The following is a 57,671-nucleotide window of genomic DNA, read 5'->3' on the forward strand; positions in this document are numbered from 1 at the left end:
CTCTTACAAAGCTATCCGACTCCGTCAGCCAATTCTTCCCACCAGTTAGCACGATGCGCTGCCAAACGCAAAAAAGTCCGGGAATGACTCCGGACTTTCCGCACTTCACTATCGTTTTTTCTCATCTGTTAATTAGATCACGTGTTTACCGTGGTCGTAGAAGTTGGAACATAATTTATTACTTCTAATACAATCGGCGAATCCGCCAAAATAGGTTCTCCTCCTGCGGGTACATTAATCACCAATGAACCTACTGTAGTGGCTCCGGGAGTATAGGTTGAAATCCCCTGCATTTGCAAAACACCGTTAATGTAAACATTATACATACTATTGTTTGTCGCCAATGCAGGAAGATCAGTTGCTGCTGCCCCGGTATCATCGAAAAAATCGGCAGTATCAATCGTCAATGTTGCACCCGCCGCGGTTTCACCAGTTGTTACATAGAAAAACTTTTGTGGCGATGGAACCGTTTCAACTGTCGTTGTTGCCGTAACAAGTAACTTCATAAGTTGTAGTGCCATGATAACAAACCTCCTCATAAAATGTAATACAATAAAATCATATTCTGAATGAAGATGAACGTCAGGGCTAATCTTCAAGTGAATATACCTATTTTTTTCTCGCTATGATAAATCCGATTGATTCAAGTATAATGGGGGTTCCTTTGTAAATCGTTTGACCTGTCGAAATAATAGTTAACGCATCGGAATTTACGTGATATAACTTACCCTCTTGCAATGCTCCGTTAACGTACAAATTGAAGTAACCTTCTTGACCAAAGTCAATAAACTTGGCAACGGTTTCGCCTTTATCATCAACAAACTGATTGGGAAACAAAACTATTTTTTCTCCTGATAAATTAATGTCATGGGGTGCAACAAAAAAATATCTTCTTACTTTTGGTTTAACACCAATAAAAGGTTGTTTTGGGCAAATAATATTTAAACGTTTTATTACACAATTAATTTTGTATATTACTTTTTTTCTGCCTCTTCTCTTTCTACGCTTTGTAGGTTTAAAAAATTTACACTTTAATCTATGCTTTTTCGTCAATAATCCCACCTCTACTATGCATAAGTCTTGGAATAATTTATGCTTCTTTTTAATTTATGTTTTGGACAAAAGACCTAATCAAGGAACATTGGGTTGAGCATATAAGGAAACAACAAATAAGGCGCCAATTATAGACGCCTTCGAAAGAAACGAAAAATATTCAACTCAACTATGATTGATTAAATAAGCTGATTCCAAACATTAACAACATCTGATAAAGAAGGTTCAAGGGAAGCCCCATAATACTGTAAAAATCTCCTTCGATTTTTTCAATAAATACCGAGCCAATCCCCTGTACACCGTACGCGCCCGCCTTATCTAAAGGATCACCAGTTTTTACATACGCCCAAATCTCTTCATCGCTCATCGGTCTAAAAGTTACCTTACTGACGGTGTGACCAACAATTATTTCCGGTCGACCGTCTGGCGACTCAGATATGATACGATACTGACCAATGTCTCCAAGGTGCATTGTGGTGTCATAGCCCCCCGCCTTGTCCATCGGTTCGCCCGTCTCGACGTAGCGTTCGATCTTGCTGAGGGAAAGCTCCTTCATCCATACTTTCGTCATCCGGTGAGCGACCTGCTCCTCCCCATTGTCCGAACGGACGCATGCGACTCCCGTATAAACCTCGTGCGACCGGCCTTGCAGGCTTTCCAACATGCGCAGCGCATGCTCGGTACTTTCCGGCTTGCCGAGGGCCTGTCCGTCCAACACGACAATCGTATCTGCGCCTATAAGGAGGGAAGGCTCCGAGCCGCCGTCCTCCCGCAGCTTTGCGGCGACGGCTTTCGCTTTGCGCAGCGCCAGCTGTTCGACGATCCGCGGCGCTTCCCATTCGGAAGGAACCGCTTCGTCTACGTCCGATGACAAAATAGAAACCGGCAAGGAAAGGCCTAAAGCTGCGACCAGTTCCTTCCGGCGCGGTGACGACGAAGCCAACACGATGCGGCTTATCGGTGAGTTATTCGTTGGACGTTCCAAGTAACGTCTCTCCTTCTTGTTCCTGCTTTGCGTTCTTCTAAATAGCTTTCGCTTATTATACATGCTTATTCTTGCCGTAAAACTTTAAAGCTTGCGGTAAATCCAAAGCGCCATGGCGACGCCAATCAGGCTTAGCAAGCTGAAATCCAGGTTAATCGTCAAGTTGAATTGAACGACGTACAGATCAACGGCAGGCGACAAAGACAGCGGAAGCGTCTTGGTCAAAAAGGATATTCCTGGGATGGATGCCAGCGAACGGGCAACAAGAGCGCCCGCAAGCAGGCCGAGTACGATAAAAAGCAATAAAACCCAGCCGTTTTTCTTCATTTTTCAACGCCTCTCGCCATGAAGTGACACCTGTAAACCATTATACTTCTCTTTCTTTTCGTTTACAATGAGCCGCCGGGCTCAAACCAATTTTTTTGCGCAATGGCCGCTTCCATCAAAGCCGTTTGCGCTTTCCACAAATAAACGCGGGACGGATTGCCCTCATAGCCGTCTACGGCCTCGATCGCCGATTTGACGGCGCCGGACAGCCGCTCGTACGCCTTCCGGGACGCTTCGTCCGCAAACCCGTCCTTCACCGCTTCCGAGCTTGCGTTCCACTGCTCCGCCGCTTGCCGCCAAGCCGCCGATGCGCTCTCCGAAAACGGAACGGGACTTTCCCGCTCGAGCTGCACATTGACAAGACCGAGCAGCATCGCCTGCAGCCCGTTCGTCCGCTCGACGAAGCGATGCAGCTCTTCTCCGCTGCCGGCGAACGGCAATTGATCGACGGCCCCGACGGTAAACGTCTTTACATACAAATCGATGCTGCCGCCGAATTGCTTTTTCAAAGCTTCGGCCTCTTCGCGGTCGGCCGCCATAGCCGCATATACGCGATAATCTTGACTCGTGGAAATGGCTGCGCCCGACACCCCTTTTGCCGCCAATTCGCCCAGCGCGGCATCGCGCCCTTCTGCGCTGCCGAACACGCCGTACTGCAGCAAATAATACGTTTGCTCCGGAATGTTAACCGCCGCAAGAGGAGAATCCGCGCCTGCCTTCACGGAACCTCCAGCCGCAGCCGAAGGCGAGGCTCCAGGCTCGCCGGTATTCCCTGTTATCGCCGGAACGTCCCCGTTCCCTCCGCCTTCGGCAGTTCCCGGCCATGCCGCCGTTCCCGTAAAAAACGACAACAGCAAATAACCGAACAAAGCGCCTGTCGCAAGAGCGCCGGCCACCGTAACGAATACTTTCATCCAGGAGGGCGAAGCCGAGGAACGGACATACCGGGCAACGATAGGCTTGGAGGAGTAGATGTCGTGCGATTCTTCATCCGGATCATCCCCCGGGGGATCCATATATACCGCCCCCCAATCGCCGGAATAATACTCGAGACGACTCTCCGCGTCCTCTCCCGTTCCGGGAACGCGCGGAGCATTTCCCTTCGCGCCTTGCCCCGGCGGAAAACTCCATTCGATCGGTCCGCTTGTCTTCGAGCCGCTATCGCCCTTCGTATCGCGAATATCCCGGCTTCCCGCTCCGTTCCGGCCGTCTGCGTAAAGCTCGGCATCGCTCTCGTCCCTGCGCCGCGCTTTCCGGTCCGCGCTCCGGATCAGCTCCTCGAGAGCGCTTGGGTCGTCCTGGAAAGGGCTGTTCCAAGGCGTTATTTCCGAATGCGTCCATTCGCCCGGGTTTACATGATTATGTAAAGGAATCACCTTACCCCGTTCTGCCTGTCCGGCTTCCTTCCGGCCCGAAGCTTGCTCTTGTATCGCCTGATCCCGCTCCGCCTTGCGGACGGCCGTTTTGCTTTCCGGATCGAAACGGTAAGTAATCCGAGTTTTATTGTTCATCATCCATCTCTCCTCGTCCCAGTCTTCTCTTTCTACTCTATGAACGGTTTAAGAGATTTATGCGCAGCGCCTATCGACGAAACGCGATCGGTTCCGGAGCAAGAAATGAACGGCATCTATTCGATTTCAAAAAAAAGCCCTGCAGGAACGTCTCCTGCAGGGCTTGGAATAATATTTTTTAAGATGCGTTTTCTTGAAGCGATTTGGCCAGAGCATCCGCTACTTTCCAGATGTCGCCTGCCCCCATCGTAATGACCAGATCTCCGGGCTTTACCGTGGCGGTCAGACGAGCCAGCACTTCTTCCTTCGTCGGCACGTATTCCGCGCTTGCATTGCTGTTGCTCCGAATCAGCTCAACCAGCCTCTGCGAGCTGACGCCTTCGATCCGCTTCTCGCCCGCAGGCGAATAGATGTCGGTAATGATAACCTCGTCCGCCTCGGGAAAAGCGCGGCTGAACTGCTCCAGAAGGAAGTATGTCCGCGTATAGCGCTGCGGCTGGAAGACGGCGATAATCCGTTTGCCGGTCACTTTCGCCGCGCTGATCGTCGCCTGAATTTCCGTCGGATGATGAGCGTAGTCGTCGACGACAAGAATATCGTTGCACTCGCCGAGCACCTGGAAGCGGCGCTTCGCCCCGCGAAAGCCTTGAATCGCCTGAGCGACGCTCTCAAAGGGCAACCCGGCTTCGAGGCAAGTAATAATCGTCGCCATCGCGTTATAAACGTTATGCCGGCCCGGCACCGACAAGGACACCCGTCCAAGCGTATTGCCGTTTTGGTTCATCGTAAACGAGACCTGACGGTCGCCGAGCGCGATGTCCGTCGCCGTATAGTCGGCTTCATCGCCGATGCCGTACGTGACGAGCCGCTCCTTCATGTCCGACAGCCGGGGAACCAGTTCCCGAATCGTTTCGTCGTCCGCGCATATGATCGCTTTGCCATCCGGCTTTACCTGCTTCAAGAACTGAACGTAAGCTTCTTTCAGCTTGGCGAAATCGCCGTCGTAATTTTCCAGATGGTCCGGCTCGATATTCGTTACGATTGCAATCTGCGGATAATAATGCAGGAACGAACCGTCGCTTTCGTCCGCTTCGGCAACGACGTATTCCCCTTTGCCCGCCTTCGCGTTCGTTCCGACGTTCACGATTTCTCCGCCGATAATGTATGTCGGGTCGGAGCCGAGCGCCTCCATCACGAGCGCGATCATGGACGACGTCGTCGTTTTGCCGTGCGCGCCCGCTACGGCTACGCCTTTGCCGGCATTCATGATTCGGGCAAGCATTTGAGAGCGGTGAATGGTCGGAATATGCAGCTCTTCGGCCGCAACCCGCTCCACATTGTCCTTGGACAATGCCGTCGAATAAACGACGAGATCGGCGCCTTTCACATGCCCCGCTTCATGCCCGATATAGATCCGAGCCCCTTTGGCCGCAAGCTTCTCCGTCAATTCCTGACGCGCCACATCGGAGCCCGTCACGGTATAGCCTTTCTCCAGCATGACGCGCGCGATGGCGCTCATCCCGTAACCGCCGATCCCGATAAAATGTATATGCTCTGCTGTATTCAAAGACGGTTCACCAACCTTTTTCAGAATCCTTGTTGTTTAATATGAAGGAGCGAACGTCGGCAATCAAATACAACGTGCCGGTAACGACCGCCAGATCGCCTTCTTTCGTCAGCGTCTGCAGCTTGTTTAAAGCAACGCGCCAATCCGGTTCCACGATCAATTCAAATGTTTGTCCTTCCATACGCTCGCTGTTGATAATGCCGGCCAGTGCCGCAGCGTCCATTTTCCCCCTGAAATCGGGTTCGGTCACGATAAGCGTATCCACTATTGGTAATATATGCTTAATCGTGTCGCGATGATTCTTATTCTCCAGCATGCCCATCATGAGATGAATTCGATCATGCTTATACGTATTTCGGAGGGCGGCTGCCAGCGTTTCCGCTCCTTCCGGGTTATGCGCACCGTCGATTAAAAGGCGCGGCGAAGACGATATCATCTCCAGCCTTCCCGGCCATGCCGCCTTGCGCAAGCCAAGCTCCAGCGCCTCGTCCTCCACGATGAGGGCGTAATATTGCCGCAGCACCTCCAGCGTCATGACGGCCACCGCCGCATTGGTCCGCTGATGAGCTCCGTTAAGCGAAATCGCAAGCTCGTCGATCGAACGGAACAAGCCGTCGAAACGGAACCGCTGTTCGTTTTCATTCGCTTCGATGACCGACTCGCTAAACTGCTCGCCAAGCAGGTACAACGTGCTTTTCTTTTCCTTGGCCGTCCGCCGGATGACTTCGATCGCCTCCGGCTGCGTAACCGCGCTGACGACCGGCACGCCCGACTTGATGATGCCGGCTTTCTCATAAGCGATTTCCGCGATCGTATTGCCAAGCCGGTCCATATGGTCGTGACCGATGTTGGTAATGACCGATATGACCGGCGTCACGATATTCGTAACGTCCAATCGGCCGCCTAGACCCGTTTCCCAGACGACATAGTCCGGAAACGTCACCTTGGCGTAGAAAAGGACGGCAAGCGCGGTGGACACCTCGAACATCGTCGGCGACCCGAGCTCCGACGCGGCAAGCTCCTCCACATGCGGCTTCAGCATGTTGGCCAGCTTCAGCAGCGTTTCTTCCTCGATGTCTTTGCCGTTGTATTGGAACCGGTTCGTAAACTTCGTAATGTAAGGCGACGTGAACGTGCCGACGTCGTATCCGGCTTCCAGCAGGACGCTGGTCAAATAGGCGCAAGTCGAGCCTTTGCCGTTCGTGCCTGCAACATGGATGAATTTCAACCTGCGGTGCGGATTGCCGAGCCGCTCGAGCAGCTTCTCGATCCGTTCAAGTCCGGGCCTGATGCCGAACGGCACAAGGCCCGTAATCCATTCGACCGCTTCCTCGTAGCTTTCCAAAGCAACAAACTCCAATTGATTGTCACTCATGTCCGTCTTCCTTCTTCCGTCTCCGTATGGTACTAGCAATCCGATTATGCGCGCAAATCCGCGATCCGCGCAATCACTTTGTCGCGTTTGGCCGCATAGTCGGCCATCTTCGCGCGTTCCTCTTCAATGATTTTGGCTGGCGCTTTCGATACGAAGCCTTCGTTGCCAAGCTTCTTCTCGATGCGCGACACTTCGTTGTTCAGATTGGCAAGCTCCTTCTCCAAACGGGCGATCTCCTGCGCGATGTCGATCAGGCCGGCCAGCGGCAAGTACAGCTCGGCACCCGTCACGATCGCCGTCATCGCCTTGTCCGGCGCGTTAAGCGCAGAGTCGATCGCAAGCTTGGAAGTGCCGCAGAAGCGGACGACGAATTCCTGATTGCGCTCGAGGATCGCGGCTTCCGCAGCGCCCGACGGCTTGACGAGCAGCTCGATTTTTTTGCTCATCGGCACATTCACTTCGGCGCGTACGTTGCGAACGGCGCGGATCATGTCCATCAGCAGCTCCATTTCCTTGACGGCTTCAGGAGCGGCAAGCTTCTCGTCGTAAACCGGCCATGGAGCGAGCGTGATCGTTTCCCCTTCATGCGGCAGATGCTGCCATATTTCCTCGCTGATAAACGGCATGAACGGATGGATCAGACGCTGCGTGCGGTCGAGTACATAAGCGAGAACCGACTGCGTCGAGCGTTTCGCCCGCTCGTCGCTGCCGTACAGATTAAGCTTCGCGAACTCGATATACCAGTCGCACAGCTCATCCCAAATAAAGTTGTACAAGACGCGGCCCGTTTCGCCGAAGTCGTAGCTGTCCAGCAGTCTCGTCGTTTCGCGGACCGTCTCGTTCAGGCGGTGCAATATCCAGCGGTCCGCCGTGCCTAGTTCTCCGGTAATGTCGATATCGGCGGCCGTAAACCCTTCGAGATTCATGAGCGCAAAACGCGACGCGTTCCAAATTTTGTTCGCGAAGTTGCGGGCCTGTTCGACCTTCTCCCAGTGGAACCTAAGGTCTTGCCCCGGCGTGCTGCCGGTCGAGATCATAAAGCGCATAGCGTCGGCGCCGTATTTTTCGATGACGTCCAGCGGGTCGACGCCGTTGCCCAGCGACTTGGACATTTTGCGTCCTTCGGAGTCGCGCACGAGACCGTGCATCAGCACGTCCTTGAACGGAATGCGGTCCGTAAATTCAAGCGACGTAAAGATCATCCGGGCAACCCAGAAGTAAATGATATCGTAGCCGGTTACGAGCAAGTCGGTCGGGAAATACCGTTTGAAATCGGCCGTTTCCTCCGGCCAGCCAAGCGTCGAGAACGGCCACAGCGCCGAGCTGAACCATGTATCCAGCACGTCCTCGTCCTGGCGCAGGCCATCGCCGCCGCAAGACGGGCAAACCTTAAGATCATCGCGGGAAACGTGCATTTCGCCGCACGCGTCGCAATACCAGGCCGGGATGCGGTGCCCCCACCAGAGCTGGCGGGAAATGCACCAGTCGCGCACGTTTTCGATCCAATGCAAGTAAGTGCGCTCGAACCTCTCCGGCACGAAGTTGACGCCTTTGCCCGACTTTTGCGCGGCAATGGCCGCATCGGCGAGCGGCTGCATCGCCACGAACCATTGCGTCGACAAATACGGCTCGACGACAGCTCCGCTGCGCTCGCTATGGCCGACCTGATGCACATGCTCCTCGATGCGAATGCAGACGCCTTGCTCCTGCAGGTCCTTAACGATCTGCTTGCGGCACTCCGCGCGGTCGAGTCCGGCGTAAGGGCCGGCGAATTCGTTCATCTTGCCGCTTTCGTCCATCACGATGATTTGCGGCAGGTCATGGCGCTCTCCGACCTCGAAGTCGTTCGGGTCGTGCGCCGGCGTAATTTTGACCGCGCCGGAGCCGAACTCCTTCTCGACGTATTCGTCGGCGATGATCGGAATTTCGCGGCCGACGATCGGCAGCGTAATCGTCTTGCCGATCAGCGCTTTATAACGCTCGTCTTCCGGATGGACCGCAACCGCCGTATCGCCGAGCATCGTCTCCGGACGCGTCGTCGCGACCGTAATATGGCCGCTTCCGTCCGTTAGCGGATAGCGCAGATGGTATAGGTTGCCGTTAACCTCTTTGTATTCGACTTCGATGTCGGACAACGCCGTACGCGCCGCCGGGTCCCAGTTGATGATTTTTTTGCCGCGATAGATCAAGCCTTTCTCGTATAGGCGGACGAACACTTCCCGTACCGCCTTCGACAACCCTTCGTCAAGCGTAAAGCGCTCGCGCGAAAAATCGAGAGAAAATCCCATCTTGGCCCATTGCTCGCGAATGGTCTCCGCATATTGGTCTTTCCATGCCCATACTTGCTCCAGAAACTTCTCGCGCCCCAGATCGTACCGAGAGATGCCTTGCTCGCGCAGCTTCTGCTCGACCTTCGTTTGCGTCGCGATTCCGGCATGGTCCGACCCCGGCAGCCATAACGCGTCGTAGCCCTGCATCCGCTTCGTGCGGATCATGATGTCCTGAAGCGTGAAATCGAGCGCATGCCCGATATGCAGCATCCCCGTTACGTTGGGAGGCGGGATGACGATCGTATAAGGCTGGGCGTCCGGACGTTTGCCCGCCTCGAAGTACCCTCCTTGCATCCAATAGTCGTACCATTTTTGCTCGGCGGCTTTCGGATCGTAAGTCGTCGGCATCTCAGGCTTTGTTTGGTTTTCTGCCATTTGCAATCCATCCTCCATCTAGTCACTGAATATTCCGCGCCGCGCCGGGCATGCCTCCGGGCACGCGGCCTATACACGGCGGCGTTTCCCGCCTTCCCCGCGCTCGACGCAAAAAAACCTTCCGCCCTTATGAGGAAAGGACGAAAGGTTAACTTCCGCGGTACCACCTTTGTTCCGTCCGCGCTTGGCAGACGGCGCTTAAAGCAGATAACGGCTGCGGCCGGCCCGGGCTCACAGGCTGACAGCCCGCTTCATCCAGGCGACTCCGGGGCGACCCGTAGCATCAAGTTCCTGCGAAACCTCTCAGCGCTAACGGTTTCGCTCTCTGAAGGCTTGGCTGCATACACTTCCCCTTCATTGTCGTTGCGTTTCATTGGAAACATTATAATTCTTATCATATCGTTATTGCCTTCTTCAGTCAACTTTATACGTTCAGGAATTTGCCCATTTCGCCGCCCATTTCTCCATTTCCGCCAGCGAGCTGCGAAAATCTTTTCCTTTCTCCGTAAGCGAATACTCGACCGTCACGGGCACGGTCGGAAAAACGTCGCGCTTTACGATTCCGTTCTGCTCCAAATGCCGCAGCGCGTCCGTAAGCGATTGCGTTTTGACGACGGCGACGTCGCGCCGCAGCTGGTTGAACCGCTTGGGACCTTCCTGCAGTGCCGAAATGATGAGAAACGCCCATTTGGCGCCCAATATCCGCAACACGGAGCAAATGCCGGTTTCCTGGTGCAGGTCATCCGACGGCTGGGACATATTCATCGCTTCACGCTCCTTTCCACTTACTTTTTATTAGTAGGTCAAAATAAACTTACAATACCCAAAAACTTTGCCTTCTTACATTATGTTCGCGCCGCCTTTATACTGTCAATCAAAACCAACCGAACAATCGAAAGGAAGATGGACCATGAACCGTTTCCCGATATTTATGCTTGCTTTAGGCGCTTTTTTGACCGGAATCTCCGAAATGATCGTTGCGGGCATTTTGCCTTTTATCGCAAACGATCTTGATGTAAACGTCGGGACTGCCGGACAGCTCGTCACCTTGTTCTCGCTTTCGTTTGCGGCGGGGACGCCCGTCGTCATCGCAATCACCTCGCGCATGGATCGGAAGAAGCTGCTGCTTCTGTCGCTTGCCGTCTTTATCGCCGGATCCGTTCTGTCCGCTCTTAGCACGCATTACGGTCTGCTTGTCTTATCCCGAATCATACTGGGCGTCAGCGCCGGCGTTTACAGCGTCGTAGCGTTCAGCGCAGCGGCCAAGCTCGTTCGACCGAACCAAGTGGGCAGCGCGATCGGCTTCATCACTTTAGGCATTAACAGCGCGATGGTATTGGGCGTTCCCGCCGGCGTCTTTATTTCGAAATGGCTCTCCTGGCAGGCTAATTTCGCGGCGCTCGCCGCGCTCGCCTTCATCGCGCTCGTCGGGATGGCAAAGCTGCTTCCTCCTACGCAGGGCGATGAGCCGGTTCCTTTCGGCAAGCAATTCGCGCTTCTCAAAGACCCCGTCATTGTGAGCGGCTTTGCCCTGTCCCTTCTTTTCACCGTGAGCATTTCCGTCCTCAATACGTATATGACGCCTTATCTGCAAACGGTTCTTCATCAAGGAACTTCCGCCGTTGCCGTCACTCTGCTTGTCCTCGGGGCTGCCAGCGTTGCCGGCGCTCGCCTGGGCGGAATAACCGCCGACAAATGGGGAACTGTACGCCTTATGACTTTCGGCCTTGCGGTCGTCGCTTTGTCGCTTGGCTTGCTTCCGGTATTGGCGGGTTGGCAGTTTGCCGGCTTGTTGTTGCTGATTGTATGGATGCTGACGGCTTCGATGGTCATCCCGGCCGTTCCGACTTATTTTATCCAATATGCTCAGGGCTCCTCCAATCTTATACTCGGCCTGAACATGTCCGTCCTGCATCTGGGCGTTGCCGTCGGAGCTGGAGCCGGCGGAATCGTCATCGACTCCTGGCAGACCCCCTTTTTCATACCTTGGATCGCAAGCGCCGTGGCGGCCGCTTCTCTTGCCTCGGGGGCCGTATCGTTCTTTCTTAGACAGAAAAGAACCGCAACGCTTAGCGGACTGTCGGAAGGTTAATCCTGACAATGACAAACAAAGCTCCAACCGCCGGAATGGCTGCGGTTGGAGCTTTGTTTGTTATTGCGATAAACGGCGGCGATTAAGGGATGTAGAGCAATTGCCCTTCCGATACCGTGCTGTCGCTCAGCCGGTTATGAAGTAAAATTTCGCGCGGATTCAGGCTGTACCGGCTCGCGATCGATTCCAACGTCTCTTCCTTTTGCACGATGCACATTCTAATTTTGCGGAATTCGTTCTGACCGGACTGCTTGCCGAGAAATAAATGGCTCCATTCGATTTCGTCCGCTCCGGCCTCGCTTTGCTTTTGCTCGTTTTGCTTGGCCGATTCATCGGCGGCTTGCCGGGCCGCTTGCTCTCTTCGGCTCGTCTGAAGCAGCGTAAACAACCCGACATTCGGAGCTTCCGCTCCGGCATCCGTGTTTTCTTGCTTGGCTCCGACGGAGATGCGCATCTCCTGCTTTTCGGGTTCCGGCTCCGGCTCCGGCGCCGGAGCCGGCTCCTCCCGCCCGGACGCCGCGGCGTTATGCGGTTCGGACCAGGCAGCTTCAACGGCTTCATCCTGGGCACCCTGCTCTTCCGAGACATCGGCTTGAACGGCGTCGTATGCATCCGCTTGCGGCAAGCTTTCGGTTTCGGGGGCAGACTCGGGCACGGATGCTTCTTCCGGTATACGGGCTTCATATACAGGCTCTTGCGCAGGCACTTCCACCAGCTCTTGTTCCGGCTCTTGCTCTCGGCCCTCCGGAATGGCCGCTTCCGGCTCCGGATCCCGGGCAGCATCTTGCACCGGCTCGGCGGCGGGTTCAGACGAATAGGCGGACCACTCTACGTCGGCTTGACCACTTTCATAGCTGCCGGAACGTCCGAACGACTCTGCCTCTGCCTCTTCCCCGTATTCCCCGGCCGCATAGGGCACGACATCCGGCTGCTCCCGCCGGTGAACGACCGTAAACGACTCCTCTTCTTCCTTCCATGGCTCGGCCGATTCGGACAACGGTTCGACCAGAATGCCCCGCAGCGACAATACGCCCGTCACGTTAAGCGTGCGGGAAGACAGCAGGTCGACATCAAAATTATCGATTTCCACCGAAATGTCCTCAAGCCGGGAAACGCGGTTCATCGGCAATGTGATTTCGACGGGAATCCAATGCTCCAGCGTTTGCGGCTCGGCGTATTCCGCCTGGCTGCGGTAAACCCCGTTCAACAGCAGCTGCCCTTTCAGTATCGCATGCTCGCCCTGCTCGATAACTTGAATGCGCGGCACAAGCTCGATTTCCTCCAGCTCATCTATGGCAGCTACTCCATCAGGCAAGTGAACGCGCTCGTACACGTCAAACCTTAACCCGTTCGTCTGTTCAGTCAAGCTGCTTTCCTCCCTTCCTCCTACTGAATGCTTGGGCTAACGTTACATTCACTATTTATCTATATGGCCGGGAGGAGATGCGCATGACTATCATTTTGCGCCTTTCAGCTTCTGCTTGAGCGGTTCGAGCCATGCCGGCGCAGGAGCGGCGACCTTTACTTGCTCGCTTGTCCAAGGGTGGGGAAACACGAGCGACTCCCCATGCAGCGCTTGATGCTTTATGTATCTCATATCTCCGCCGTAGAGCGAATCGCCGAGCAGCGGATTGCCTTTATACGCCATATGGACGCGGATCTGGTGCGTCCGGCCGGTTTCGAGCCGCAAACGAAGCAGCGACGCCGTCCCCCACCGTTCCGCCAGCTCGTAATGGGTGACCGCCTTATCGCCCCGCGGCGTGACGATGCGCCGGGAGGAATGATGCCGGTCCTTGCCGATCGGCTCGTCCACGGTGCCGGACGGCGGAAGCGGCTTGCCGTTCACGACGGCCAAATAACGGCGGTCGATCCGCTTCTCCCGCATCGCTTCGTCCAGCCGAAGCTGGGCCAATTCGCATTTGGCGTAGAGCACCGGCCCGGACGTATCGTCGTCCAAACGGTGAATATGGCGGAGCGGCAAAGGGTCGCCGGCATCCAGCGCATGCCCGGCGGCGGCGATATCCAGCGTGCCGGTCTGTCCGGGATACGATTCGTGTACCGGCATGCCCGCCGGCTTGTACAGCACGACGCAAAAATCGTCTTCGTACAACGCCTCGGCGCGGGGAGCGCCGCCGGCAGCCGCCGTCCGGTACAACGAATCCCGGCCGGGATCAACGGCCGGGAAAGCGAGAAGACGAAGAGCTTCGCCATGCCAGCGGATGCCTCCGACCGAGAACAGCCGTCCCAGCCATTTCGGCGGGAGATCCGTATGCTGCAGCAGCCAGAGCCGGACGGCATGGGGATGCGTGCCCGGCGCAAGCGGCTCCGCGCCCGCGGCGGCCGCAACCGAACCGATGCAAAGCTCCAGCCACTCTCCTTCCCGCCGATAGGTCTCCATGTTCATTGGAATCCCCCGCTACAGCCGGCTTAACGCTTCGTCGTGCGCGGCAATGGTAGCGTCGATATCCTCGTTCGTATGCACCGCCGATACGAACATGCCTTCAAATTGGGAAGGCGCAATGTTAATTCCCAAATCGAGCATATGGCTGAAATACGTTTTGAACCGTTCCAAATCCGACGTTCTGGCCGTCTCGAAATTGATGACGAACTTCTCCGTAAAGAACGGGCACACCATCGAGCCGACGCGGTTAATCGTTACCGGCACGCCGTGCTTGCGGGCGTTCGCCTCGAATCCAAGCTGCAGGCGGGCCGCTTGGCGTTCGAGAAGCTCGTACGTTTCTTTCGTGAGCAGCTTGAGCGTCGTATATCCTGCCGCCATCGCAAGCGGATTGCCGGAAAGCGTGCCCGCCTGATAAATCGGGCCGACAGGCGCGATCATCTCCATAATTTCCCGTTTGCCGCCGTACGCCCCGACAGGCAAGCCGCCGCCGATCACTTTGCCGAAGCAGGTCAAATCCGGCTCGATGCCGTACAAGCCTTGCGCGCAGCCATAAGCGACGCGGAAGCCGGTCATCACCTCGTCAAATACGAGCAGGCTGCCGTACTGGCGGGTAATGTCGCGCAAGCCTTGCAGAAACCCGGGCAGCGGCGGAACGACGCCCATATTGCCGGCCACCGGTTCGACGATCACGCAGGCGATCTCTTCGCCGAACCGCTCGAACGCAAGCTTCACCGACTCCAGATCGTTATAAGGCACCGCAATCGTTTGCGCCGCCACATGCTCGGGTACGCCCGGGCTGTCCGGCAGTCCCAGCGTTGCCACGCCGGAACCGGCTTTAATAAGCAAACTGTCCGCGTGCCCGTGATACGAGCCTTCGAACTTCAATATTTTATTGCGTTTCGTGTAGCCGCGGGCAAGGCGCAGCGCGCTCATCGTCGCTTCGGTGCCCGAATTGACCATCCGCACGATGTCGACGGATTTGACGCGGCTTGCCACCTCCTCGGCCATCAGCGTCTCCAGCTCGGTCGGCGCGCCGAAGCTGGTGCCCTTCTCCGCCGTGCGCTTGATCGCGTCCACAACCTCCGGATGGGCGTGCCCCATAATGAGCGGTCCCCAGGAAGCGACGTAATCGATATAGCCGTTGCCGTCGATATCGTAAATGCGGCTTCCTTCGCCGCTCTCCATATAAACCGGGTTAAGCCCGACCGATTTAAAAGCGCGTACCGGGCTGTTAACCCCGCCGGGAAGCACCTCTTTCGCCCTGGCGAACGCTTCCCGAGAGCGCGCGTCGTTTCTTGCGCCTATCCGTCCATTCATCCGTTATCGCTCCTCCCGCAGCCATCTTGCCGCATCTTTTGCGTGATACGTAATAATAATATCCGCTCCCGCGCGTTTCATGCCGAGCAGCGTCTCCAGCACCGTCGTGCGCTCGTCGATCCAGCCGTTGCCGGCAGCCGCCTTAACCATCGAATATTCGCCGCTCACATTGTAGGCGACTATAGGCAGATCGAATTGCTCCTTCAACGTCTTAATCACGTCCATATACGCAAGCGCCGGCTTCACCATCAGCATATCGGCGCCTTCGGTTACGTCCGAATCCGCCTCGCGCAGCGCTTCTCGCACGTTCGCCGGATCCATCTGGTACGTCTTGCGGTCGCCGAATTGGGGAGCGGACTGCGCCGCTTCGCGGAACGGCCCGTAGAAGGAGGATGCATATTTCACCGAATACGACATGATCGGAATATGCGTAAAGCCCGCTTCGTCGAGGCCGGCGCGAATCGCGGCGACGAAGCCGTCCATCATATTGGAAGGCGCGATAATGTCCGCCCCCGCTTCCGCCTGCGACACGGCGGTCCGGACGAGCAGCTCGAGCGAGCTGTCGTTGTCGACGTCGGCGATGCCCGTTCTCGGATCGTGATGAATCAAGCCGCAATGGCCGTGATCGGTAAACTCGCACAGGCATGTGTCGGCAACCACAAGCATCTCCGGCGCCCAGCCTTTAATGGCCCGGATCGCTTGCTGCACGATCCCGTCCGCATCGTATGCGGACGTTCCGGCCGCGTCTTTGTGCTCCGGTATGCCGAACAGCAGGACGCTGCTAATGCCCGCATCGATGACGTCGCGGATTTCTTCCTCCAGCCGGTCGAGCGAATAATGGTATACGCCCGGCATCGACGGAATTTCCCGCTTCACGTTCGTACCGTAAGTAACAAATAACGGATATATAAATTGGTCCGCCCGAAGCGCCGTCTCTCGGACCATGCTGCGAAGTGCAGCCGTCCTGCGCAATCTGCGGTGCCGTTCAATTGGGAATGTCATAATGGATAGCCTCCTTTTTCAATCGGGCGAATAACGGCTTCGCCTCTATGCGGATTGTCGCTCAAAGGCATTGCCGCCACGCCTTTGCCAAGGCGGTTAACGAATGCTATTGCATTGCTTTCCGCTTCAGGTTATATTGGACAATCGCTTCGACTAACGCTTCGATGGTCGCTTCCTCCGGCTCGACCGCGACGTCGAGTCCGGCTGCCAATGCGGTTTTGGTCGTTTGCGGCCCGATGCTGGCAACCGGAATTCCGGCCAATAGCGAGGCCGGGTCGGCAACGCCGCTTCGCTTCAGCAGCTCGAGCAGATTCGTTACCGTGGAAGAGCTGGTGAATGTAATCAGATGAATCCGTTTTTCGAGAATGGCTTCAAGCGCGAACATGTCCTGATGCTCGGACAACGCCGTCTCGTACACGTCGACCGGAACGGCTTCGACGCCCTTCTCCGCCAGCTTGGCCGGAAGCACGTCGCGCGCCAGGTTGCCGCGCGGAATAAGCGCCCGCTGCCCCGGCGCAAGGCTTTCTTCCAGCGCCTCCGCCAGCCCTTCCGCTTGGAATTGGCCCGGCAGAACCGTAGGCACAAGCCCTTTCTCTTCTAATGCAGCCGCCGTCTTCGGTCCTACGGCGGCGATTCGCGCCGCATGGAAACGGCGAACGTCTACCCCAAGCCGCTTGATCCAGCGGAAAAAATAATCGACCCCGTTTACGCTCGTAAAGATAAGCCAATGGTAGCTTTCCGCTTGCGCAAGCGCCTTGCGGATCGCTTCTTCCTCCCGCTCGCCGCGCGTTTGGCGCGTTTCGATCACCGGGAACTCGCAAGGCTCTCCGCCCAGCTCCTCGATCGCCGCCGCCAGCTCGCTCGCCTGCGACCGGGCGCGGGTCACGAGCACCCGCGTGCCGAACAGCGGCTTCAGCTCGTACCATTTCAGCTTCTCCCGCTGGCTCACCACCTCGCCGACAACGATGACGGCGGGCGGCTCGAAGCCCGTTTCCTTCACAATCCGCTCGATCGATTCGAGCGTGCCGGTAACGGTCCGCTGCTCCGGGCGGGTGCCCCACCGTACAAGCGCGACCGGCGTATCGGCAGGCTTGCCGTGACGAATGAGCTGTTCCGCGATATAGCCGATTTTGGCTACGCCCATAAGAAAAATGAGCGTCCCCGTCGCATGGGTCACTTTGTCCCATTGAATGGACTTATCCAGCTTCTCCGGACTTTCGTGACCGGTAACGATCGACACCGACGACGCCATGTCGCGGTGGGTAACCGGTATGCCGGCATAGGCGGGAACCGAAATCGCCGACGTAATGCCCGGCACGATCTCGAATTCGACGCCGTTCTCGCGCAGCAGCTCGGCCTCTTCTCCGACCCGCCCGAAGATCGTCGGATCTCCTCCTTTCAGGCGGGTGACCGTCTTGCCTTGAAGCGCCAGATCGACAAGCAGCCGGTTAATCTCCTCCTGCTTCATCGTATGGCGGTCCGGAAGCTTGCCGACGTATATTTTGTCCGCTTCCGGCTTGACGTATTGGAGCAGTCTCGGACTAGCCAGCCTGTCGTAGACGACAACGTCGCTCCGCTTCAAACATTCCATGCCGCGAACCGTGATCAACCTTGGATCGCCGGGCCCCGCCCCCACCAAATAAACGATTCCCCTGTTCCCCATATTATCCTCCGTATTGCGCCAGAATCGCATCCGCCCCGCGCTCGCGGAGCGCCTCCGCAACGCTGATTCCTAGCCGCTCCGGGTCCGCCCCGGACTGCGTTTCCTTCAGCAGCCGCGAACCGTCGGGCGTCCCTACGATACCGGTCAGCTCCAGCACGGCCTCCGCTCCCGATCGATCGACCGTTGCATAGGCGCCGATCGGAACTTGGCAGCCGCCGTTCAACGTCCCGAGAAAGCTGCGTTCCGCTCTAACCGCGAGAGCCGTCACTTCGTCGTTCAAAAGCGCCAGCAGCTCCCTGACGGCCTCGTCGTTCTCGCGGCATTCGATGCCGAGCGATCCTTGCCCTACCGCCGGAATGCAAATGTCGGCCGGGATATAAGCGGATATTTTGTCCTCCCAGTCCATCCGCTTTAACCCTGCCGCGGCAAGGACGACAGCGTCGAAGCCTTCCGTCTCCAGCTTGCGGATGCGCGAGTCGATATTGCCGCGAACCGATTCCAGCTGAAGATCGGGCCGGTATGCTTTAAGCTGCGCGGCGCGCCGCAAGCTGCTTGTGCCGACCTTCGCGCCGGCCGGAAGCTCCGAGAGGCTAAGCCCCCCTTTCGACACGAGGCAATCCCGCGGATCGACCCGCTTCGGAATCGCTCCGTTCATCAAACCGGCCGGAAGCTCATACGGCATGTCTTTCATGCTGTGAACCGCCATGTCGATTTCCCCGTCGAGAAGCGCCTGCTCGATTTCTTTGACGAACAACCCTTTGCCGCCGACCTTGGATAACGTAACGTCCAGTATCCGGTCTCCTTTGGTCACGATTTTTTTAATCTCAAAATGATAGGGGAAGCCGTGCCGCTTGCATATGTCCCGAAGCTGCTCGATCACTTGCCCGGTTTGCGTCAGCGCAAGCGCGCTTTGCCTCGTTCCGACGATGATAGTCCGTTTCGTTTTTGTCTCTATTGTCGACACCCTCTTTATCGTTCTGTTAACTTCAGCAGCCGTTCCAGCCATCGTTCGACGGACTCGCCGGCTTCCTTAAACGGTTCTTCCTCTTCCGCGGCCATTCGCAATACGTCGCGCCGCCTGCTCTCGTCCGCCACCTTCTCCAGCGCAAGCTTGCGAAGCTCGCCAAGACGCCTTGTGTAACCGGCGTACTCCGGGCCGTACTTCTCCTCCAGCTCGCGCTTGATCCGCACGGCCAGGGAAGGGCTGGCCCCTGCGGCGGAAACGGCAATCATCAAATCGCCTCTGCGAACGACCGCCGGATTGATAAAATCGCCCCTTGCGGCATCATCCGCCGTCGCGACCCATATGCCGGCCCGGCCGGCGTCGGCCGCCACCCGCCCGTTCACCTGCGGATCGTCGGTCGCCGCAATGACAAGAGCTGCGCCGTTTATGTCCGGTTCGGCGTATCTTTTGCGAACGTAGCCTATTTCGCCCGCGGCCGCCAGACGCTCCAGCCTTTCGGTTAGCGCCGGACTGACCACGGTCACGCTGTCGGCCCCCGCTTCAAGCAGCCCCGCCACCTTCCGCTCAGCCACGCTCCCGCCGCCGACAACGACGCATCGTTTGCCTCGCAGCTGCAGCATTATCGGATAATAGCCATTCACAGCTTGTCTCCTCCACCATCCCAACATTCAATGAAACGACGAAAGGCCGTTCAAAAAAAAGCCGACAACCATAAACAAAAAAGAGACGATCTGGAGCTGCGACAGCTTCAGAGCCGGCCACTTGCCAAGCGAGCGCTGCACGACAAAAACGATGTAAAAAATAAAAGCGACAAACGTAAAAATAACTTTCCAATCGAGCAGCAGCGCATACCGGTTTTCGACCAGGATGGACGTAACCGCGACGGAAAGCGACAGCGCCAGCAGCGGCACGCCGATAATAACGGCCCTGTCCGAATACCGTCCGATCGTCTCCAGGCTCGGGAGCCTGCGCATCCGATCCGACCACTTCTTCCCCTTAAGCTGCTTATGAAGAAATAGGTACATGCCCGAGAACAAAGCGCCAAGCGTCAAAACCGCATATGCGCATAAAATTAGACTGATATGAACGTACAGCAAATTGCGCGTCGTCTCCCAGGACGAGATGGAAGCTCCGCTTCCTCCGCCGCTGTACAGGTTTAGAGCGAGCACCGCAAATCCGACGACATTTACGAAAAACACGATAAACTCGATATTGAAAAAACGGCTTATCACGACCGATATCGTCACGAGAAGCCAAGAAAAACCAAGCCAATATTCAAATGCCGTAATTTCGGAAAGATCCAGATGATGGACGATCCGAATAAGCAAATATGCAGTTTGCAAAACCCATACAAAAATCAACAGCCCTGCGCCTACCCGTCTTGCTCTCCGGTTGGCATCCATAAAATCGGAGAAGTAAAACAGAAGGCTCAGGGCATAAACATAAAGAATCGCATCATATAACCAATTCGCCGCATCCATATGTGCGCCTCCACATTACGGCTTCCTGAGCAAGCACCCTCCGGCGATCCTATGGCGTCATGGCCGCAAGCGCAGCGCGGGAAAGGGCAGCCAGCGATTTGCCTTCCGCACCGTTTTTCGAGCCGCCTTCGGCCGTGCCGGCGGCTTCCAGACGCTCCTCCAGCGCAAACAGCTTAACGAACAAATCCATCGCTTCGTCCGAGCGTTTCTCGCCGGCGATTTCCTTCATCCGGAGGATCGGATCTTGAATCATCTGATTCACCATGCTTTTCGTCAGCTTGCGGATCACCTTCAGTTCATGCTCATCCAAATCGGGAAGCTTGTTAGTCAAACTGTTGAATGTTTGCTCGTGTATCTCTTCCGCTTTCGACTGCAGCGCGCGAATGAGCGGCACTACGCCCAGCGTCTTGTACCAGCTGTTGAACTGTTCAATCTCCCGGTCGATCATCGTTTCGATCTTCACGGCCTCTTTGCGGCGCAGCTCAAGATTGCTCTCCACAATGCCTTCCAGATCGTCGATATCGTACAGGAACACGTTGTCCAGTTCGCCGATGGCAGGGTCCAGATCGCGCGGCACGGCGATATCGATCAAATAGAGCGGCCTGGACTTGCGGGCCTGCATAGCCGCCTCCACTTGGTCGCGGGTCAGCACATAACCTTTCGCGCCGGTGGAGCTGATCAAAATATCGACATTTTTCAGCCGCTCGACCGCCTCATCGAGGCTTAGCGCCCGGCCGTTCAGCTGCTTCGCCAAAGCGTCGGCTCTCTCGTACGTCCGGTTCGCGACGACGACGCCCTCGGCGCCGCTGGCGACCAGATGTTTGGCGGTCAGCTCGCTCGTTTCGCCAGCTCCGATAATCATAACGTTCTTCCGGTTGAACTGGCCGAAAATCCGTTTACCAAGCTCGACCGCGGCATAGCTGACCGAAACGGCCATCTCGCCGATTGCCGTTTCGGTGTGGGCCCGCTTGGCCAGCGTTACGGCTTGCTTGAACAGCATATTGAACAAAGTTCCCGTCGTCTTGCGGCTTTGCGCAAGCTGGAACGCTTCTTTGACCTGTCCGAGAATTTGCGTTTCGCCGATCACCATCGAGTCAAGTCCGCTTGTAACCCGGAACAAATGACGGATGGCGTATTCGTCTTCATGAATATATAAATGCCCGGTGAACTGCTGCCGCGGCAGTTGGAACCATTGCTCCATAAAACTGCGGATATAGTGGCCGCACATATGATGTCTATCCACTACCGCGTATAGCTCGGTACGGTTGCAGGTCGCAACAATGACACATTCGAGTATGCCGGTCGTTTGCTTAAGCTGCTGCAGCGCTTCCGGCAGATCGTTTTCCGAGAAAGCAAACCGCTCGCGGACTTCCACCGGCGCAGTCCGATAATTTAATCCTACAACCATTATGTGCATGCGCGACTTCACCTGCCTTTCCGTGCTTTATCATTGCGACTTGTAGCTATTTACATGGATAAGTATAACATAGTTCGACATTCATAAGGGGTTCATTTATGAATAATATTTGAAAAGCCTACATCCATTATTCCCCCAACATATAAAGAAAAAACCATGGAAGCATCCATGGTTATCCTGTCTAACGCAAAGCTTTATTATACAAGCTCGATTTGTTTCATATTCGGTTCTTCGACTTTAAGCTCGCCCATGCCGCGAACCAGCTTCTTCGCGTAAGCTTTCTCCGGCTTCAGGACGGACAGCATATAGTCGATGGCAAGCTGCGGATCCACCGTTTCACCGCATGTGTAACAATCCAACGCGGCAAAGCCTCTCTCAGGATAAGTATGGATGGAGAGATGACTTTCCGAAAGCAGTACAAGCACCGTTGCACCTTGAGGCTCAAATTGTTTCGATTGTACCGATAGTACGGTAGCGCCGCAGTTTTCAGCAGCCTCCACCATTTGGGCTTGCAAAAATTCAGCGTTGTTCAGCAGATCAAAATCTACACCCCAAGTGTCAACCGCAACGTGTCTTCCGAAAGTTGAATATTCCATCTTTCGGTTCCCCCTTCCTAGGAATAAAATGTTTAAAAAATTTCATCCGCTAGGACCTACGTCATTCACTTCCCGAGGGAATACTCTCTCGCAACATAACCATGTCCTGAGTGAATCCTGGTTCCTATTATGTTTGAAGCACTTTGTTTTCAACGAGATTAAAAATAACATCTATCGGGAAGAAATGCAATAGTTTTTTTTGGGGACAAGCATATATAAACAAAATCGCCCGCCGCGCCTGAATTTGCTATACGTTCATGCCGGTTTTCTACCGTCGGCCTGCCGTTATCCGGCCATATTGTTTTTGGCGTCTTCCGGGCTGTAAACGGATATGTGGTCCACTTTGCCCGATTCCTGCGGAATGACGAATTTCAGTTGATATTGATCGTTCACTTGATAAACGTAAATGTCGTCTCCGCCGTTTGCCGTTTGTTCGTCGGCTTTGCCGAGCGCCGCTTCAATATCGTCCAAACCGAGCGTCTGCAAGTCGGATGCGTATGAACGGACGTCGAATACGATCATCCCTTTGTTGTGCCCCGGTCCTCGTAAACGGCGTACATGCCTTTACCCGCCGTTTCGTTTTGGTCGGGTTTGCCCCACGCCTTTTCGATTTCGTCGTAAAGCGCAATATGCGCGGCGTAATCGCACCCCGGCACTTTGCCTTCTTTGGCCTCCTGAACGAGCTCGCCGATATCGGGCTTTTCCGCCGACGCCTCCCCGCTTGGGGACGGGGTCGGCTCCTGCGACGGATTGGCCGGAGACGGAGTTGAAGCGGGCGACTCGGACGGGACGGCGGTCGGATCGGCAGTCCCGCCCTTGTTATCGTTTCCGGAGCAGCCCCCTAGAGCGATAGCAGCCGCCAACACGGAAATTCCGATCAAATGGCGTATCGTCCAGCCGGACGTATAGTTGTTCATGATCTTCACTCTCCTTTGATAAACTTGACGCATACAAGTATCCGAAGGTTACAAGGAAAATATACACAAAAAAAGAAGAGCCGCCGGTCGGGCGGTTCTTCTTTCGAATCCGTCTAGAGGTTATTTAAGCTTCAAGCACAAACAATTGCTTCGACAATTCGGCTAACCGGCCGTCGATTCCGGCTCTTTCGGCGCTGTCCTTCGTTTGGTTCCTTAAGTCCAGCAGCTCGTTGATGGCGTCCATCACCCTGCCGATTTCGCGTTCGACAACGCGGCTTCGGAACAGATTTTCAAGCTGCATGACCGTGTTCCGGTATTGGAACACCACGCGCTTGCCGGAGGCCGTGCTTTCGACGATCTGGTAAACCGAACCGTTAACGTATCGGTAAATCATCGTAAAATTGGCATAAATGCGATTAACGACTGCGTCGCCGCGGAAAGCCGAGACGGCTTTGCGCATGGCATTGGTTAATTTCGGATGAACTAGGCGGCAGGAAACCTGGCATACGTACCGGTCCTGCTGACGTTCGAACGCCAGCTTAACCTCTTCCCTCCCTGCTACGTCTTCGAGTACCATCTCCTGATTCCCGTTCTCAAACACCTTCACTTGCAGGTGAAGCTGCTGTTCTTCGAACATCCGGACGAGGTTGGCCATCTCTTCGTGCGTTAACTGCAGTTTGGCGTTTACATACTCCGTGGCTAGCCGCTGAGCCATAAAAATCTCCTCAATTCTTTGAACTTACCTATTGGTTTAAAGCTTACCTCTATTATACTTGATCGGAGAACCGGATTCCTACGCTTCAGCTTCGATTTTTACTCAAATTCTCGAAAAAAACGGAAAATTTACGGATGAAGTCCGCGTATTGTGCAATATCCTCGGCTTTTAAAGTGAAGTCTCTTGGCTTTCTCTTTCATGCGAAATTGCGTTCATAATAACATCCCAAAGCTGATCGCGCCCCATGCCCGTCTCCGAGGAGAACAAGACGACCGGGTCCGCCGGATCGGCTTCAAGCTTCTGTTTAATCGCTTTAACGTGCTTATCCCACTTGCTGCGCGGGATTTTATCGGCTTTCGTGCATACGATGCAAGTCGGAATGCCGTAATGCTTCAGCCAGCCGTACATCAGCACGTCGTCCCCGGTCGGCTCGTGCCTCGAATCGATGACCAGCAATTGCAGCTTCAGCGGCTCGCGGGTACGCAAATACGTTTCGATCATTTGCCCGAATTGCTCGCGCTGTTTTTTGGACACTTTCGCATAACCGTATCCCGGAAAATCGACGAAGTAAACCATATCGTTAACCCGATAGTAGTTCAACTGCTGCGTTTTTCCCGGCTGAGAGCTCGTTCTGGCCAAATTTTTGCGCATGATCATTCGGTTGATCAGCGACGATTTGCCGACATTGGAACGCCCTGCCAGAGCAATCTCCGGCAAGGCGTCCTCCGGATACTGCTCCGGCTTGACGGCGCTGATTACAAAATTCGCCTGTGTTATTTTCATAAAATCGGTGTTCCTGCTTTCTCTTCCGTATTTCGCAGGACGAGGGCATGCTTCAGCACTTCGTCCATATGGGAGACGGGTATAAATGTCATGTCGGACCGTACGCTGTCCGGTATTTCGTTCAAATCCCGCTCGTTGTCTTTGGGGAGCAGCACTTTCCGGATGCCCGCCCGATGGGCCGCGAGCGACTTCTCCTTCAAGCCTCCGATCGGAAGAACGCGTCCGCGCAGCGTAATTTCGCCGGTCATCGCCACTTCCTTCGATACGTAACGACCCGACAGCGCGGATATTAGCGCCGTTGCGATCGTAATGCCGGCCGAAGGACCGTCCTTCGGAATTGCGCCTTCCGGAATATGAATATGAATGTCGTATTTCTCGTGGAATTGCGGATCGATGCCCAGTTCCTCCGCTTTGGACCGCGTATAGCTGAAGGCCGCCTGGGCCGATTCCTTCATGACGTCGCCCAGCTTGCCCGTTAGGGTCAGCTTGCCGCTGCCCGGCATGACCGTCACCTCGATGACCAGCGTGTCGCCGCCGACTTCGGTCCATGCAAGGCCGGTAACGGCGCCCACCTGATCCTCTTGCTCGGCCAAGCTGTAGCGGAACTTCGGCGGTCCGAGCCATTCGATCAGCCGCTCATCGTCGACGTCGACGGCTTTATGCTCCACGCCCTCGTCGGCGACGATGGTCTTGGCGGCTTTGCGGCATATCGCGGCGATCTGCTGCTCCAAGTTGCGGACCCCCGCTTCGCGCGTATACTCGCGGATGACTTTAAGCAGAGCGGATTCTTCCACGCGCAGCTGATCTTCCTCGAGGCCGTGCTCCCGCTTCTGCTTCGGAAGCAGATAACGGGTCGCGATCTGCTGTTTCTCCAGCTCCGTATACCCCGGAATATAAAGCATCTCCATCCGGTCCAGAAGCGGACGGGGGATGTTGTGCACCGCATTGGCCGTCGTGACGAACATCACCTTGGACAAATCGAACGGCGCCTCGATGTAATGGTCGCTGAACGTGTTGTTCTGCTCGGGGTCCAGCACCTCAAGCAAAGCGGAAGCCGGGTCGCCGCGGAAATCCATGGCCATCTTGTCGATTTCGTCGAGCAGAAATACCGGATTCAGCGTCCCTGCCGTCTTCATCCCTTGAATGATCCGGCCCGGCATGGCGCCGACATACGTTCGGCGGTGTCCGCGTATTTCCGCTTCGTCGCGGACGCCGCCCAAGGAGATGCGCACGAATTTGCGGCCAAGCGATTTGGCGATCGAACGGGCGAGCGACGTTTTGCCGACGCCGGGCGGCCCGACGAGGCAAAGAATCGGCCCTTTCATTTGTTTCACCAATTTCTGCACCGCCAAATATTCGAGCACTCTCTCCTTCGGCTTCTCGAGCCCGTAATGGTCGTCGTTCAATATTTCCTCGGCTTTGCTTAAACTTAAGTCATCTTCCGTCTGCTTGTTCCAAGGAAGCGATAACAGCCAATCGATATAAGTGCGAATGACGCCGCCCTCCGCGGAAGTGGACGGCATCTTCTCCAGCCGGTCGATTTCTTTCTCGGCCTTCTCCTTCACGGCATCGGGCGCGCCGGATTCGGCAAGCTGAGCGCGCAGCTCCTCCACCTCGCCGGCTCTTCCTTCCTTCTCGCCGAGTTCCTTCTGGATCGCTTTCATCTGCTCGCGCAAATAATATTCCTTCTGCGTCTTTTCCATCTGCTTCTTGACGCGCTGGTTGATTTTGCGCTCCAGCTCCAGCACTTCGCGCTCGTTGTTCAAGAAGTCCAGAAGCTTCTCCAGCCTTTGCCGGATGTCAACCGTCTCCAATATTTCCTGCTTGTCTTTTATTTTGAGCGACAAGTGGCTCGTAATGACATCCGCGAGACGGCCGGGGTCGTCGATGTCGGCCACGGCGGCGTGCGTCTCGGGCGTGACTTTTTTGGAAAGCGAAATATAATGCTCGAATTGTCCGAGCACCGACCGCATCAGCGCGTCGACTTCGGGATCGTCCGTCTCCGGCTCCGGCAGCTCCTTGACCATAACCTCATAGAATTCGTCATTCGACAGATAGCTCGTAATTTCCGCCCGGACAACCCCTTCGACCAATACGCGGATCGTCCCGTTCGGAAGCTTGAGCATCTGGCGGACGCGGGCGATTGTCCCGATGCGATAAATATCGTCCTGCGTCGGTTCTTCGATGTTTACTTCCGATTGCGAGCACAACAGAATCAGATGCTCCTCGATCATGGCTCGCTCAAGCGCTTTTATCGATTTATCCCGGCCTACGTCCAGGTGGAGCACCATGCTGGGATACACAATCAACCCTCTAAGCGGAAGCAGGGGCAGTCGTTTCCCTCTTGATTTTCCTGGTCCCACTTCAGCACCCCCCATATTGTTAAAAAGATAAGATTTATCAACGTTCCCGTTATAAATCGGCTTATCTTTCCCGGCGAAACGATTCGTCCCGGACAAGACGGCGAAGCCGTTTCTGCTTGCGTCTCCTTATTTTAGCATTCTGTGGAATCAGCCTGCAAATAAGGGACCGGCGAAGCGATAAACCTGTCCGGCGATGCCGCCGCAGGCGTTTCTTTTGCAGCCTTCGGCTCTCCGGGGAAAACAAGGTCGAACACTTCTTCCACCCGGTCGACCGGGATGACTTGAATGCCTTGCAAATCGGCGAAAATTTCCTGCCAGTTTTCGCGCGGCACGATAACGCGTGTTGCGCCGGCCTGCAAAGCCGCCTCTACTTTGGCGAGCACGCCGCCGACCGGCTTGACGTTGCCGTGGATGCCAACCTCGCCCGTCATGGCCAGCTTGTTGTCGACCGGCTCGCCTTTAACGGCCGATGCGATTGCCGTCGCCATCGCTATCCCTGCGGAAGGGCCGTCGATCGGCGTTCCGCCGGGAAAGTTAATGTGAAGATCGTAGTCGTACGGATTAAGGCCGCAGCGGCGAAGCACCGTAAGCACGTTCTCAACCGAACCCCTCGCCATGCTTTTGCGGCGCAGCGTTCTGGATCCGCCCCCAAGCTCCTCTTCGTCGACAACTCCGGTAATCGTATATTGCCCTTGGCCTTTGACCGCCGGGATGGCGCTCACTTCGATTTCCAGCAGCGTACCCATATTCGGCCCGTAAACGGCCAAGCCGTTCACAAAGCCGACTTGCGGCGCAGCCGGTACTTTCCGGTCCGGACGGGGAGGAATTTGGCTGCTGTTGACGACCCACTCCACGTCGGCCGCCGTAATGCTGTCCCGCTTCTCCGACAAAGCGATGCCGGCCGCGAGTTGAATGACGTTTACCGCTTCGCGTCCGTTCGTCGCATACCGCTTAACGACTTCGATCGCTTCCGGACAAGGGGCGAAACCGATTTTTTTCACGGCGTTTTCGGCAATGTCGGCGATTTCCTCGGCCAGCAGCGGACGGAAATACACCTCCATGCAGCGGGAGCGGATCGCCGGCGGAATTTCCTGGGGCGAACGGGTCGTCGCTCCGACGAGACGGAAGTCGGCCGGCAAGCCGTTCTGGAAAATATCATGTATGTAAGTCGGAATATTGGAATCCTCCGAATTGTAATACGCGCTCTCCAGAAACACTTTGCGGTCTTCCAACACTTTTAAAAGCTTATTCATTTGAACCGGATGCAATTCTCCGATTTCGTCGATAAACAAAATGCCGCCGTGCGCCTTCGTCACCGCGCCCGGCTTCGGTTGCGGAATGCCCGCGACGCCCATCGCCCCCGCTCCCTGGTAAATCGGATCGTGAACGGAACCGATCAGCGGGTCGGCAATGCCGCGTTCGTCAAAGCGAGCCGTCGTCGCGTCGATCTCCGTAAATTTGGCGTCCGCCAAAAACGGGGAAGAAGGGTTCTTCTTCGCTTCCTCCAATACGACCCGGGCCGCAGCCGTCTTTCCGACCCCGGGCGGGCCGTAAATAATGACATGCTGCGGGTTCGCGCTGCATAGCGCCGCTTTAAGCGCCCGCAAGCCGTCGCGCTGCCCGACGATATCCTGCATCGTTTGCGGCCTCGTTTTTTCCGCAAGCGGTTTGGTCAGCGAGACCGAACGAAGCTTCCGCAGCTTATCCATCTCTTTGCGCGACTCCCTGTCCACCGCGGAACGGTTCGTTTTTTGGTTCCGCAACAGATTCCAGAAATAAAGCCCGATCACTACGGCAAAAAAAACTTGAATCAACATCAATACGACACTAATGTTCATGCACCATCGCTCCTCTCAAGGCAACTCCGAAAGCCGTCCCAATAGACGGCTAAGCTCCATACCTGTGTACTTGGTAGTATTGCCTTCTCGAAGAGGGAATAATCGTCTGGAATCAAAGGGGATCCCCTTTGGTCACCTTTTTTTGTGGTGCGCCTCCCCCACCCCCTCCTGAGGAGGGGGGTCCAAGGGTTTGCACCCTCTGGACACCCCAACCGGCGTGCCTGCGCGCGGCCGTCTTCGACAATCAAGCGAGCTGGCCCCGCGTTGTCCTGTCGGACAAAGCTCTACTGGAGTCATCCGGAAAACAAAAAAACGGCCGAGCCGGAGAACCGGTCAGCCGTGAAATAACAAATTTATTTATGGGCGTGCTGCTTGCGGCCCGGTATTTCGCCGGTCGCCTCGTAGACGCGAACGATTTCGTCGATTTCTTTCTTCAGCTCGTTGAGCAGCTCGGCCTCCGGAACTTTACGAATCATTTCCCCGTAGCGGAACAGCAAGCCTTCGCCGCGCGCGCCAGCAATGCCGATGTCCGCTTCGCGCGCTTCTCCCGGACCGTTAACGGCGCAGCCAAGCACCGATACTTTAATCGGCACCTTGATCTTCGAAATGTATTCTTCCACTTCATTAGCGATCGAGAACAGATCGATATCAAGCCGGCCGCAGGTCGGACAAGATACGAGCGTCGCGGCGTTGGAAATCAAGCCGAACGTCTTAAGCAGCTCGCGCGCCACTTTCACTTCCTCCACCGGGTCGGCGCTCAAGCTGATGCGGAGCGTGTTGCCGATGCCCATGGCGAGAAGAGCGCCGATGCCGGCCGAGCTTTTGATCGTGCCCGAATGGAGCGTTCCCGCCTCCGTAATGCCAAGGTGAAGCGGATAGCGGATTTTTTCCGCGGCCATCGAATAGGCGGCAATCGCCATCGGCACGTCGGAAGCTTTCAGCGACACGATAATATCGTGGAAATCAAGCTCCTCGAGAATGCCGATATGGAACAACGCGCTTTCTACCATCGCTTCCGGGGTCGGATAACCGTACTTCTCCAGCAGATGGTTTTCCAGCGAACCGGCGTTGACGCCGATGCGGATCGGAATGCCCTTCTCCTTGCACGCTTTGACGACGGCTTCCACTTTCTCGCGGCGGCCGATATTGCCCGGATTGATCCGTACCTTGTCGATGCCGTTCTCGATGGCCATCAGGGCCAAACGGTAATCGAAATGGATATCCGCGACAAGCGGGATATGAATGCGTTTCTTGATTTCTTTGATGGCTTCTGCCGCTTCCTTATTGTTCACCGTAACACGGACGATTTGACAGCCAGCTTCCTCCAAACGCAAAATCTCCGCAACGGTAGCTTCCACGTTGGCGGTTTTCGTCGTGCACATGCTTTGGATGATGACCTCGTCGCTTCCGCCAATCGTCAAATTGCCGACTTTAACCGGTATTGTATCTTTACGTGTATACATAAAGCGATCTCTCCCATGAACGTCAAAGTCCACCCCGAATAGGCGGCTTTCGACCGCGAATCCGGGGTGGATTCGATGACGGTTAATGCGCCGTCAGCTTAGGCGCTTTCTTCCTTTTTCTTGCCGCTGCCTTTTTTGGAAGTCAGTTCAGGCATGATTTTTTCTTGAATAGCTTTTTCCGTAATGACGCAAGTGCTGATGTCGTCGCGCGACGGCACCTCGTACATCACTTCGAGCATGACGCTTTCGATGATCGCTCGCAAGCCGCGGGCGCCCGTATTGCGCTTGATCGCTTCTTTGGCGATGGCGTCGAGAGCGGCCGGCTCGAAGTCGAGCTTCACGTTGTCCATCTCCAGCATCTTCTGGTATTGCTTCACGAGAGCGTTTTTCGGCTCGGACAAAATCCGCACGAGCGCCGCCTCGTCAAGCGGCTCCAGCGTCGAAATGACCGGAAGACGGCCAACGAATTCAGGGATCAAGCCGAATTTCAGCAAATCTTCAGGCAATACCATGGACAGGTATTCGCCCGGCTTCATTTCTTTTTGCGCTTCGCCGGAAGTGTGGAAACCGATCACCTTTTTGCCGATCCGGCGCTTGATGAGCTGCTCCAGACCATCGAACGCGCCGCCGCAAATGAACAGGATGTTCGTCGTATCGATTTGGATGAACTCCTGGTGCGGATGCTTGCGCCCGCCTTGCGGAGGCACCGAAGCGACCGTTCCTTCCAAAATTTTGAGCAGCGCCTGCTGGACGCCTTCGCCCGATACGTCGCGCGTAATGGACGGATTTTCCGACTTGCGGGCAACCTTGTCGATCTCGTCGATATAAATAATGCCGCGTTCGGCTTTTTCGACGTCGTAGTCGGCTGCTTGAATCAGCTTCAGCAGGATGTTCTCGACGTCTTCGCCCACGTAACCGGCTTCCGTCAAGGAAGTGGCGTCGGCGATCGCAAACGGCACGTTCAAAATTTTGGCCATCGTTTGAGCAAGCAGCGTCTTGCCCGAACCGGTAGGACCGATAAGCAAAATATTGCTCTTGGCCAGCTCGACGTCTTCGACTTTGTTTTGCGAATTGATCCGCTTGTAATGGTTGTATACGGCTACAGCCAGCGATTTCTTCGCTTGGTCTTGGCCGATAACGTACGAATCAAGAATGGCGCGAATATCTTTAGGCTTCGGAATGTCTTTCAGATCGAGCTCTTCCTCGTGGCCGAGCTCCTCCTCGACGATTTCCGTGCATAGTTCGATGCATTCGTCGCATATATAAACGCCGGGACCGGCCACAAGCTTGCGAACCTGATCCTGGGATTTGCCGCAAAACGAACATTTCAATTGGCCTTTCTCGTCATTAAATTTGAATCCCATCGGGATCACCCTTTCAACTCAATCTTATGTTACTGGAGATGTAATGACTTTGTCGATCAGGCCGTAAGCAAGAGCCTCTTCCGCGCTCATGAAGAAGTCGCGGTCGGTATCCCGCTCGATTTTCTCGTAAGGCTGGCCTGTTCGGTCTACATAGATTTGATTCAGCTTCTGCTTCGTCTTAAGAATCCAGTCGGCATGAATCTTAATGTCGGTGGCTTGACCCCTTACCCCGCCAAGCGGCTGATGGATCATCACTTCGCTGTTCGGCAGCGCAAAACGCTTGCCGGGAGCGCCGGCCGTAAGCAAGATCGATCCCATGCTTGCCGCCATGCCGACGCAAATGGTCGAAACGTCCGGCTTGATGTATTGCATTGTATCATAGATTCCCATGCCGGCTGTAACGGAACCGCCCGGGGAGTTAATGTAAAGATGAATGTCCTTCTCCGGATCGTCGGCCGCCAGGAACAGCAGCTGAGCAATGATGGAGTTTGCGACGTCGTCGTCGATGGCACTGCCGAGGAAAATAATGCGATCCTTCAGCAATCGCGAGTAAATATCGTAAGAACGTTCACCGCGGTTCGTTTGTTCAACTACGATCGGTACCAGATTCATTTGCGACCAACCTCTTTTCGGTTTATGACTTTTGTTACTCTTCTCATTGTATCATGTGCGCGACGCAATGTCATTTTTCCCGGCTTATTACAGTATACGAAAGGAGCGGTGCGTTATGTACATGGGCCGTTGGCCGGCCATCCCCGAAACCGTTAAAGCGATATGTATCCGATTGTTCCATATGTATGTAGCGTTAGCTTGACCGCATTTCGCGGAGGTTTTTCAGCCGGCCGGAAATCTCGGGACGCTTCGCCGTCCCAGGATGAGTTCCGGTGCGGTAAACTAAAGGCACGTACCGTTGACGTGCCTTTAGCCTGTTAAGTTGCGTATGGAATTGTGATAAATTCCGGTCCGTTAAGCGGCGACTTTGCTGTTGTCGACCAGGAATTGAATCGTTTTGCGAAGCTTCAAGTCTTCGCGCAAGCTTTCGATGCTGCCGTTGCGCGTAAACAGCTCGCGGATTTCTTCAACCGAACGGTTGTAGGAAGGAGCAAGCTTTTCCAGCTCGGCCGTTACGTCCTCTTCCGTTACTTCGATGTTCTCGGCGCTCGCGATCGCTTCCAGAACAAGGTTGTTCAGCACGCGTTTCTCCGCGTCGGAACGCATTTGGTCGCGAAGCACGGACTCGTTTTGACCGGAGAACTGGTAGTACAGCTCCATGTTCATGCCTTGCATGCGAAGACGGTTCTCGAAGTCGCGGACCATGAAGTCGATCTCGCGTTCGATCATCGCATTCGGGATTTCAACTTCGGCAGCTTCCGCCGCTTTCTCGATGACAGCCATTTCGCGAGCCGCTTCGTTGTCTTTCGCTTTGCGCTCTTTCAGCTTGTCCGCCAGATCTTTCTTATACTCGTCAAGCGTATCGAATTCGCTTACGTCCTTGGCGAACTCGTCGTCCAGCGCAGGCAGGTTTTTCCGTTTGATTTCGTGCAGTTTCACTTTGAACACGGCCGGTTTGCCGGCAAGCTCGGCAACATGGTAGCTTTCCGGGAACGTTACTTCCACGTCTTTGAAGTCGCCGATGTTCATGCCCACAACTTGATCTTCGAAGCCCGGGATGAACGAGCCCGAACCGAGCTCCAGGGAATAGCGCTCGCTTTTGCCGCCTTCGAACGGAACGCCGTCCACGAAGCCTTCGAAGTCGATTACGGCGATGTCCGTATTCTGCGCTTCGCCTTCGTCGATCGTCGTCAGCTCGGCATGACGCTGCTGCAGACGCTCCAGCTCGGCATTGATTTCTTCCTCCGACACTTCGTCGCTCAGCGCAGGAACTTCGATGCCTTTGTAATCGCCAAGCTTCACTTCCGGCTTAACGGTTACTTTCGCTTTGAACTTGAACGTTTCGCCTTTCGCGAATTGTTCGATGTCGATCTCAGGGCGGTCAACAGGCTCAAGCTTGTTTTCCTTTACGGCTTCCGAATAAGCGTCCGGCAAAATAATGTCGATTGCGTCTTGGTACAGAGCTTCAACCCCAAAACGGGATTCGAAAATGCCGCGAGGCACTTTGCCTTTGCGGAAGCCCGGCACGTTGACTTTCTTTACGACCTTCTTGAACGCTTGATCCAAAGCGGCAGCCACTTTCTCCGCTTCAACCTCGACGTCGATCGAGACGAGATTAGTGTCTATTTTTTCCCAAGTTGCTTTCATTTTATGCTTTCCCCTCCAAAATACGCCTGTATCAATAAATTACACGTTCCATAAACCATTCCATTATAAACAAACCGTTCCGTCATTTCAAGGCTGGGAATCATTGCCGCCCGGCGGCTGCAGCGCCGCAACCTGGCGCAAGGTCCGGCAAGCCTGCTCGTACCGGAACCGGAGCGGTTCGGTTATGCTGTAGGTCTCGCGTATAAAGTCGTCGTCCGCTTTGCCGTAAACGGTAAGCAGAAGGACGTGGTGCAGCGCCGCCGCGTAGCAGTCGACCCATTCCTCGTCGCCGCCGATCATCCATTCGAAGGAAGTGGTGCCGTACAAAAACTGAATGCTCTGCTTCCACAGCTCTCGGGCGAAATGCGGAAGCGTCGGGTCGTCCGATTCGGTAACGGATTCCACCCGTTCGATAATTTGGCTGACGGCAGCCGGAAAATCGTCCATCGAGAGCGGCGTTTTTTCGATTTCGAGCTCCGCGGTCTCCCCCATCCGCTCGAGCTCGATTTTGCCGCTCGCCCCTCTTTTGCGAAGGCATTGCAGCGCGTGGAACTGGACGACCGGGTGAATGGCGGGGTCCCCGGTCAACCATTCGACGATTTCCTCATCGATCGCCGGAGCTTGTATGTATACGCATCTTTCGAGCGCGAGCAGCTGCTGGTCCGGCATCGGATGGTTTTTCATGATGTAAAGAACCTGCTGCACGTAAGCTTCGTCCTGCTCCCTGGGGTTCAAGTATTGCTCGCGGATCAGCGCTTCTTCATCCGGATCTTCCTGCTCGGGAGCGGCGACCGCGCCGTCGCCGTCTCCCGCTTCCGGGAATGCCATCTCGAGCCAATTAAGGAGACTCGTCCACTCTTCGTAATGCCGCTCGTCCTCGCCTTGGCATTGCAGCAAAAACCGCAGCAGCTCCTTCGCCCTGCCGTATTGCTCCGACTCGAGCAGCCTGGTCAACTGAATTTGATATTGGTCGAGCATGTTCGGAAACAAATAAACGTTGTCCGTTCGTTTCTCATGCCGGTCGTTCGTTGTCGTAATGATAACACCGCCTTATTTTTACCTCAAAATCCGCCTGTATATGGTTTGCGTTCGATTATAACACGGAAGCGAAGAAGAAAAAACTGCAGGCCGCCTTCATTCCTTCGGCGACGAACGGTTTTCCGCGCTTCTTGCGCGGCATGAAGCGGACGTGTATAATTATTATATCCTTTGCGGGTGTAGTTCAATGGTAGAACGCCAGCTTCCCAAGCTTGAGGCGAGGGTTCGATTCCCTTCACCCGCTCCATACCGCGAATTCGCCATGCCGGCGGGCGTGGTTTTTTTTATGCCGATTTCCGCAGCTCGGAAACGGCTGGGCTATGCGATTAACGAAAAACGTCCTCGCTGCCGATATATAAATAGCGCCCCGCAATCCTGAACCAGAGCCAAAGGAGGTTCGAGCATGGATATCGCCGCAACGTCGTCCGCTTTCAGCCAAGCGGCGCTTATGCAGGCCGTAAGCCTGCGCGTGATGGACATGGCCCAAACGCAAGCGCAGCAGCAAGGCGACAATTTGGCCCAAATGATGGCCAGCGTACAGCCTCACATCGGGCGTCAGCTGGACATCAAAGTGTGACCCTGCGGGGGTCGCATTTTTTTCTTCAAAAAGATATTGCAAATCATAATATCCCCATGATATAATCTTAGTCATGTCCCAGTAGCTCAGCAGGATAGAGCAACGGCCTTCTAAGCCGTCGGTCGGGGGTTCGAATCCCTCCTGGGACGTTCCCTGAATTCTACATATCGAGGCAGAAAACTTCAAAAAGTCCGGATCCCATACATGGGATTCGGGCTTTTTTTCCTTTTTGAAACGGTCGACATAACCCCCTCCGTCCATTATATTGATTCCAGAAGTTCTATATAGCGGAGGCTGAAGACGATGACATACCGGTCCACCAAATGGCTAATCTTGATCATCCCTACGATAACGATAGGAGTATGGGAATATATCCGCCATACGCTGCTGCTGCCGTATTTGTCCATGGAAGCCGGCAACGCGCTGGCGCCGGTCATCGTGCTTGCCGTTACGGTGACCCTTGTCCGGAAGCTGTTCGCCGTTCTGGAGGAAACGAGGCAGGCGCTGGAGCGCGAGCGGATTGGGTCAGCGTCTTTGCGGGAGAGGGAGCAGCTGGCGAGAGAGCTGCACGACGGTCTATCGCAGTCGTTGTTTTTGCTCTCCGTCAAGCTGGATCTGCTTGACCGCGCCGATTTGCCCGAGAACGCCAAACGGACGTCGGAACAAATCCGAAGCACGGTAAAGCACATTTACGAGGATGTCCGCCAGCTGATCGACAATCTTCGGACGCCGGTCGCTTGCCAAGACGATTCGTTGCTCCAATCCGTCGGCCGGCTAGCAGCGGAGCTGGAGGAAAGCGGCGCGATGCAAGTGGAGCTCGATATCGAGATGGAGGGCGGCCTGCTGTCCAGCAAGGAAAAGGTGGAGCTTCTCGCCATTATCAGGGAAGCGATGTTTAACGCGCAGAAGCATGCGCAGGCGGAGCGGCTCGCGGTCTCCTGCCGGCACGATGCCGTTAACGGAGGGTTTGTCTGCTCCGTGACGGACAACGGCAGCGGCGTGCGGCCCCAGCAGATGCATGCCGCCGGCCGCTACGGCATCCGCATGATGCGGGAGAGGGCCGAAGCCATGGGCTGGACGTTCCGGATCGAAAGCCCGGCAAGCGTTCCGGGCGAGAACGGCGGGAATGCCGGGACCCGGGTCGAAATCGCCGCAAGGAGGCGAACGACATGAGGCTGAGCGGAAGCCGAAGCAAACAAACGGTTAAAGTGCTGATCGTCGACGACCATCCGCACGGACGGGAAGGAATGCGGGATATTTTAAGCATGGACGACGCGTTCGAAATTATCGGCGAAGCGGACGGCGGAGAAGCCGCCATCGCCCAAATCGGCGAGCGCATGCCCGACCTTGTGCTGATGGACATCCATATGCCGGGCGTCGGAGGATTGGAAGCGACGCAGCGCATCAAGCTGCTCTATCCGTCCGTCATCATCGTCATGGTCACGGTATCGGACGACATCTCGCATCTGTTCGAGGCGATCAAGCGAGGCGCGCAGGGCTATTTGCTCAAAAACTTGGCCCCCTCCGCCTGGCTTGAATATTTGAGGGCGGTCTCGATCGACGAAGCTCCCGTATCGAAGGAGCTGGCGTTCCGGCTTCTGAAGGAATTCGCCGCGGTTTCCGCAGCGGACGGCGCTGCATCTTCTTCCTCGGGCAACGGCGCCCCGGCCGCGAAAGCGGCGAACGACAGCCGGACGGAAAGCTTTGTCACGCCGCTGACGAACCGGGAGAAGGAAATATTGGAGCAGGTCGCGCTGGGCCGCTCCAACCGGGCGGTCGCGGAAGAGCTCGGTTTATCGGAGCATACCGTCAAAAACCATCTGAAAAACATTTTGCAAAAGCTACATTTGCAAAACCGCGTTCAGCTCGTCCGCTACGCCGTCGAAAACGGCATCGCGCCTTTCGGCGGCCACCAAGGCTAAGCCGCCGCTTTCGCACGCCTCCCGGCGCGGGTAGCCCTTTCGAGTCATGTCAAACCGCCTTTCTCCCCTTATAGTTAAACCGATGAGAGATACATAACGGAAAGAAAGGCGGAGACGGATTCGATGAAAAAGGGAGTATGGTCCATCGCCCTTGCCGCGGCGGCGTTGCTGCTGTTTGCGAACGCGGCAAGCGCGCACGTAACGGTTAATCCGAAGGAGGTTCAGGCAGGCGCCTATCAAGTGTTTACCGTAAGAGTGCCGAGCGAAAGCAAAAACAAGCATACGACAAGCGTTACGGTCGATATTCCGGCGCAAGTAAAAATTACCCGTACCCAGCCGGTTCCGGGCTGGAGCTACGAGCTGAAAAAAGACGCCGAAGGCCATATAACCGCCGTCAGTTGGAAAGCGGAAGGCCCGGGACTAGCCGAAACGGAGTTCCAGGACTTCCAGCTTTCCGGCCGCGTCGCCGACGATGCGGCGAGCTTGACGTGGGTAGCGCACCAAACGTATGACGACGGCACCGTCATCGACTGGGCGGCATCCGACGAAAATGCCGAATTCCCGGCATCCGTAACGACCGTTGCCGCTCCGGCCGGCAAAGCGGAATCCGCCGGCGGCACCCGGAGCTGGACGCTCGGACTGTCGATCGCGTCGCTTGCGCTATCCGCCGCAGCTCTTGTTATCGCCTTGGCGCGCCGCCGCAAAGGTTAAGCTGCTTAGGTGTCGAGGAGCAAACCTGCATACGAAAAAACAGCGCGTCAATCGAGCCGCTTTCGAGCTCCGGACGCGCTGTTTTTTTGCCTGCCAAATATCCGCTTCGACGTCAGGCGGCTCAACGGGAAATCTTCCAGCCGGCTTCGGCGTCCCGTTCGTTACGGCGGACCTTCCGGCCGTCGGATTGCCCGCCGCGGACGCCCCTCCCCCTTTCCACGGAAAACGAAACGAGGACTGCTTCATGCTCTCCCCTCCCGTTAAAACAAGTTCATCGAAGCGATATGGCGCTTCGTTTCTTCGGTGCCGCATTCGTACAGCAGCCGGTAAATTTGGGCGATCGTTTCGTCGTACCCGCTATTCAGCTCGCGATCCTCGTTCGAATCGAACACGCTTAGGCCGTAATGGCCTGCCTCCGCTTCTTCGACGCTGGACAAATCGCCGAAAAGCTCCTGCAGCTTGGACACCTCTTCTTCGGTTGCCCGAATGACAAGCTCGTAAGCCGCCGCATGAGGATCTTCCAGCACTTGTCCGGCCCCGACGGAAACGTAATACGTTTTTTTGCCGTCGCCGGCCCCGCCGGCTCGATCGTCATATTCATCGTATGCCATAAAGATTATTCAGCTCCCACGCAGAAATGACTTCGACGTCCTATTTCCAAAACATCTCCCCAATAGCATCCCATTCGGACAGACAATTTATGCCCAGCAGCCGCATATAACGGTTATTATCGCTACTTGCGGTCCGCAAGCGAGAGAGGAATGAGAAGAAATGTGTGGAATCACCGGATGGATTGATTGGAACAGCGACCTGAGCCATGAAGTCAGCAAGCTGGAAAAAATGACGGAGACGCTGGCATTGCGCGGACCGGATGCCTCCGGCATCTGGATGTCGGAGCATTGCGCGGTCGGCCATCGCCGCTTGTCCGTCATGGACCCCGAGAACGGAGCGCAGCCCATGATTCGCCGCTCCGGCGAAAATACGTATGTCATCGTCTATAACGGAGAGCTTTACAACGCTCCGGAGCTAAAGAAGGAGCTTCAGGACAGAGGACACCGGTTCACGACCAATTGCGACACCGAGGTGCTGCTCGTCGCCTATATCGAGTGGGGGGCTTCCTGCGTGGAGCGGTTTAACGGCATTTTCGCTTTCGCCATTTGGGATACGGCCGGGCAAAACCTCTTTCTGGCACGCGACCGGCTTGGCGTCAAACCTCTGTTTTACAGCACAAAAGGAAGCATGTTTTTGTTCGGTTCCGAGGTGAAGTCGATTTTGGCCCATCCGTCGTTTAAAGCGGAGGTGGGCGCCGAAGGGTTGGCCGAAATTTTTATCGTCGGTCCGGCCAGGACGCCCGGCCAAGGCATATATAAGGATCTGGCGGAGCTGAAGCCCGGTCAATGCATGACCGTAACGGCCGACGGCCACCGGATATCCGCCTATTGGAAACTGGAAGCATTGCCGCACGAAGACGACGTGGACGAAACGGCCGCCAAGGTTCGCGAGCTGCTTGCCGATACGGTCGAGCGCCAATTGATGTCGGACGTTCCCGTCTGCACGCTGCTGTCCGGAGGATTGGATTCCAGCGCTCTGACGACGCTGGCGGTACGCTACTACGAACGGACGGGGCAAGGCGAGGTCCATACTTATTCGGTAGACTATACCGATAACGACAAGCATTTCAAAGCGCACGCCTTTCAGCCCAATTCGGACGCGCCGTGGATCGAAAGAATGACCTCGTATCTCGGAACCGTGCATCACGCGGTGCAATTCGATACGCCCGAGCTTGTCGGAGCGCTGCATGACGCAACGATCGCGCGGGATTTCCCCGGCATGGCGGACGTGGACGCTTCGCTGCTCCTGTTCTGCCGCGAAATTAAAAAAGGCGCCACCGTAGCCATCTCCGGCGAGGCGGCGGACGAAGTATTCGGCGGATACCCTTGGTTCCACCGCGAAGACGCGCTCGGCGCAGACACTTTCCCTTGGTCGCTCGCCGCTCCGATGCGGGCCGGATTGCTGAACGAAGAAATCGCGGACTGGATTAAACCGCTTGAATATATCGGAGACCGTTATGCGGATGCCGTCGCCGAAGTTCCGTATCTCGGAAACGAAACGGAAAACGAGCGCAAAATGCGGAAGATGTCCTATCTCAACATTACCCGCTTTATGCCTACGCTGCTCGACCGCAAGGACCGGATGAGCATGGCCGCGGGCCTCGAGGTGCGGGTGCCGTTCTGCGACCACCGGCTTGTGCAGTATGTATGGAATATCCCCTGGGAAATCAAAACGTCGGGGGACCGGGAAAAAGGCATTTTGCGCAAGGCGCTGCGCGGCATATTGCCGGAAGACGTACTGACCCGCAAAAAAAGCCCCTACCCGAAAACTCATAACCCGAATTACTTGGCGGCCGTTAAAGGACTGCTGCTTGACGTGCTGAACGATCCCTCTTCTCCTTTATTGCCGCTCATCAATGTCGCGAAAGTAAGGGAGCTTGCGGAATCCGACTCGGCCGCCAGCAACGTTCCGTGGTTCGGCCAGCTGATGTCCGGGCCGCAATTGTTCGCTTATCTATACCAAGTGAATCTGTGGCTCAAAAAATACGGCGTCGTCATTAAATAAATATGCGGCATCGGGCGGAAACATGCACTAAATCCGCCTTTGCCGCATAGATGCCAAACGTCGTTTACATGCTCACTCCGTCATCCGAGAAGCTCCATCAGCCGCGCGAGCGCAGCCCCGCGATGGCTGATGCTTTGTTTCTCCTCCTTGGACAACTCCGCCATGAACCGGCCGAGCTGCGGCAGCCAAAACAGCGGATCGTATCCGAAGCCGCCGCTGCCGCGCGGCTTGGAGGCAATGTATCCGTCGACCGTGCCTTCCGACTCGATGTAACGGCCCGTTGCCGGATCGTACAGCGCCAAAGCGCACACGAACTGCGCCCGGCTCAGAAGCCGGGTGCCGTCCGGCAGCGGCTCGGCCGCGTCGGCTTGCGGCAGCGCCTTAAGCTCGCGCAGCAGCTTGGCGTTGTTGTCGCTGTCGGCTGCGCCTTCGCCGGCATAACGGGCCGAATACACGCCCGGCGCTCCGCCAAGCGCCTCGACGCGCAGCCCGGAGTCGTCGGCAAGGGCGATGACGCCAAGGGCGTCGCCTGCCGTCTTCGCTTTCGTCCGCGCATTTTCCGCAAAGGTAACCCCGTACTCCGGAATGTCCGGCAGTTCGGGAAAATCGTTCAGGCTGGCCACCGTTCGGCCCAGCTTGCCGAAAGCATGGGCGAATTCCTGCACTTTGCCCTTGTTTTTCGTTGCGATCAGAATAACGCCTTCGGACAGCCCCGCCATGTTATTCCCCTCCGATCCGGTCCGCGATGTCGCCGAGCGCTTCGATCTGCTTGCCGATCAGCTCTTGGATGCCCGCTTCCGCCAGCGCCAGCAGCCCGTTCAGCTCCTCGCGCGAGAACGGCTCCTCTTCGCCCGTTCCTTGCACCTCGACGAATTTGCCGCCGCCGGTCATGACGACGTTCATGTCGACCTTCGCCTTGGAATCTTCTTCGTAATTCAGATCGAGCACCGGAGTATTATGTATGACGCCTACGCTGACCGACGCTAGAAAGTCGGTTATCGGAAATTTCGCAAGCTTTGCCGTTTGCGAAATTTTGTTGACGGCAAGCGCAAGGGCGATAAACGAACCGGTAATGGACGTCGTTCTCGTGCCGCCGTCCGCTTGAATGACGTCGCAGTCCAGCGTGATCGTCCGTTCGCCGAGCGCCTGCAAGTCTACGACGGAACGCAAGGCCCGGCCGATCAAACGCTGGATTTCCATCGTGCGCCCCGACAGCTTGCCCTTGTTCGCTTCCCGCTGGTTGCGGGAGTGGGTCGCGCGCGGCAGCATCGAGTATTCCGCCGTTACCCAGCCTTTGCCTTGCCCCTTCATAAACGGCGGGACGCGCTCTTCGACGCTGGCGGTGCATATTACTTTCGTGTCGCCGAATTCGATCTGCACCGAACCTTCCGCATATTTGTTAACGCCTGTCGTTATCGTTACCGGCCGAAGCTGGTTCGGTTGCCGACCGTCATTTCTCATGTCCATATCCTCCTGAATCTTCAATACAATCGTTCCTATTTTATCAAAGTCCATCGCGAAAAGCATCTTTCGCCCCGTAACGTATCCTCCCCAAAAGTGACGCGATGCTCTGTGGCCAATTCCGATTACTTTTGGGGGAACCCCCCGTAACCAATCCCCCAAAAGTGACGCGAAGCTCTGCGGCCAATTCCGATTACTTTTGGGGGAGCCCCCCGGAAAAAGAAAAAGGAGAGCGGGACTGTACCAGTCCCTCCTCTCCTGACGGCCGGCGTCATGATTTTAAGGCGTTGACGTGATGCGGCCGCTCTACCGGCTGGTTATAGGAATTGTTGTTTTCGTCCACAATATTCGAATCGCCGTTCAGCCGGATTTGCACTTGCTTGGCCTCCGTATTTTCCGTGACGGACAGGATGACGGCCTGCAGCAATTCTTGCGGGATCGGATCGCCGGCCTGGTAAGCGGAATCCTCGAAATCGACCGTGGCGACTCCTTCGTTCACTTCCACGTTTTTGACGAGAAAGTCCGGAGTGACGACCGCGGTGAGCGGGGATCCGTTCAGCGGACCGGACACAAGCTGCTCCATCGCGGCCTCGGCTGGAGCGTCCGTGCGCGGTATGAGCCGGGTAACCGGAACGTAATACTGCTCGTTGTCGGCCGTTTGCGAAGAGAAGTAAAGCGTTACCGGCGTCGACTGGGACAACGTTACGCCGCTTGCCGTCTCCAGGTTAATGCCGATGGATCGGGTAAGGGGCTCGTCTAGCGGGAAGCTGTCTACCGGCATCTCGGCCAGCTTCTCCCCTTGCACGGACAGCTCGACCTGCTCGATGCCGCTCATCGCCGTCAGCGTCCATGTGATCGCTTCGACCATCGGACGCTCGTCCTGCGCGTTATACGAGACGAACGATTCCGAGAAATCGACTTTGGCCAGCTTCTGCTCGGGGTCGATCGTAAAGGAATTGATTTGCGTGCCTTTGGGCAGCAGAGCCCGGAAATCCGATGGAATGGCGGCCGCGTATTCGCCGTCTTCCACCATCAGCGCCAGCGCCTTCTCGCCGGCTTGTTCGTCTTGTCCAAGCGCGACGGGGATCGACACGGGCGCCAGATAACCGTCGGCATTTTGCAAATAAACGGTTAACCGGGTTTGCTCGCCCTGCACTTCTTGAGCCGTATCGGGCTGGCCAACCTGCGAACCGGCATTCGTCGGCGCGTCGCTTTCCGATACGACGTCTTGCGGCGGGTCGATCGCGCTCGTCTCCTCCGTAAATAGTCCGCAGCCGGCCGTTACGAGCGGTATGACGAGCATCCCTCCGATAGCGGCTCTGCGAATCCAGCGCAGTTGGTTCATATTGACCTTTCCTCCCATTCGATATTTGCTTTCAGAGGCGGCTTTGTACAACTCCTCTTTTGTAGTACTATGTATACGAGCCCTGCTGCGCGGTTAGACCATATTTGTCCACAAAATGATAAGGGGGTACGAAAAGCTTGACGGACGAGCATCTGTACAGCTTAAACAGCAAAAAAGTCGAAGCGGCAACCGACGAATGGCTTGCCAAACGCGGCGTAACGAGAGAGGCGATCGCCGAGCTCGTATTCTTTCTGCAGAAGGATTACTACCCGGATTTATCGGTTGAAGAATGCCTGGGCAGCGTCAACGCCGTCTTATCGAAGCGTGAAGTGCAAAACGCCGTCCTCACCGGCATCCAGCTCGACGTGCTGGCGGAGGAAGGCAAGCTGATTTCCCCGCTGCAAGAAATGATTTATAACGACGAAGGCTTATACGGCTGCGACGAAATTTTGGCCTTTTCGATCATCAATGTATACGGAAGCATCGGCTTTACCAACTTTGGCTACATCGACAAAGTGAAGCCGGGCATTCTGGAAAAGCTGAACGATCGAACGGACAAGGAAATCCATACGTTCCTTGACGATATCGTAGGCGCCGTCGCCGCTTCGGCGGCCAGCCGCATCGCCCACCGCAAGCAGGCGGAACGCGAGTCCAACATGAACGCGCCGATCGATTGACGAATTTCACACAATAAAATCCCGTCCCACTGGATACAGTGAAACGGGATTTTTTACGTTATCCTACTCTCCGGATTTCCGATAGGAGATCATGTCCCCGCCGCCCGAGAGCGCTCGCTCGGCCCGGCCGCGGCGTTCCAAATAATAAAGATGGGCAAGCGTTTCCGCCATCGCAAAACGCAAATTGTGCGGATTCGACCGCAGCCTTTCGCCGAAATGCAACTCGCATAGCTCGAACCCGGTCCTCGGCTGCGTCAATTGTTCCAGCATATCGGCAAGCCGGCGTTCGTGATGGAGCCGGAGCTCCTCCGTCCTCTCCGCAAATCCCGCAAACGGATCGCGATGGCCCGGGAACGCCAGCTTCACCCGCAGCCGCCCCAGCTCCGACAAGCTGTCCAAAAATGTGGAAAGAGGATCGTCGTCTTCCCCGGGAACGACGCCGACATTCGGCGTAATGCGGGGCATGACCTGATCGCCGCATAGGATAACTTCCTTCTCGCGGGAATAAAACAACACCTGTCCCAGCGCATGGCCGCCTGCGCCGATCAGCTCCCATTCCAGCCCTCCGAATTTCATGCGCTCCCCGGCTTCTATAAAAGTTACTTCCGGATGCGGCGTAACCCGCTTATAAAAAGAAGCAAAATCGCGGTCGATCGCGTCCGCCAATTCGCCCGGCATGCCGTGCTTCCGAAACAGCGCCGATAACTCCTCGCTTGAAGCGCCTTCTTCTCCCCATAAACGCTGGGTATACGCGAATGCTTCCCTCGTCATGTAAACCGGCGCGCCCGAACGTTGCTGAAAATAGCCGGCTAATCCGTAGTGATCGGGATGCTGGTGAGTAAGCACGATCCTCCGGATATCATGAAACGAAATCCGGCGGCGCTCCATGACGCTCTCCCAGGCGGCTATCGCTTCCTCCGTCCGCAGCCCCGGGTCGATCACGGTATAGCCGTCCGGTTCGGGCAGCACATAACTGTTCACCCACCTCAGCGAGAACGGCAGCGGCACTTTCACCTGAAGCCATCCCCCCTCCCATTCGGTTGTCTCGATTTCTCGACTGTCTTCCAAATCCATCCCCGCCTTTCTTATGCAAGTATTGTACTCCAAGCCGCACCGGAAAGCATAATTTCCGGCTTATTCGCGCAAAATAACGCAGTTACTGGAAAAGGCTGCCGGAGAATGCCGTGACGGCCGATCCGGGCGGGACAGGTTCAAAAACCGATTAAAGGAAGGTTCCCTTTATGCTCGAACGCTTGAAACAGCTGCTCGCAGCTTCCATCGATATAAAAATGACGACGCAAACGAACAGCGAGCTGAGCATCGAAGTCGCTTATATCGCTCCGTTATGCGACGAAAAGCTGGTCAATGAGTTTATTTTCGTTCCATTCGCGAAGGAAATCGTATCGTTCCGCAAGGAACTGCATACCATTCCGCAATATATCAAGGTTCACGATCCGGCAACCTGGACCGAACTGCTCCTTAGCGGGTTCGTCCTGATCGAAGCCGACGGAGAGATCTATTCGTTTTACGCCGCGCGGATCATTAGCGATTTAAGCCCGGTTACGACCGTAGAGAACGCCATCCAGGGACCCCAGCTCGCCTTGAACGAAGACGTCGAGAAATCGCTCAATCTGCTTCGGACGATGTACCCGAGTCCCGAGTTCGCCTCGGAAGAGCATACGCTCGGCTATTTGTCCAAGACGCCGGTCGTGCTTGCTTACGACCAGAAACGGGTCGATCCGGTCGTGCTGAGAAATGTCAGGAAAAAACTGACCGAGATCGAAACCGAAATGATCCAGGCGGCAGGCGAAATCGCCCGCGAGCTTGTCGGTGGCCGGAAGCATTTGTTTCCTACGGTGCTGGTGACCGAACGGCCGGACCGTATTACAAGAGCGCTGGCGCAGGGGAAAATAACTTTGCTCATCAAAGGAAGCCGTTTCGGCTTGATTTTGCCGGCTACTTTCTTTGATTTCATGCATGCGGTAGAAGACGACTACGAAAGCTTCTGGATGACGCGGACGCTGCTTATTTTGCGGTATATCGCCGTCATTCTGACGGTTGTGCTTCCCGCGATTTATATCGCCCTCGCTTCCTACAATCCGGAGCTGGTCCGGGTGCAGCTTGCTTTTTCGGTTAACGGGAGCCGGGCCGCTGTGCCTTACCCTTCGTTTATCGAAGTGATGCTTATGTTATTTATGATCGAAGCGCTGGTCGAGGCCAGCACGAGGCTGCCCCGCTATATCGGATCGACGGCAACGACGGTAGGCGGCTTGATTCTCGGCCAAGCGGCCCAACAGGCCGGCCTTGTCAGCAGCATTATGATTATCGTGACGTCCGTGGTCGCCATCTCCAACTTTGTCGTCCCAATCAATCCGCTTATGACCTCGGTCCGTTTTTTGAAATACACGCTAATTCCGCTGGCCGTCTTTTTCGGCATTTCGGGAGTTACGGTCGGCTTCTTTGCCATTCTCGTTTATATGTGCAACTTGCGCAGCTTCGGCAAGCCGTACTTGCGCATATTCGGTGATTTGCAGAAACAACAGGGCGATATCGGGCAGGTGAACAGCAAATGAACAGGTACTTTTATTACAGCGTGATGTTGGCCAGCATGATGAACATTCTTTTTTACATACCGAAGTTTCTCATCCATCAAAGGTATACCGGGGCGGTTTCCTCCCTTCTTGTGGGAGGAGCCGCGGGCTCTCTTTTGGCCTTTCTGTTTCTGAATGCGATTCAGCGTTTTCCCGGCAAAGGCTTGCCCGAAATTTTGGAAACGGTACATAACAAACCGGTATCCCGGTTTTTCTCTTTTATATTCGGATTGCACTGGTTTTGCGCGGCCTTGCTTCCGCTTGTCGATTATGCCTACGTATTAAACCGGTTTTTGAACCCGGACGCGACTCCGATCGCCATTCTGATTCTGCTCGCTCTTGTTTGTACGTACGCCGCGTCCCGCTCGTTGCTAACCGTCGCTTTACTGATGGAACTGGGGTTAATCCTTAACGCCCCGATCGCCATATTCATCATGGCGAAAGCTTTGACGAGCGATACCTTCAACTGGGACGCCGTGCGCACGGTCGCGAACTACGTGACGGTTGCGCCGAATTATGCCGCAATAGCCGCAGCTTCCTATACGTTCATAGGATATATGCATATGTGCATCTTCAACCGGTTGTTTCCGCCGAACTTTCGTTATCGTTTTTACATTTGGCTTATCCCGATGATCGGATTTGCGTTTTTGCTCGTTTCGTTTTTTGTCCCGATCGCCTTTCACGGCACCGAGACTGTTGCCGCGTATATGTACGTATGGACGGTTACGGCCGATTCGATGGTTATGTCTTACGGCTTCATCGAGCGGGTGTTGTTCCTGTTTTTGTTCGTATTTCTTAATCTTTCGCTCATTCACTCCATGTCCGTCTGGCATCAGAGCATGGAGTTTTTCAAGAGCGCCTTCTGGAAAAAGAAACCGCAAGTCGACTCGCCCGAAACCCCGGTTGCCAACTATGTGATTTGCGGCGTGTTTCTGGCCATTACGATCGTCTTTATGATTTTAACCGACGAACGGGATACTTTTATCCTGACGCTCCAATGGGTCAAATTCCGGTTCGTATTGGAAATCGTTCTGGTCCTTTGGATATTTGTCATCAGCAGGAAAGGAAGGGAAAAGCATGCGGCCAGGTCATCGTAAACGGCGTATACTGCTTGTTCCGCTGCTGCTTCTTCTGTTTGCGCAAGGCTGCGGTTTCAAAGATATCGACAAACGTTTTTTTATCGTGGCAACCGGCATTGACGCTTCCGGCGACGAAGACAAGCCGTACCGGGTCACGATACGCCTGGCCATTCCTTCGCCTCAAGTCGAACCGGGCAAATCCAAAGCGGAGATCGAAACGATCGATGCGCCGACGGTGGCCGAGGCGATGCGCCTCCTTAAATCGCATGTCGACAAGGAGCTGGATTTCGGCCATTGCAAAATATTTTTATTGGGCGAGAAGCTGGCGGCAAACGGATATAAAGAGGTGCTGGAATGGATGATGCGGAGAAGAGACATTCAAAACGTGGCGGACGTTGCCGTCGGTATTCCCGATACGGAGAAGATTCTGCACATCGAGCCGGTATCGGAGCGATATCCGGGCAATGCGCTGTTTTTTAGCTTTGGCGCGGACGGAACGGATTCCTCCTACATTGTCGTCAAATCCGTTTCGGAGTTTTCCAGAAGGGCTTACGAGAAAGGGTTGGACCCGATTCTGCCGGTCATCAAAGGCGAGAAACAAGGTTATATCATCAACCAGGCGGCGGTTTTCAATAAAAGCAGCATGGCGATGATGCTCTCGCCGGAAGAGACGCAAACCTATTTGCAGGTCGCGGAACGATTTTCGAATTCCTCGATCACGGCAAAAATCGAGTCCAAATCCGTTGTATTGGCCGTTAATTATATTCAGACGAGATATAAATTCAAAAATTCCAACGAGATACCCGTACTCGAGATGAATATCAGAGCGCGCGCATTGATCGATGAAGCCCCTCGAGGCATGTTTGATCAAGAATGGGGAAGCATTGAGAAGCAAATATCCGAACAATATGCGGAGCAAGTCCGACGCCTTCTCGTAAAGCTGCAAAAGGCGGGCGTCGACCCGATCGGCTTCGGTTTAAATTACCGCGCCAACCATCCGGGCAACCAGGCGTTCGAGGAATGGAAAAAAATATATCCGAAATTGAAATTCGAGATCAAATGCGATATTAAAATCGAGGGCACCGGTTTAATTGAGTAAATGTAAAAACGCTCCTTGCACCCGGGACGTTAATTGCATCCCATCGTACAAGGAGCGTTTCTGTCTGGGACACGCCGGAAGCATAACCGTTAAGAGCCAATCTACAGAACCTGCTTGTTACTCCCTTGTCGTTCTTATCCCTTTTGCTCAGTCAACATCATCCGGCATGGCCGGCTCTTCAGAGCCCAGTCCCCCGACGTCAATGACTTTGCAGGAACGCTTCGATCTCCGAGCGCGTCGGGACCGAGGTCTGTGCGCCGGCTCGGGTTACGCCGATCGCCGATGCCGCCGATGCGAACCGGAGCGCCTCGGCCGGCTCGATACCGTTCAAGCTTGCGGCGGCATACGCGCCGATAAACGTATCGCCTGCAGCCGTCGTATCGACCGGGCTGACGCGAAATGCCGGGATCCGGTGCCTGCGCCCGGACCGGTCGGCATAAAAGCAGCCTTCCGCTCCCAGCGTTATAATCGCCGCTTCCACTCCCTTTTGAAGCAAACCGCTTGCAGCCTCCTCAAGACCGGAATCATCGTCCGGACGGATTCCGGTAATCGTCTCCGTCTCGGTTTCGTTCAATATAATCGTGTGAACGAAGGGCAGCGATTCGTCGGGAACGGGAGCTGCCGGCGCGGGATTATAAAAAACGCGGGCCCCCGTTTTGGATGCGTGGTTCAAGACGGCTTGATTCGTAGCCCAAGGAATTTCGTTTTGCAGCAAAATGACAGTGTCTTTGCTCCAGCTTTCGGCGCTTCTGCCGACCAATGTCCAATCGACGAGGGCGTTCGCTCCTTCGCAAAGCACGATTTGATTTTCGCCGTTCGCCGAAACCGTAATAAAGGCCATTCCCGATATTCCCTGCACGACGGAAATCTCGTCCGTTCCTACCCCGTATTGCTTCAGCGATTGCAGAAGGGGCTCGCCGAACGCATCGCTGCCGACGGCCCCGACCATGACGGTTGAAGCGCCCGCAAGCGAAGATGCAACCGCCTGATTCGCTCCTTTGCCGCCTGGATGAAAAGCAGCTCCGCGGGCATGTATCGTTTCGCCCGGCTTCGGAAATTGCTCGACGCTGCTGACTACGTCCATGTTAATGCTGCCAACGACGATAATGTTACGCATAACCGTATCTCCTGTTCTCTAATCTATTCGTTTGCCGAAGCTCCGCGATGGTGCCGGCTCCGATTCCGAACATAGCGGTACGAAGCTCGAATTCGATCCGTTCGAATTGTGCGGCAAGCGTCTCCACCGCCTTTGCCCTGCTCTTCTCTGCCGCATTCGGCAGCAAAATCCGGCCGAACCCGGCCAAATCGGCACCGAGCGCGATCGCTTTCGCCGCGTCGACGCCGCTTTTCAGCCCGCCGCTGGCGATAACCGACGTTGCCGGAGCCGCTCGTTTTACATCGATCAACGCTTCCGACGTCGAGATTCCCCAGTCTGCAAAAGCTTCGGCCGCCTGGCGCCGCATCGGCGTCGTGCGGAATTTTTCGACCTGGCTCCAAGAAGTGCCTCCCGCGCCCGCTACGTCGATGAAGGCAATGCCCGCTTCCGCCAGCCTCTCCGCAGTATCGCCGTCTATCCCCCAGCCAACTTCCTTTATGCCGACGGGAACGCTCAATGCATCGCAGACATCCTTAATTTTGCGCAATAAACCGCGAAAATCCGTATTCCCTTCCGGCTGGAACACTTCCTGCATGCCGTTTAAATGCAGCACAAGCGCATCCGCTTCCGCCATTTCCACCGCCCGGATGCAATCGCCCCAATCGAAGCCGTAGTTCAGTTGAACCGCCCCCAGATTGGCGATAACCGGCACATGCGGGGCTTCGTTTCTTATGTAAAAAGAAGCGGCCAGTTCTTCTTTCTCGATAGCCGCGCGCATGGAACCAAGCCCGATCGCCCAGCCGCGCGCCTCGGCGACCTCGGCCAAACGGCGGTTGATGTCGCCGGACTCGCTTGTTCCGCCCGTCATGGAGCTGACCAGGAGCGGCGTTTTTAACGCTTTGCCAAGCCAGGTCGTACTTATGTTGATGTCGTCGAAGGACAACTCCGGGAGGGCGTTATGGCGAAACCGGAAACGCTCGAAGCCGGTCTCGATGCCAGCTCCGTTTACATCCTCCTGCAAGCAAATCCGAATATGCTCGCCCTTCCGTTTTGAAGTGGAATCTCCTTCCAACGAGGCTTCCGGCCTCTGCGTCATGAACGTTCCTCCTAAAAGGTTTTTTAGAATACGCAACGAGATTCGTTGCGGGATAAAAAAGCCTGCTTCGTAAGCGTTGCTTGGTTTTTTAGAATACGCAACTGGATACGGTGCGGATAAAAAGCCTGCTTCGTAAGCGTTGCTTGGTTTCTATAGAATAATCGCCGGGATAGGTTGCGGGCCGAGAAAAACTGCTGTTGAAGCCCTTCGAGGATGAGCGTTCGCGTTTACATGATTGTTTTTGGCCTAGGCTTTAAAAACTTCACCCTATCTTTTAATCATACAATTATTCTATTTTAGTGTAAATGCGGACCGGACTGATCAACGGATTATACAATCGGCGTCACAATAATGATTAACAAAATCATAATATTGATTGATATGCTCAAATATCTATTGTTCCGAGTCATTTTTTGCCTTACAATGAAATCAAGAAGATGGATAAAGGAGGAAACAGCATGCAGATTATCCGATTCGATACGGCCGGAGAGCTTGACGCTTACGCGGCCAACGTTATGGCCGAGACGATAAAATCCAAGAACAATCCGGTTTTAGGATTGGCTACAGGCTCCACGCCGCTCGGCATTTACGACAAAATGGCGGAATTATACCGCGGCGGACAACTTTCCTTCGAACGCGTGACGACTTTTAATCTGGACGAATACGTCGGCTTGCCTGCAAACCACGAACAAAGTTATGCTTATTACATGAGTAAGCACCTGTTTTCCAAAATTAACATTCCGAAAAATCAAACAAACCTGCCGAACGGCATCGCAGAAAATTTGGAGCAGGAATGCGCCGGCTACGAAGCGAAGCTGGAATCGCGTCCCATCGACATTCAGCTGCTCGGTCTCGGGCATAACGGCCATATCGGATTCAACGAGCCGGGCGAGACGCTGTCCGGAAAAACCCATGTGGTGGAGTTGAAGCCGGAAACGCGAAAAGCGAACGCGCGGTTTTTCGATTCGCTCGACGATGTCCCGAAGTACGCCGTTACGATGGGCGTTGGATCGATTTTGAAAGCAAATACGATTATGTTGGCGGTACGGGGCGCAGACAAGGCGGCGATCGTACGCGAAGCGCTGACCGGTCCTATTACGACGAAAGTGCCGGCTTCTTTGCTTCAGACGCATCCCCGCGTACTTGTGCTGCTGGACCGCGAAGCGGGAAGGATGTTGGAACGATGAACGAAGCAGAAAACAATTGGCTCATCCGTAATGTCAATATCGTGCTGGAAGACCGGACGGTCAAAGGGGCCGTAAAGGTTCGCAACGGCGTCATCGACCGGATTGTGCCGGAAGGGGAGCTTGCCGTTCCAGAAGAAGGAGAACGCTTAAACGAGACGGACGGACGGAACGGCTGGCTGCTTCCGGGCTTTATCGACATTCATGTGCACGGCGGCTTCGGATCGGATTTTATGGATGCCGGCCGCGACAGCTACGACGCCATAACCCGCTTCCATGCGGCAAACGGCACGACAGGCATGCTGGCGACGACGGTTACGGCTTCGAAGCAAGCGATCGACGCGGTGCTTGAAGCGGCAGCCGAATACCGCGCTCGGCCGATGCCTTACGCCGCTTTGTACGGCGTTCATCTGGAAGGCCCTTTTATTAGCGAGAAGTGGCCCGGCGCCCAGAATCCGGCGTTTATTGCCGATCCGCGTCTGGACTGGCTTGAGGAATGGGTCGGCCGTTACCCCGGCCTTGTAAAGATGGTGACGTTGGCGCCGGAAAAAAACGGAGCGATCGAAGCCGTATCTTGGCTGGCGAAGCAAGGCGTTATTGCTGCCGCGGGTCATACCGACGCTTTATATGCCGATATGGAGAGAGCGGCGAATGCCGGGCTCACGCATGCCGTCCATACATATAACGCCATGCGCGGCCTGCACCACCGGGAACCCGGCACGCTTGGCGCGGTATTGTCCGACGACCGGATCTACGCGGAGGTTATTGCGGACGGGCATCATGTCCACCCGGCGGCGATATCGCTCCTCGCTTCGGCGAAGCCGGCCGACAAGCTGATATTGATTACCGACGCCATATCGGCTGCCGGCATGCCCGACGGCGACTATGATCTTGGAGGTCTTCCCGTCGTCATGAGCGGAGGCGTCGCGAGACTGAAGGACGGCGGCGGCAATTTGGCCGGAAGCTGTCTGACGATGATCGGCGCGGTCCGCTATATGCTGGCGAACACGAATCTCGGCATCGTCTCGGTAAGCCGGCTGGCAAGCGGCAATCCGGCTAAGCGCCTAGGTCTATACGGCGATACCGGCTCCATAGCGGCAGGCAAACGAGCCGATCTCGTCCTGACCGATGAAAAGTTCGATGTTGTTGGCACATGGGTAGCCGGCAACCGGGTATTCGAGGCATAGCGTTAATGCTTCATACTTCATATTGCTTCGTCGCCCATGGCGGAAGTTTTCACAATCCCGCTGCTCAAGCGGCAATGTTAAAGCGATACATCCTAGCGTTTTTAAAAAAAGAGTCGGCATTCGCCAAAGCGGCGAAGCCGACTCTTTTTTTTCACAAATTAAGGCTCTCTCATTTCCGGGGAAATGAACGCCGTTATGCCTGTTCGGCGACATAAACTTGAATGCCGTTCTCCGCAGCCGCCGCGGATAAAGCTTCCGGCAGCGGCTTATCGGTTATGAACGCTTGAATTTCGGACAAATCGGCGATGGAAAACAAAGAAGACTTGCCTACCTTCGTTTCGTCGAACACGGCGTAAGTGTACTGGGAACGCTGAATAAGCGCCTTTGCGATTTGCGCCTCCTGCTCGGAATAAGTCGTTATGCCGTTGGCTTCGGAAACGCCGTCCACCCCGATAAACATCTTGCCGATATTCAAATGGGCAACCATTCCTTCTCCCAACGGTCCGCACAGTTCAAAGCTGTTATGCCGCATAATGCCGCCGGTTACGACAACCTGAACGCCGCTTCCCGCAAGCTCCATCGCGATATTGACCGCATTCGTTACGACCGTGATGCCGCTTCTCGTTTTCAGCATTTTGGCGATTAAATAATTCGTTGTACCGCCCGAAAGGCCGACAATATCCCCTTCTTCGATCAAGGTTGCCGCAACGGCGGCGATTCTTTCCTTTTCGAGATAGGACAAGCCTTCCTTCTCGGAGAACGGAAGCTCGCGCACCGCGTTTAATCCGTCGTACATGGCCCCGCCAATCGTGCGGATCAGCGGATAAGCCGCCTCCATTTGCTCTAAATCCCTTCTTGCTGTCGCTTCAGAGCAGCCGAATTTCTCGACGATTTCTTGAATCGTAATGCGGCCCTGCTGCTTTAACAGCTGCAGGATGCCTTCCCTGCGACGCTGCCCTTTCGAGGCGGCCAATTCTCCGCTCATTTACCGTTCCACCCACGCTTTATTGCCAAGTCTTTGCTCTACCGCGCTCCATTCTGGCAGCGCTTCCCAATCGCCCCGCATTTGAACGACCAACGAACCGTTTACGCTGGCAAGACGAACCGCCTCATGCGGCGACATCCCCTTCACCAGGCCAGCCAAAAATCCGGCGCAAAAGCCGTCGCCGGCTCCGACCGTATCGATAACCTGCTCGGCCGGGTAAAACGGAACGACGGTCTCCGCGCCATTGTCGAGAACGACCGTATTGTCGCCTCGTCCTTTAATGACCGTAACCGCGCGGAGAGATGCCAGTTCATCCTTCACCTTGTCGTAATCGTCGGTATCGTACAGCAGCTTAAGCTCGTCCCAACCCGGCAAAAAATAATCCGCTTCCGCCGCAAGCGGCAGCAGCGCTTCCCTTGCCTCTTCGATCGTCCACAGCTTTAAGCGCAAATTCGGATCAAAGCATACTTTGACGCCCGCATCCTTCGCAATGCCGATCGCCCGGCGGACGGTCCTTCTGCAATTTTCGCTGAGCGCCGCGGTAATTCCCGTCACATGCAAAATTTTCGCCCCGCGAATATACGCCTCGTCCAGCTGGTCCTCGGTCATGCGGCTCGCTGCGGAATGCTTGCGGTAATAGTGTACGGACACCCTGCCCGCCACCTTCTCCCGGAACATCAGTCCGGTAGGAGCCTCGCCGCTTAAGCGCGCCCGCGATACGTCAACGCCTTCGGCCCGCAGCGCTTTTAGAATCATTTTGCCAAACGGGTCGTCCCCCAAGGTCCCGAACCAGCCGGAAGAAACGCCCAGCCGCGCAACCCCGATCGCGACGTTGCTTTCCGCTCCGCCGAAGCTTTGCTCCAGCGTTGCCGCCCGCTCCAGAGCGCGATGCTCCTCCGGCATAAACAAGGCCATCGATTCCCCGAACGTAATAATATCTGGCGATGATTGCTGCATCCTCTCTCCTCCTGCAATTGGAATGATCAAGCCGTTAGGCGTATATCGGGAAAGCCATAAAATAGATCACGATAATGTAAAGAACGAGAACGATGAGACTAAGCAAACGCGCCTTGCCGATGAAAGCCGTTGCGCTCTGTCCCGCTTGAATGGACGAAACGACTTGCTTCAGCGGCTTGGAAATAATGCCGGAGAAAGCGGCGATCGCAAGAAACAACACGATCACAAGCACGATCCAAAAGACGGAATAGTCCGATTGCGAAATCAAATAGCCGCCGGTCAGAAGTTGAATAATGAGGCAATATTGGACGATCCGGTTGGCAACGGCCAGACCTTCCGCCAAGCCTTGCTGTCCGGCTCCCGCCAACTTGGATGCACGGCCGATCATAATGGGGAGCACGATATAGAAGCCCATACCGACAGCTCCAAGCAAATGCAAGAACCAAAAAACTTCATTCATTCCTTTTTTCCTCCCGATGATTCGCTCTTCAATTTTTAATTAGTCACTTAAGCAATCGCTTTCTCAAGCAATATTCTACCAAACAGTATACTAGAAGAGCGGCTTTAGGACAAATGCTTCCCTGCACGCGCCGAGGCGCGGATAAGAATGTCGGCCTTCTCTCCGCCTACTGAGCTCCGATATCCTGCCGTCTTCTGTAGCCATGCTTCACAAGCACGCCATGAATCGCAAAATAGTCTACTTCATCCGGCAGTGCATCTTTAATGGGCTTCAGTTTGTCCGCGCCAAGCTCCCTGACGGCGTTCACGATCAGCTGCTCCTGCCCGGGCGGAATGATGCGGTCCCAGTCCAGCTCCTCGCCTTCTTCCGCGCATCGGATAATATGTCCTTCCACGGTTACTTTCCCGAGGCCTCTCGCTTCGGCAATTTCCTTCGGCGACATCCCGCTCCGGAACAGATGCAGCGAATTCATATGGCTCGGAAGCTCCGGATCGTCCGACGCGCCGCCGTTCGGTCCCCGCGAAGACGCTGCGGACGAAGATGCTGCGGACGAAGCCGCCTTTGCCGTGTCTGAAGCCGCCCCGGCGATGATCCGGAGAATGGCTTCGCCGTATTTGTCCGCTTTCGCGGACCCGATCCCTTTCACTTGAAGCAGTTCCTCAATCGTTGCCGGCTGAATATCGGCCAGTTCCTTCAACGTCGAATCAAAAAACAGCATAAACGGCGGAACGCCTTCCTTCGCCGCCGCCAGCTTGCGCCACTCGCGAAGCGCCGCAAAAACGGGGGAAGCGAGCCTTTCGTCCGACGCCGCTTGACGTTTGACGGAAGTCCGCAGCCGCTGCATGACACGCTCCTTCCCTTCCAGTACCGGAAGCGCGCCAGCCGTCAGCGACACGGTCGGATATTGGCCTTCGCTTAGCTTTAAGTACCCTTCCGCCGCAAGCCAATACAGCCAATCCGCGATTTCCCTCTCCGGCCAATTCGAGAAAAGCCCGTAGGTGGAAAGCCGGTCAAGGCCAAATTCCAACACCCGCTTGTCGCGAGACCCTTTAAGCACTTTCGCGACCATCGTGACGCCAAACCGGCCTTTCATCCGGCCGACGCAGGACAATGCCTTCTGCGCTTCGGCCGTTCGCTCTACAAGCTCGCTTTTGTCCAGGCAGCTGCTGCATTTGCCGCAGGACTCGACGCCGCTTTCCCCGAAATAATCGACGATAAACTGCTGCAGGCAACGCTGCGTGCGGCTGTAGTTCGCCATTTGATACAGCTTGGACAGCTGTACCGACTTGCGGCTGTCGTCGCCGGCGCCCTGCTCGATCAGGAACCGCTGCACCTGAATGTCTTGCGGCTCAAACAGCAGCACGCATTCGCTCTCCTCGCCGTCACGCCCCGCGCGGCCGGCCTCCTGATAATACGATTCGATATCGCCGGG

General features: G+C 55.5%; 51 protein-coding genes, 2 tRNA genes and 1 pseudogene (1 of these 54 only partly in view). 14 read left to right on the top strand and 40 right to left on the bottom strand.

Going from position 1 to position 57,671, the window contains the following annotated elements:
- Positions 1–137 precede the first annotated feature (137 nt).
- The 9 genes from ACFSW5_RS01075 to ACFSW5_RS01115 form a co-directional block, all read right to left on the bottom strand.
- The gene (locus tag ACFSW5_RS01075; protein ID WP_138790101.1) at positions 138–521 is read right to left on the bottom strand and encodes a DUF4183 domain-containing protein; all 384 of its coding nucleotides are present in this window, start codon (positions 519–521) and stop codon (positions 138–140) included.
- Between the two features lie 88 nt (positions 522–609).
- Complete coding sequence (locus tag ACFSW5_RS01080) at positions 610–1,053, bottom strand: DUF4183 domain-containing protein (RefSeq protein WP_379268785.1); 444 nt, start codon at positions 1,051–1,053, stop codon at positions 610–612.
- A 169-nt stretch (positions 1,054–1,222) separates the two neighbouring features.
- Positions 1,223–2,038 carry a Maf family protein gene (locus ACFSW5_RS01085; RefSeq protein WP_379268787.1) on the bottom strand — a complete coding sequence of 272 codons (816 nt, stop codon included), beginning with the start codon at positions 2,036–2,038 and terminating at the stop codon, positions 1,223–1,225.
- Between the two features lie 84 nt (positions 2,039–2,122).
- Positions 2,123–2,365: a DUF4321 domain-containing protein gene (locus ACFSW5_RS01090; protein ID WP_379268789.1), complete on the bottom strand. Its 243-nt coding sequence runs from the start codon at positions 2,363–2,365 to the stop codon at positions 2,123–2,125.
- 62 nt (positions 2,366–2,427) lie between these two features.
- Complete coding sequence (locus tag ACFSW5_RS01095) at positions 2,428–3,876, bottom strand: SPOR domain-containing protein (RefSeq protein WP_379268791.1); 1,449 nt, start codon at positions 3,874–3,876, stop codon at positions 2,428–2,430.
- A 178-nt stretch (positions 3,877–4,054) separates the two neighbouring features.
- On the bottom strand, positions 4,055–5,443 hold the full coding sequence (murC, locus tag ACFSW5_RS01100) for a UDP-N-acetylmuramate--L-alanine ligase (protein ID WP_379268793.1): 1,389 nt from the start codon (positions 5,441–5,443) through the stop codon (positions 4,055–4,057).
- Between the two features lie 7 nt (positions 5,444–5,450).
- Complete coding sequence (locus ACFSW5_RS01105; RefSeq protein ID WP_379268795.1) at positions 5,451–6,818, bottom strand: bifunctional folylpolyglutamate synthase/dihydrofolate synthase; 1,368 nt, start codon at positions 6,816–6,818, stop codon at positions 5,451–5,453.
- Between the two features lie 44 nt (positions 6,819–6,862).
- Positions 6,863–9,523, bottom strand: coding sequence for a valine--tRNA ligase (locus tag ACFSW5_RS01110; RefSeq protein ID WP_379268798.1), 2,661 nt, complete (start codon positions 9,521–9,523; stop codon positions 6,863–6,865).
- 432 nt (positions 9,524–9,955) lie between these two features.
- Positions 9,956–10,282 (bottom strand): winged helix-turn-helix transcriptional regulator, encoded by a 327-nt coding sequence (locus ACFSW5_RS01115; protein WP_379269797.1) that lies wholly within the window; start codon positions 10,280–10,282, stop codon positions 9,956–9,958.
- A gap of 151 nt (positions 10,283–10,433) precedes the next feature.
- Between ACFSW5_RS01115 and ACFSW5_RS01120 the strand changes: the two genes are divergently transcribed.
- Positions 10,434–11,615: an MFS transporter gene (locus ACFSW5_RS01120; protein ID WP_379268800.1), complete on the top strand. Its 1,182-nt coding sequence runs from the start codon at positions 10,434–10,436 to the stop codon at positions 11,613–11,615.
- Between the two features lie 82 nt (positions 11,616–11,697).
- On the opposite strand, the gene ACFSW5_RS01125 is transcribed toward ACFSW5_RS01120, so the two are convergent.
- The 20 genes and pseudogenes from ACFSW5_RS01125 to ACFSW5_RS01220 all read right to left on the bottom strand — a co-directional run bounded on the left by ACFSW5_RS01125 (position 11,698) and on the right by ACFSW5_RS01220 (position 35,148).
- The gene (locus tag ACFSW5_RS01125; RefSeq protein ID WP_379268802.1) at positions 11,698–12,981 is read right to left on the bottom strand and encodes a LysM peptidoglycan-binding domain-containing protein; all 1,284 of its coding nucleotides are present in this window, start codon (positions 12,979–12,981) and stop codon (positions 11,698–11,700) included.
- A gap of 90 nt (positions 12,982–13,071) precedes the next feature.
- A complete protein-coding gene (locus tag ACFSW5_RS01130) occupies positions 13,072–14,019 on the bottom strand; it encodes an RluA family pseudouridine synthase (RefSeq protein WP_379268804.1) in 948 nt (315 codons plus the stop codon).
- A gap of 12 nt (positions 14,020–14,031) precedes the next feature.
- Complete coding sequence (gene hemL, locus ACFSW5_RS01135; RefSeq protein WP_379268807.1) at positions 14,032–15,333, bottom strand: glutamate-1-semialdehyde 2,1-aminomutase; 1,302 nt, start codon at positions 15,331–15,333, stop codon at positions 14,032–14,034.
- A 3-nt stretch (positions 15,334–15,336) separates the two neighbouring features.
- On the bottom strand, positions 15,337–16,335 hold the full coding sequence (hemB, locus tag ACFSW5_RS01140) for a porphobilinogen synthase (RefSeq protein WP_379268809.1): 999 nt from the start codon (positions 16,333–16,335) through the stop codon (positions 15,337–15,339).
- A 106-nt stretch (positions 16,336–16,441) separates the two neighbouring features.
- Positions 16,442–17,998 (bottom strand): uroporphyrinogen-III C-methyltransferase, encoded by a 1,557-nt coding sequence (gene cobA, locus ACFSW5_RS01145; RefSeq protein WP_379268811.1) that lies wholly within the window; start codon positions 17,996–17,998, stop codon positions 16,442–16,444.
- Position 17,999: 1 nt separating this feature from the next.
- Complete coding sequence (gene hemC, locus ACFSW5_RS01150) at positions 18,000–18,962, bottom strand: hydroxymethylbilane synthase (RefSeq protein ID WP_379268813.1); 963 nt, start codon at positions 18,960–18,962, stop codon at positions 18,000–18,002.
- 5 nt (positions 18,963–18,967) lie between these two features.
- A complete protein-coding gene (locus ACFSW5_RS01155) occupies positions 18,968–19,603 on the bottom strand; it encodes a precorrin-2 dehydrogenase/sirohydrochlorin ferrochelatase family protein (protein ID WP_379268815.1) in 636 nt (211 codons plus the stop codon).
- 27 nt (positions 19,604–19,630) lie between these two features.
- Entirely contained in the window at positions 19,631–20,443 is an 813-nt protein-coding gene (gene ccsA, locus ACFSW5_RS01160; RefSeq protein WP_379268818.1) for a cytochrome c biogenesis protein CcsA, read from the bottom strand.
- 49 nt (positions 20,444–20,492) lie between these two features.
- Positions 20,493–21,860: a glutamyl-tRNA reductase gene (gene hemA, locus ACFSW5_RS01165; protein ID WP_379268820.1), complete on the bottom strand. Its 1,368-nt coding sequence runs from the start codon at positions 21,858–21,860 to the stop codon at positions 20,493–20,495.
- 197 nt (positions 21,861–22,057) lie between these two features.
- Positions 22,058–22,456: an adenosylmethionine decarboxylase gene (gene speD, locus ACFSW5_RS01170; RefSeq protein WP_379268822.1), complete on the bottom strand. Its 399-nt coding sequence runs from the start codon at positions 22,454–22,456 to the stop codon at positions 22,058–22,060.
- Between the two features lie 285 nt (positions 22,457–22,741).
- Positions 22,742–23,406, bottom strand: a pseudogene (locus ACFSW5_RS01175) (YjgB family protein).
- A gap of 91 nt (positions 23,407–23,497) precedes the next feature.
- Positions 23,498–24,088 (bottom strand): non-ribosomal peptide synthetase module, encoded by a 591-nt coding sequence (locus tag ACFSW5_RS01180; RefSeq protein WP_379268825.1) that lies wholly within the window; start codon positions 24,086–24,088, stop codon positions 23,498–23,500.
- Between the two features lie 168 nt (positions 24,089–24,256).
- A complete protein-coding gene (gene yihA, locus ACFSW5_RS01185) occupies positions 24,257–24,871 on the bottom strand; it encodes a ribosome biogenesis GTP-binding protein YihA/YsxC (RefSeq protein ID WP_379268827.1) in 615 nt (204 codons plus the stop codon).
- Complete coding sequence (gene lon / locus ACFSW5_RS01190) at positions 24,868–27,234, bottom strand: endopeptidase La (protein WP_379268830.1); 2,367 nt, start codon at positions 27,232–27,234, stop codon at positions 24,868–24,870. Before lon ends, yihA begins: the two co-directional genes overlap by 4 nt.
- Positions 27,235–27,365: 131 nt before the next feature.
- Positions 27,366–29,072: an ATP-dependent protease LonB gene (lonB, locus tag ACFSW5_RS01195; protein ID WP_379268832.1), complete on the bottom strand. Its 1,707-nt coding sequence runs from the start codon at positions 29,070–29,072 to the stop codon at positions 27,366–27,368.
- A 353-nt stretch (positions 29,073–29,425) separates the two neighbouring features.
- Complete coding sequence (ispG, locus tag ACFSW5_RS01200; protein WP_379268835.1) at positions 29,426–30,535, bottom strand: flavodoxin-dependent (E)-4-hydroxy-3-methylbut-2-enyl-diphosphate synthase; 1,110 nt, start codon at positions 30,533–30,535, stop codon at positions 29,426–29,428.
- A 98-nt stretch (positions 30,536–30,633) separates the two neighbouring features.
- Positions 30,634–31,899, bottom strand: coding sequence for an ATP-dependent protease ATP-binding subunit ClpX (clpX, locus tag ACFSW5_RS01205; protein ID WP_379268837.1), 1,266 nt, complete (start codon positions 31,897–31,899; stop codon positions 30,634–30,636).
- Between the two features lie 24 nt (positions 31,900–31,923).
- The gene (clpP, locus tag ACFSW5_RS01210) at positions 31,924–32,511 is read right to left on the bottom strand and encodes an ATP-dependent Clp endopeptidase proteolytic subunit ClpP (RefSeq protein WP_379268839.1); all 588 of its coding nucleotides are present in this window, start codon (positions 32,509–32,511) and stop codon (positions 31,924–31,926) included.
- 354 nt (positions 32,512–32,865) lie between these two features.
- A complete protein-coding gene (tig, locus tag ACFSW5_RS01215) occupies positions 32,866–34,158 on the bottom strand; it encodes a trigger factor (protein ID WP_379268841.1) in 1,293 nt (430 codons plus the stop codon).
- 87 nt (positions 34,159–34,245) lie between these two features.
- Complete coding sequence (locus ACFSW5_RS01220; RefSeq protein WP_379268844.1) at positions 34,246–35,148, bottom strand: hypothetical protein; 903 nt, start codon at positions 35,146–35,148, stop codon at positions 34,246–34,248.
- A 221-nt stretch (positions 35,149–35,369) separates the two neighbouring features.
- On the opposite strand from ACFSW5_RS01220, the gene ACFSW5_RS01225 reads away from it, so the two are divergent.
- The 6 genes from ACFSW5_RS01225 (at position 35,370) to ACFSW5_RS01250 (ending at position 38,406) form a co-directional block, all read left to right on the top strand.
- Positions 35,370–35,443: transfer RNA gene (locus tag ACFSW5_RS01225), tRNA-Gly, on the top strand.
- A 156-nt stretch (positions 35,444–35,599) separates the two neighbouring features.
- Positions 35,600–35,773, top strand: a complete 174-nt coding sequence (locus tag ACFSW5_RS01230; RefSeq protein ID WP_379268846.1) for a YjfB family protein — start codon at positions 35,600–35,602, stop codon at positions 35,771–35,773.
- A gap of 75 nt (positions 35,774–35,848) precedes the next feature.
- Positions 35,849–35,922: transfer RNA gene (locus ACFSW5_RS01235), tRNA-Arg, on the top strand.
- 154 nt (positions 35,923–36,076) lie between these two features.
- Complete coding sequence (locus ACFSW5_RS01240; RefSeq protein WP_379268848.1) at positions 36,077–36,946, top strand: sensor histidine kinase; 870 nt, start codon at positions 36,077–36,079, stop codon at positions 36,944–36,946.
- The gene (locus ACFSW5_RS01245) at positions 36,943–37,695 is read left to right on the top strand and encodes a response regulator (protein ID WP_379268851.1); all 753 of its coding nucleotides are present in this window, start codon (positions 36,943–36,945) and stop codon (positions 37,693–37,695) included. Before ACFSW5_RS01240 ends, ACFSW5_RS01245 begins: the two co-directional genes overlap by 4 nt.
- 123 nt (positions 37,696–37,818) lie before the next feature.
- Positions 37,819–38,406 (top strand): YcnI family copper-binding membrane protein, encoded by a 588-nt coding sequence (locus ACFSW5_RS01250; protein ID WP_379268853.1) that lies wholly within the window; start codon positions 37,819–37,821, stop codon positions 38,404–38,406.
- Positions 38,407–38,666: 260 nt separating this feature from the next.
- Here the strand turns inward: ACFSW5_RS01250 and ACFSW5_RS01255 are convergent, their stop codons facing one another.
- Positions 38,667–39,017 carry a hypothetical protein gene (locus ACFSW5_RS01255; protein WP_379268855.1) on the bottom strand — a complete coding sequence of 117 codons (351 nt, stop codon included), beginning with the start codon at positions 39,015–39,017 and terminating at the stop codon, positions 38,667–38,669.
- A 160-nt stretch (positions 39,018–39,177) separates the two neighbouring features.
- Between ACFSW5_RS01255 and asnB the strand changes: the two genes are divergently transcribed.
- On the top strand, positions 39,178–41,022 hold the full coding sequence (asnB, locus tag ACFSW5_RS01260; protein WP_379268857.1) for an asparagine synthase (glutamine-hydrolyzing): 1,845 nt from the start codon (positions 39,178–39,180) through the stop codon (positions 41,020–41,022).
- Positions 41,023–41,102: 80 nt separating this feature from the next.
- Here asnB and rdgB read toward each other — a convergent pair whose 3' ends face one another.
- The 3 genes from rdgB to ACFSW5_RS01275 form a co-directional block, all read right to left on the bottom strand.
- Positions 41,103–41,741: an RdgB/HAM1 family non-canonical purine NTP pyrophosphatase gene (rdgB, locus tag ACFSW5_RS01265; RefSeq protein WP_379268860.1), complete on the bottom strand. Its 639-nt coding sequence runs from the start codon at positions 41,739–41,741 to the stop codon at positions 41,103–41,105.
- 1 nt (position 41,742) lies between these two features.
- Positions 41,743–42,483 carry a ribonuclease PH gene (gene rph, locus ACFSW5_RS01270; protein WP_379268862.1) on the bottom strand — a complete coding sequence of 247 codons (741 nt, stop codon included), beginning with the start codon at positions 42,481–42,483 and terminating at the stop codon, positions 41,743–41,745.
- 271 nt (positions 42,484–42,754) lie between these two features.
- Positions 42,755–43,828 carry a GerMN domain-containing protein gene (locus tag ACFSW5_RS01275; RefSeq protein WP_379268864.1) on the bottom strand — a complete coding sequence of 358 codons (1,074 nt, stop codon included), beginning with the start codon at positions 43,826–43,828 and terminating at the stop codon, positions 42,755–42,757.
- 137 nt (positions 43,829–43,965) lie between these two features.
- On the opposite strand from ACFSW5_RS01275, the gene ACFSW5_RS01280 reads away from it, so the two are divergent.
- Complete coding sequence (locus ACFSW5_RS01280; RefSeq protein ID WP_379268866.1) at positions 43,966–44,505, top strand: phosphatidylglycerophosphatase A family protein; 540 nt, start codon at positions 43,966–43,968, stop codon at positions 44,503–44,505.
- Positions 44,506–44,568: 63 nt separating this feature from the next.
- Here the strand turns inward: ACFSW5_RS01280 and ACFSW5_RS01285 are convergent, their stop codons facing one another.
- Positions 44,569–45,579: an MBL fold metallo-hydrolase gene (locus ACFSW5_RS01285; protein ID WP_379268868.1), complete on the bottom strand. Its 1,011-nt coding sequence runs from the start codon at positions 45,577–45,579 to the stop codon at positions 44,569–44,571.
- 167 nt (positions 45,580–45,746) lie between these two features.
- Here ACFSW5_RS01285 and ACFSW5_RS01290 point away from each other — a divergent pair, with 167 nt between their 5' ends.
- From ACFSW5_RS01290 to ACFSW5_RS01300, 3 genes are read left to right on the top strand one after another with little or no spacing between them, the layout of a single operon-like run.
- Positions 45,747–47,078 carry a spore germination protein gene (locus ACFSW5_RS01290; protein ID WP_379268870.1) on the top strand — a complete coding sequence of 444 codons (1,332 nt, stop codon included), beginning with the start codon at positions 45,747–45,749 and terminating at the stop codon, positions 47,076–47,078.
- On the top strand, positions 47,075–48,193 hold the full coding sequence (locus tag ACFSW5_RS01295) for a GerAB/ArcD/ProY family transporter (protein ID WP_379268872.1): 1,119 nt from the start codon (positions 47,075–47,077) through the stop codon (positions 48,191–48,193). Before ACFSW5_RS01290 ends, ACFSW5_RS01295 begins: the two co-directional genes overlap by 4 nt.
- Positions 48,174–49,274, top strand: coding sequence for a Ger(x)C family spore germination protein (locus ACFSW5_RS01300; protein WP_379268874.1), 1,101 nt, complete (start codon positions 48,174–48,176; stop codon positions 49,272–49,274). The genes ACFSW5_RS01295 and ACFSW5_RS01300 overlap by 20 nt, the downstream gene beginning before the upstream one ends.
- Before the next feature lie 199 nt (positions 49,275–49,473).
- On the opposite strand, the gene rbsK is transcribed toward ACFSW5_RS01300, so the two are convergent.
- Together rbsK and fni are read right to left on the bottom strand one after the other, a co-directional pair.
- Complete coding sequence (gene rbsK / locus ACFSW5_RS01305) at positions 49,474–50,391, bottom strand: ribokinase (protein ID WP_379268876.1); 918 nt, start codon at positions 50,389–50,391, stop codon at positions 49,474–49,476.
- Positions 50,384–51,466 carry a type 2 isopentenyl-diphosphate Delta-isomerase gene (fni, locus tag ACFSW5_RS01310; RefSeq protein WP_379268879.1) on the bottom strand — a complete coding sequence of 361 codons (1,083 nt, stop codon included), beginning with the start codon at positions 51,464–51,466 and terminating at the stop codon, positions 50,384–50,386. The genes rbsK and fni overlap by 8 nt, the downstream gene beginning before the upstream one ends.
- Before the next feature lie 458 nt (positions 51,467–51,924).
- Here fni and nagB point away from each other — a divergent pair, with 458 nt between their 5' ends.
- Together nagB and nagA are read left to right on the top strand one after the other, a co-directional pair.
- Complete coding sequence (nagB, locus tag ACFSW5_RS01315; RefSeq protein WP_379268881.1) at positions 51,925–52,653, top strand: glucosamine-6-phosphate deaminase; 729 nt, start codon at positions 51,925–51,927, stop codon at positions 52,651–52,653.
- Complete coding sequence (gene nagA, locus ACFSW5_RS01320) at positions 52,650–53,837, top strand: N-acetylglucosamine-6-phosphate deacetylase (protein WP_379268884.1); 1,188 nt, start codon at positions 52,650–52,652, stop codon at positions 53,835–53,837. Before nagB ends, nagA begins: the two co-directional genes overlap by 4 nt.
- Positions 53,838–54,030: 193 nt before the next feature.
- Here nagA and ACFSW5_RS01325 read toward each other — a convergent pair whose 3' ends face one another.
- The 4 genes from ACFSW5_RS01325 to recQ all read right to left on the bottom strand — a co-directional run.
- Positions 54,031–54,822 carry a DeoR/GlpR family DNA-binding transcription regulator gene (locus ACFSW5_RS01325; protein WP_379268886.1) on the bottom strand — a complete coding sequence of 264 codons (792 nt, stop codon included), beginning with the start codon at positions 54,820–54,822 and terminating at the stop codon, positions 54,031–54,033.
- The gene (locus ACFSW5_RS01330; RefSeq protein ID WP_379268889.1) at positions 54,823–55,779 is read right to left on the bottom strand and encodes a sugar kinase; all 957 of its coding nucleotides are present in this window, start codon (positions 55,777–55,779) and stop codon (positions 54,823–54,825) included.
- A gap of 34 nt (positions 55,780–55,813) precedes the next feature.
- Positions 55,814–56,239, bottom strand: a complete 426-nt coding sequence (locus tag ACFSW5_RS01335; RefSeq protein ID WP_379268891.1) for a hypothetical protein — start codon at positions 56,237–56,239, stop codon at positions 55,814–55,816.
- A 166-nt stretch (positions 56,240–56,405) separates the two neighbouring features.
- On the bottom strand, positions 56,406–57,671 hold the 3' portion of the coding sequence (recQ, locus tag ACFSW5_RS01340; RefSeq protein WP_379268893.1) for a DNA helicase RecQ. 918 nt of this gene lie beyond the right edge of the window; only the last 1,266 of its 2,184 coding nucleotides appear in the window; its start codon lies off the right edge, out of view; its stop codon occupies positions 56,406–56,408.

The sequence above is a fragment of the Paenibacillus thailandensis genome, from assembly GCF_042685365.1.
In the GTDB taxonomy this organism is placed as follows: domain Bacteria; phylum Bacillota; class Bacilli; order Paenibacillales; family Paenibacillaceae; genus Paenibacillus_AP; species Paenibacillus_AP thailandensis.

What these genes read in the sequence shown, in the direction of transcription:
- ACFSW5_RS01120 (WP_379268800.1), top strand. Translation starts at nt 10,434, where the DNA reads ATGAACCGTTTCCCGATATTTATGCTTGCTTTAGGCGCTTTTTTGACC.
- ACFSW5_RS01285 (WP_379268868.1), bottom strand. Translation starts at nt 45,579, where the DNA reads ATGGATTTGGAAGACAGTCGAGAAATCGAGACAACCGAATGGGAGGGG.
- ACFSW5_RS01290 (WP_379268870.1), top strand. Translation starts at nt 45,747, where the DNA reads ATGCTCGAACGCTTGAAACAGCTGCTCGCAGCTTCCATCGATATAAAA.
- ACFSW5_RS01130 (WP_379268804.1), bottom strand. Translation starts at nt 14,019, where the DNA reads ATGAACATGGAGACCTATCGGCGGGAAGGAGAGTGGCTGGAGCTTTGC.
- ACFSW5_RS01245 (WP_379268851.1), top strand. Translation starts at nt 36,943, where the DNA reads ATGAGGCTGAGCGGAAGCCGAAGCAAACAAACGGTTAAAGTGCTGATC.
- asnB (WP_379268857.1), top strand. Translation starts at nt 39,178, where the DNA reads ATGTGTGGAATCACCGGATGGATTGATTGGAACAGCGACCTGAGCCAT.
- ccsA (WP_379268818.1), bottom strand. Translation starts at nt 20,443, where the DNA reads ATGGATGCGGCGAATTGGTTATATGATGCGATTCTTTATGTTTATGCC.
- fni (WP_379268879.1), bottom strand. Translation starts at nt 51,466, where the DNA reads ATGACGCAGAGGCCGGAAGCCTCGTTGGAAGGAGATTCCACTTCAAAA.
- ACFSW5_RS01255 (WP_379268855.1), bottom strand. Translation starts at nt 39,017, where the DNA reads ATGGCATACGATGAATATGACGATCGAGCCGGCGGGGCCGGCGACGGC.
- nagB (WP_379268881.1), top strand. Translation starts at nt 51,925, where the DNA reads ATGCAGATTATCCGATTCGATACGGCCGGAGAGCTTGACGCTTACGCG.
- ACFSW5_RS01095 (WP_379268791.1), bottom strand. Translation starts at nt 3,876, where the DNA reads ATGAACAATAAAACTCGGATTACTTACCGTTTCGATCCGGAAAGCAAA.
- ACFSW5_RS01330 (WP_379268889.1), bottom strand. Translation starts at nt 55,779, where the DNA reads ATGCAGCAATCATCGCCAGATATTATTACGTTCGGGGAATCGATGGCC.
- ACFSW5_RS01110 (WP_379268798.1), bottom strand. Translation starts at nt 9,523, where the DNA reads ATGGCAGAAAACCAAACAAAGCCTGAGATGCCGACGACTTACGATCCG.
- clpP (WP_379268839.1), bottom strand. Translation starts at nt 32,511, where the DNA reads ATGAATCTGGTACCGATCGTAGTTGAACAAACGAACCGCGGTGAACGT.
- speD (WP_379268822.1), bottom strand. Translation starts at nt 22,456, where the DNA reads ATGGAATATTCAACTTTCGGAAGACACGTTGCGGTTGACACTTGGGGT.
- rph (WP_379268862.1), bottom strand. Translation starts at nt 42,483, where the DNA reads ATGAGAAATGACGGTCGGCAACCGAACCAGCTTCGGCCGGTAACGATA.
- clpX (WP_379268837.1), bottom strand. Translation starts at nt 31,899, where the DNA reads ATGGGATTCAAATTTAATGACGAGAAAGGCCAATTGAAATGTTCGTTT.
- ACFSW5_RS01250 (WP_379268853.1), top strand. Translation starts at nt 37,819, where the DNA reads ATGAAAAAGGGAGTATGGTCCATCGCCCTTGCCGCGGCGGCGTTGCTG.
- ACFSW5_RS01300 (WP_379268874.1), top strand. Translation starts at nt 48,174, where the DNA reads ATGCGGCCAGGTCATCGTAAACGGCGTATACTGCTTGTTCCGCTGCTG.
- hemB (WP_379268809.1), bottom strand. Translation starts at nt 16,335, where the DNA reads ATGACATTCCCAATTGAACGGCACCGCAGATTGCGCAGGACGGCTGCA.
- ACFSW5_RS01295 (WP_379268872.1), top strand. Translation starts at nt 47,075, where the DNA reads ATGAACAGGTACTTTTATTACAGCGTGATGTTGGCCAGCATGATGAAC.
- tig (WP_379268841.1), bottom strand. Translation starts at nt 34,158, where the DNA reads ATGAAAGCAACTTGGGAAAAAATAGACACTAATCTCGTCTCGATCGAC.
- yihA (WP_379268827.1), bottom strand. Translation starts at nt 24,871, where the DNA reads ATGAAAATAACACAGGCGAATTTTGTAATCAGCGCCGTCAAGCCGGAG.
- rdgB (WP_379268860.1), bottom strand. Translation starts at nt 41,741, where the DNA reads ATGGCGGGGCTGTCCGAAGGCGTTATTCTGATCGCAACGAAAAACAAG.
- ispG (WP_379268835.1), bottom strand. Translation starts at nt 30,535, where the DNA reads ATGTATACACGTAAAGATACAATACCGGTTAAAGTCGGCAATTTGACG.
- ACFSW5_RS01115 (WP_379269797.1), bottom strand. Translation starts at nt 10,282, where the DNA reads ATGTCCCAGCCGTCGGATGACCTGCACCAGGAAACCGGCATTTGCTCC.
- ACFSW5_RS01230 (WP_379268846.1), top strand. Translation starts at nt 35,600, where the DNA reads ATGGATATCGCCGCAACGTCGTCCGCTTTCAGCCAAGCGGCGCTTATG.
- hemA (WP_379268820.1), bottom strand. Translation starts at nt 21,860, where the DNA reads ATGCACATAATGGTTGTAGGATTAAATTATCGGACTGCGCCGGTGGAA.
- lonB (WP_379268832.1), bottom strand. Translation starts at nt 29,072, where the DNA reads ATGAACATTAGTGTCGTATTGATGTTGATTCAAGTTTTTTTTGCCGTA.
- nagA (WP_379268884.1), top strand. Translation starts at nt 52,650, where the DNA reads ATGAACGAAGCAGAAAACAATTGGCTCATCCGTAATGTCAATATCGTG.
- ACFSW5_RS01090 (WP_379268789.1), bottom strand. Translation starts at nt 2,365, where the DNA reads ATGAAGAAAAACGGCTGGGTTTTATTGCTTTTTATCGTACTCGGCCTG.
- cobA (WP_379268811.1), bottom strand. Translation starts at nt 17,998, where the DNA reads ATGGGGAACAGGGGAATCGTTTATTTGGTGGGGGCGGGGCCCGGCGAT.
- ACFSW5_RS01180 (WP_379268825.1), bottom strand. Translation starts at nt 24,088, where the DNA reads ATGGCTCAGCGGCTAGCCACGGAGTATGTAAACGCCAAACTGCAGTTA.
- hemL (WP_379268807.1), bottom strand. Translation starts at nt 15,333, where the DNA reads ATGAATGGACGGATAGGCGCAAGAAACGACGCGCGCTCTCGGGAAGCG.
- ACFSW5_RS01275 (WP_379268864.1), bottom strand. Translation starts at nt 43,828, where the DNA reads ATGAACCAACTGCGCTGGATTCGCAGAGCCGCTATCGGAGGGATGCTC.
- ACFSW5_RS01240 (WP_379268848.1), top strand. Translation starts at nt 36,077, where the DNA reads ATGACATACCGGTCCACCAAATGGCTAATCTTGATCATCCCTACGATA.
- ACFSW5_RS01325 (WP_379268886.1), bottom strand. Translation starts at nt 54,822, where the DNA reads ATGAGCGGAGAATTGGCCGCCTCGAAAGGGCAGCGTCGCAGGGAAGGC.
- ACFSW5_RS01335 (WP_379268891.1), bottom strand. Translation starts at nt 56,239, where the DNA reads ATGAATGAAGTTTTTTGGTTCTTGCATTTGCTTGGAGCTGTCGGTATG.
- ACFSW5_RS01105 (WP_379268795.1), bottom strand. Translation starts at nt 6,818, where the DNA reads ATGAGTGACAATCAATTGGAGTTTGTTGCTTTGGAAAGCTACGAGGAA.
- ACFSW5_RS01075 (WP_138790101.1), bottom strand. Translation starts at nt 521, where the DNA reads ATGGCACTACAACTTATGAAGTTACTTGTTACGGCAACAACGACAGTT.
- rbsK (WP_379268876.1), bottom strand. Translation starts at nt 50,391, where the DNA reads ATGCGTAACATTATCGTCGTTGGCAGCATTAACATGGACGTAGTCAGC.